The organism is Salmonella sp. SAL00670 (genome assembly GCF_046552235.1).
GTDB lineage: Bacteria > Pseudomonadota > Gammaproteobacteria > Enterobacterales > Enterobacteriaceae > Salmonella > Salmonella enterica.
In genome coordinates, this window is the sequence record NZ_JBGDUO010000004.1 from 399,960 (window position 1) to 457,630 (window position 57,671).

54 protein-coding genes and 1 other annotated feature (2 of these 55 cut by a window edge) are annotated in these 57,671 nt (G+C 51.7%); of the genes, 28 read left to right on the plus strand and 26 right to left on the minus strand.

Annotated features, from left to right (window positions below):
• Positions 1-1,321: the 5' portion of a YjjI family glycine radical enzyme gene (locus tag ACLJRS_RS15860; RefSeq protein ID WP_001111672.1), read on the minus strand. It extends 230 nt beyond the left edge of the window; the window shows 1,321 of its 1,551 coding nt (coding positions 1-1,321); its start codon is at positions 1,319-1,321; the stop codon falls past the left edge of the window.
• Positions 1,322-1,580: 259 nt separating this feature from the next.
• Here ACLJRS_RS15860 and deoC point away from each other — a divergent pair, with 259 nt between their 5' ends.
• From deoC to deoD, 4 genes are all read left to right on the plus strand, one after another.
• A complete protein-coding gene (deoC, locus tag ACLJRS_RS15865) occupies positions 1,581-2,360 on the plus strand; it encodes a deoxyribose-phosphate aldolase (RefSeq protein WP_001519713.1) in 780 nt (259 codons plus the stop codon).
• A 123-nt stretch (positions 2,361-2,483) separates the two neighbouring features.
• On the plus strand, positions 2,484-3,806 hold the full coding sequence (gene deoA / locus ACLJRS_RS15870) for a thymidine phosphorylase (RefSeq protein WP_000477838.1): 1,323 nt from the start codon (positions 2,484-2,486) through the stop codon (positions 3,804-3,806).
• A gap of 51 nt (positions 3,807-3,857) precedes the next feature.
• The gene (deoB, locus tag ACLJRS_RS15875) at positions 3,858-5,081 is read left to right on the plus strand and encodes a phosphopentomutase (RefSeq protein WP_000816454.1); all 1,224 of its coding nucleotides are present in this window, start codon (positions 3,858-3,860) and stop codon (positions 5,079-5,081) included.
• A 209-nt stretch (positions 5,082-5,290) separates the two neighbouring features.
• Positions 5,291-6,010 (plus strand): purine-nucleoside phosphorylase, encoded by a 720-nt coding sequence (gene deoD / locus ACLJRS_RS15880; RefSeq protein ID WP_000224864.1) that lies wholly within the window; start codon positions 5,291-5,293, stop codon positions 6,008-6,010.
• A gap of 37 nt (positions 6,011-6,047) precedes the next feature.
• Here the strand turns inward: deoD and ACLJRS_RS15885 are convergent, their stop codons facing one another.
• From ACLJRS_RS15885 to ACLJRS_RS15915, 7 genes are all read right to left on the minus strand, one after another.
• On the minus strand, positions 6,048-6,620 hold the full coding sequence (locus tag ACLJRS_RS15885; protein ID WP_000841604.1) for an outer membrane protein: 573 nt from the start codon (positions 6,618-6,620) through the stop codon (positions 6,048-6,050).
• Positions 6,617-9,025 carry a fimbrial biogenesis outer membrane usher protein gene (locus ACLJRS_RS15890; protein WP_000876240.1) on the minus strand — a complete coding sequence of 803 codons (2,409 nt, stop codon included), beginning with the start codon at positions 9,023-9,025 and terminating at the stop codon, positions 6,617-6,619. Before ACLJRS_RS15890 ends, ACLJRS_RS15885 begins: the two co-directional genes overlap by 4 nt.
• A 13-nt stretch (positions 9,026-9,038) precedes the next feature.
• On the minus strand, positions 9,039-9,746 hold the full coding sequence (gene stjC / locus ACLJRS_RS15895; protein WP_001112036.1) for a fimbrial biogenesis chaperone StjC: 708 nt from the start codon (positions 9,744-9,746) through the stop codon (positions 9,039-9,041).
• Between the two features lie 77 nt (positions 9,747-9,823).
• The gene (locus tag ACLJRS_RS15900) at positions 9,824-10,513 is read right to left on the minus strand and encodes a DUF1120 domain-containing protein (protein WP_000722276.1); all 690 of its coding nucleotides are present in this window, start codon (positions 10,511-10,513) and stop codon (positions 9,824-9,826) included.
• Between the two features lie 47 nt (positions 10,514-10,560).
• Positions 10,561-11,250 (minus strand): DUF1120 domain-containing protein, encoded by a 690-nt coding sequence (locus ACLJRS_RS15905; RefSeq protein ID WP_000734706.1) that lies wholly within the window; start codon positions 11,248-11,250, stop codon positions 10,561-10,563.
• A gap of 312 nt (positions 11,251-11,562) precedes the next feature.
• Positions 11,563-12,579, minus strand: coding sequence for a lipoate--protein ligase LplA (gene lplA / locus ACLJRS_RS15910; protein ID WP_000209767.1), 1,017 nt, complete (start codon positions 12,577-12,579; stop codon positions 11,563-11,565).
• Between the two features lie 33 nt (positions 12,580-12,612).
• Positions 12,613-13,257 (minus strand): YtjB family periplasmic protein, encoded by a 645-nt coding sequence (locus tag ACLJRS_RS15915; protein ID WP_000090067.1) that lies wholly within the window; start codon positions 13,255-13,257, stop codon positions 12,613-12,615.
• Between the two features lie 116 nt (positions 13,258-13,373).
• Here ACLJRS_RS15915 and serB point away from each other — a divergent pair, with 116 nt between their 5' ends.
• From serB to nadR, 3 genes are all read left to right on the plus strand, one after another.
• Positions 13,374-14,342 (plus strand): phosphoserine phosphatase, encoded by a 969-nt coding sequence (gene serB, locus ACLJRS_RS15920; RefSeq protein ID WP_001132983.1) that lies wholly within the window; start codon positions 13,374-13,376, stop codon positions 14,340-14,342.
• A gap of 83 nt (positions 14,343-14,425) precedes the next feature.
• A complete protein-coding gene (gene radA, locus ACLJRS_RS15925) occupies positions 14,426-15,808 on the plus strand; it encodes a DNA repair protein RadA (protein ID WP_001029710.1) in 1,383 nt (460 codons plus the stop codon).
• Between the two features lie 150 nt (positions 15,809-15,958).
• Positions 15,959-17,191, plus strand: a complete 1,233-nt coding sequence (gene nadR, locus ACLJRS_RS15930; protein ID WP_000093829.1) for a multifunctional transcriptional regulator/nicotinamide-nucleotide adenylyltransferase/ribosylnicotinamide kinase NadR — start codon at positions 15,959-15,961, stop codon at positions 17,189-17,191.
• Positions 17,192-17,308: 117 nt separating this feature from the next.
• Here nadR and ettA read toward each other — a convergent pair whose 3' ends face one another.
• Entirely contained in the window at positions 17,309-18,976 is a 1,668-nt protein-coding gene (gene ettA / locus ACLJRS_RS15935; RefSeq protein ID WP_000046770.1) for an energy-dependent translational throttle protein EttA, read from the minus strand.
• 175 nt (positions 18,977-19,151) lie between these two features.
• Here ettA and sltY point away from each other — a divergent pair, with 175 nt between their 5' ends.
• On the plus strand, positions 19,152-21,122 hold the full coding sequence (sltY, locus tag ACLJRS_RS15940; protein WP_371112796.1) for a murein transglycosylase: 1,971 nt from the start codon (positions 19,152-19,154) through the stop codon (positions 21,120-21,122).
• Between the two features lie 57 nt (positions 21,123-21,179).
• Positions 21,180-21,506: a trp operon repressor gene (gene trpR, locus ACLJRS_RS15945; protein WP_000192003.1), complete on the plus strand. Its 327-nt coding sequence runs from the start codon at positions 21,180-21,182 to the stop codon at positions 21,504-21,506.
• Between the two features lie 101 nt (positions 21,507-21,607).
• Here the strand turns inward: trpR and yjjX are convergent, their stop codons facing one another.
• On the minus strand, positions 21,608-22,123 hold the full coding sequence (gene yjjX / locus ACLJRS_RS15950) for an inosine/xanthosine triphosphatase (protein WP_000554314.1): 516 nt from the start codon (positions 22,121-22,123) through the stop codon (positions 21,608-21,610).
• A gap of 48 nt (positions 22,124-22,171) precedes the next feature.
• On the opposite strand from yjjX, the gene gpmB reads away from it, so the two are divergent.
• The gene (gene gpmB, locus ACLJRS_RS15955; protein WP_000942363.1) at positions 22,172-22,819 is read left to right on the plus strand and encodes a 2,3-diphosphoglycerate-dependent phosphoglycerate mutase GpmB; all 648 of its coding nucleotides are present in this window, start codon (positions 22,172-22,174) and stop codon (positions 22,817-22,819) included.
• Here the strand turns inward: gpmB and robA are convergent.
• Positions 22,816-23,685, minus strand: coding sequence for an MDR efflux pump AcrAB transcriptional activator RobA (gene robA, locus ACLJRS_RS15960; RefSeq protein WP_000371685.1), 870 nt, complete (start codon positions 23,683-23,685; stop codon positions 22,816-22,818). The genes gpmB and robA overlap by 4 nt on opposite strands.
• 211 nt (positions 23,686-23,896) lie before the next feature.
• Between robA and creA the strand changes: the two genes are divergently transcribed.
• The 4 genes from creA to creD are packed head-to-tail and all read left to right on the plus strand — an operon-like array spanning position 23,897 to position 27,903.
• The gene (creA, locus tag ACLJRS_RS15965) at positions 23,897-24,370 is read left to right on the plus strand and encodes a protein CreA (protein WP_000875811.1); all 474 of its coding nucleotides are present in this window, start codon (positions 23,897-23,899) and stop codon (positions 24,368-24,370) included.
• Between the two features lie 12 nt (positions 24,371-24,382).
• On the plus strand, positions 24,383-25,072 hold the full coding sequence (gene creB / locus ACLJRS_RS15970; RefSeq protein WP_001187047.1) for a two-component system response regulator CreB: 690 nt from the start codon (positions 24,383-24,385) through the stop codon (positions 25,070-25,072).
• The gene (creC, locus tag ACLJRS_RS15975; RefSeq protein WP_001219541.1) at positions 25,072-26,496 is read left to right on the plus strand and encodes a two-component system sensor histidine kinase CreC; all 1,425 of its coding nucleotides are present in this window, start codon (positions 25,072-25,074) and stop codon (positions 26,494-26,496) included. The genes creB and creC overlap by 1 nt, the downstream gene beginning before the upstream one ends.
• A gap of 57 nt (positions 26,497-26,553) precedes the next feature.
• Positions 26,554-27,903: a cell envelope integrity protein CreD gene (gene creD / locus ACLJRS_RS15980; RefSeq protein WP_000920383.1), complete on the plus strand. Its 1,350-nt coding sequence runs from the start codon at positions 26,554-26,556 to the stop codon at positions 27,901-27,903.
• A gap of 57 nt (positions 27,904-27,960) precedes the next feature.
• On the opposite strand, the gene sthE is transcribed toward creD, so the two are convergent.
• From sthE to arcA, 8 genes are all read right to left on the minus strand, one after another.
• A complete protein-coding gene (gene sthE, locus ACLJRS_RS15985; protein WP_001253761.1) occupies positions 27,961-29,046 on the minus strand; it encodes a fimbrial major subunit SthE in 1,086 nt (361 codons plus the stop codon).
• A 40-nt stretch (positions 29,047-29,086) separates the two neighbouring features.
• Positions 29,087-29,644 (minus strand): fimbrial protein, encoded by a 558-nt coding sequence (locus ACLJRS_RS15990; protein ID WP_001056984.1) that lies wholly within the window; start codon positions 29,642-29,644, stop codon positions 29,087-29,089.
• Between the two features lie 17 nt (positions 29,645-29,661).
• Positions 29,662-32,199: a fimbrial outer membrane usher protein gene (locus tag ACLJRS_RS15995; RefSeq protein WP_001160707.1), complete on the minus strand. Its 2,538-nt coding sequence runs from the start codon at positions 32,197-32,199 to the stop codon at positions 29,662-29,664.
• 45 nt (positions 32,200-32,244) lie between these two features.
• Positions 32,245-32,928, minus strand: coding sequence for a fimbrial biogenesis chaperone SthA (gene sthA / locus ACLJRS_RS16000; RefSeq protein WP_000680512.1), 684 nt, complete (start codon positions 32,926-32,928; stop codon positions 32,245-32,247).
• Positions 32,929-32,998: 70 nt separating this feature from the next.
• Complete coding sequence (locus tag ACLJRS_RS16005; RefSeq protein ID WP_000482239.1) at positions 32,999-33,544, minus strand: fimbrial protein; 546 nt, start codon at positions 33,542-33,544, stop codon at positions 32,999-33,001.
• Between the two features lie 338 nt (positions 33,545-33,882).
• A complete protein-coding gene (locus tag ACLJRS_RS16010) occupies positions 33,883-34,554 on the minus strand; it encodes a winged helix-turn-helix transcriptional regulator (protein WP_000811635.1) in 672 nt (223 codons plus the stop codon).
• A gap of 384 nt (positions 34,555-34,938) precedes the next feature.
• A complete protein-coding gene (locus ACLJRS_RS16015) occupies positions 34,939-35,253 on the minus strand; it encodes a hypothetical protein (protein WP_000749515.1) in 315 nt (104 codons plus the stop codon).
• Between the two features lie 266 nt (positions 35,254-35,519).
• The gene (gene arcA, locus ACLJRS_RS16020; RefSeq protein ID WP_001194359.1) at positions 35,520-36,236 is read right to left on the minus strand and encodes a two-component system response regulator ArcA; all 717 of its coding nucleotides are present in this window, start codon (positions 36,234-36,236) and stop codon (positions 35,520-35,522) included.
• A 95-nt stretch (positions 36,237-36,331) separates the two neighbouring features.
• Between arcA and yjjY the strand changes: the two genes are divergently transcribed.
• The 6 genes from yjjY (at position 36,332) to thrC (ending at position 42,602) form a co-directional block, all read left to right on the plus strand.
• Positions 36,332-36,472, plus strand: coding sequence for a protein YjjY (gene yjjY, locus ACLJRS_RS16025; RefSeq protein WP_001541509.1), 141 nt, complete (start codon positions 36,332-36,334; stop codon positions 36,470-36,472).
• Between the two features lie 399 nt (positions 36,473-36,871).
• A complete protein-coding gene (locus tag ACLJRS_RS16030) occupies positions 36,872-37,558 on the plus strand; it encodes a tRNA/rRNA methyltransferase (RefSeq protein ID WP_001266774.1) in 687 nt (228 codons plus the stop codon).
• A gap of 213 nt (positions 37,559-37,771) precedes the next feature.
• The gene (thrL, locus tag ACLJRS_RS16035) at positions 37,772-37,837 is read left to right on the plus strand and encodes a thr operon leader peptide (RefSeq protein ID WP_001575544.1); all 66 of its coding nucleotides are present in this window, start codon (positions 37,772-37,774) and stop codon (positions 37,835-37,837) included.
• Positions 37,773-37,893, plus strand: a sequence feature (Thr leader region). Its footprint overlaps the gene before it by 65 nt.
• Positions 37,894-37,918: 25 nt before the next feature.
• Positions 37,919-40,381 carry a bifunctional aspartate kinase/homoserine dehydrogenase I gene (thrA, locus tag ACLJRS_RS16040; RefSeq protein WP_001264675.1) on the plus strand — a complete coding sequence of 821 codons (2,463 nt, stop codon included), beginning with the start codon at positions 37,919-37,921 and terminating at the stop codon, positions 40,379-40,381.
• A 1-nt stretch (position 40,382) separates the two neighbouring features.
• Complete coding sequence (gene thrB, locus ACLJRS_RS16045) at positions 40,383-41,312, plus strand: homoserine kinase (RefSeq protein ID WP_000241685.1); 930 nt, start codon at positions 40,383-40,385, stop codon at positions 41,310-41,312.
• Between the two features lie 3 nt (positions 41,313-41,315).
• On the plus strand, positions 41,316-42,602 hold the full coding sequence (gene thrC / locus ACLJRS_RS16050; RefSeq protein WP_000781110.1) for a threonine synthase: 1,287 nt from the start codon (positions 41,316-41,318) through the stop codon (positions 42,600-42,602).
• A 93-nt stretch (positions 42,603-42,695) separates the two neighbouring features.
• On the opposite strand, the gene yaaA is transcribed toward thrC, so the two are convergent.
• Both yaaA and ACLJRS_RS16060 read right to left on the minus strand, forming a co-directional pair.
• Positions 42,696-43,469 (minus strand): peroxide stress protein YaaA, encoded by a 774-nt coding sequence (gene yaaA, locus ACLJRS_RS16055; protein ID WP_000906175.1) that lies wholly within the window; start codon positions 43,467-43,469, stop codon positions 42,696-42,698.
• A 78-nt stretch (positions 43,470-43,547) separates the two neighbouring features.
• The gene (locus ACLJRS_RS16060; protein ID WP_001113818.1) at positions 43,548-44,978 is read right to left on the minus strand and encodes an alanine/glycine:cation symporter family protein; all 1,431 of its coding nucleotides are present in this window, start codon (positions 44,976-44,978) and stop codon (positions 43,548-43,550) included.
• 268 nt (positions 44,979-45,246) lie between these two features.
• Between ACLJRS_RS16060 and tal the strand changes: the two genes are divergently transcribed.
• On the plus strand, positions 45,247-46,200 hold the full coding sequence (gene tal / locus ACLJRS_RS16065) for a transaldolase (RefSeq protein WP_000130175.1): 954 nt from the start codon (positions 45,247-45,249) through the stop codon (positions 46,198-46,200).
• Between the two features lie 110 nt (positions 46,201-46,310).
• Positions 46,311-46,901 (plus strand): molybdopterin adenylyltransferase, encoded by a 591-nt coding sequence (gene mog, locus ACLJRS_RS16070; protein WP_001094677.1) that lies wholly within the window; start codon positions 46,311-46,313, stop codon positions 46,899-46,901.
• A gap of 56 nt (positions 46,902-46,957) precedes the next feature.
• On the opposite strand, the gene satP is transcribed toward mog, so the two are convergent.
• The 3 genes from satP to ACLJRS_RS16085 form a co-directional block, all read right to left on the minus strand.
• Entirely contained in the window at positions 46,958-47,524 is a 567-nt protein-coding gene (gene satP / locus ACLJRS_RS16075) for an acetate uptake transporter (protein WP_000528527.1), read from the minus strand.
• 149 nt (positions 47,525-47,673) lie between these two features.
• The gene (msyB, locus tag ACLJRS_RS16080) at positions 47,674-48,387 is read right to left on the minus strand and encodes an acidic protein MsyB (protein ID WP_001103477.1); all 714 of its coding nucleotides are present in this window, start codon (positions 48,385-48,387) and stop codon (positions 47,674-47,676) included.
• 35 nt (positions 48,388-48,422) lie between these two features.
• Positions 48,423-48,827: a DUF2541 family protein gene (locus tag ACLJRS_RS16085; protein WP_001258090.1), complete on the minus strand. Its 405-nt coding sequence runs from the start codon at positions 48,825-48,827 to the stop codon at positions 48,423-48,425.
• 348 nt (positions 48,828-49,175) lie between these two features.
• On the opposite strand from ACLJRS_RS16085, the gene dnaK reads away from it, so the two are divergent.
• The 4 genes from dnaK to ACLJRS_RS16105 all read left to right on the plus strand — a co-directional run bounded on the left by dnaK (position 49,176) and on the right by ACLJRS_RS16105 (position 54,020).
• A complete protein-coding gene (gene dnaK / locus ACLJRS_RS16090; RefSeq protein WP_000516125.1) occupies positions 49,176-51,092 on the plus strand; it encodes a molecular chaperone DnaK in 1,917 nt (638 codons plus the stop codon).
• An 85-nt stretch (positions 51,093-51,177) separates the two neighbouring features.
• Entirely contained in the window at positions 51,178-52,317 is a 1,140-nt protein-coding gene (gene dnaJ, locus ACLJRS_RS16095; protein WP_001119009.1) for a molecular chaperone DnaJ, read from the plus strand.
• A 284-nt stretch (positions 52,318-52,601) separates the two neighbouring features.
• A complete protein-coding gene (locus ACLJRS_RS16100) occupies positions 52,602-53,549 on the plus strand; it encodes a LysR family transcriptional regulator (protein ID WP_000534905.1) in 948 nt (315 codons plus the stop codon).
• Positions 53,550-53,675: 126 nt separating this feature from the next.
• Positions 53,676-54,020, plus strand: a complete 345-nt coding sequence (locus ACLJRS_RS16105; protein WP_000026889.1) for a phage holin family protein — start codon at positions 53,676-53,678, stop codon at positions 54,018-54,020.
• A 60-nt stretch (positions 54,021-54,080) separates the two neighbouring features.
• Here ACLJRS_RS16105 and ACLJRS_RS16110 read toward each other — a convergent pair whose 3' ends face one another.
• Both ACLJRS_RS16110 and ACLJRS_RS16115 read right to left on the minus strand, forming a co-directional pair.
• Positions 54,081-54,614 carry a glycoside hydrolase family 108 protein gene (locus ACLJRS_RS16110; protein WP_001068132.1) on the minus strand — a complete coding sequence of 178 codons (534 nt, stop codon included), beginning with the start codon at positions 54,612-54,614 and terminating at the stop codon, positions 54,081-54,083.
• Between the two features lie 16 nt (positions 54,615-54,630).
• A complete protein-coding gene (locus tag ACLJRS_RS16115; RefSeq protein ID WP_000860682.1) occupies positions 54,631-55,074 on the minus strand; it encodes a transcriptional regulator in 444 nt (147 codons plus the stop codon).
• A 380-nt stretch (positions 55,075-55,454) separates the two neighbouring features.
• Here ACLJRS_RS16115 and ACLJRS_RS16120 point away from each other — a divergent pair, with 380 nt between their 5' ends.
• Both ACLJRS_RS16120 and ACLJRS_RS16125 read left to right on the plus strand, forming a co-directional pair.
• On the plus strand, positions 55,455-57,554 hold the full coding sequence (locus ACLJRS_RS16120; RefSeq protein ID WP_410957859.1) for a glycosyl hydrolase family 18 protein: 2,100 nt from the start codon (positions 55,455-55,457) through the stop codon (positions 57,552-57,554).
• Between the two features lie 91 nt (positions 57,555-57,645).
• Positions 57,646-57,671, plus strand: the beginning of a protein-coding gene (locus ACLJRS_RS16125; protein WP_410957860.1) for a chitinase. 2,971 nt of this gene lie beyond the right edge of the window; 26 of the gene's 2,997 nt are visible here — the first part of the coding sequence; it begins with the start codon at positions 57,646-57,648; its stop codon lies beyond the right edge, outside the window.

Consider the following 57,671-nt stretch of genomic DNA (forward strand, 5'->3'; position numbering starts at 1 on the left):
GACAAAGCTGAACCAGCGCCTGCGGATTACGCTTGATGGTTTCGTCCAGCGTCAGAATGTCGCTGATCCCGGCATGGTAAAAGGCATGGTGCGGCGCGACGGTTTGCAGATGGGTGATAGGGTCCGGTTCATCGCCATACGGCAAACGTGCGCCCGGCGTAGTGCCAATATCGGAACTGATGCCAGACTGGGCATGGAGCAGCGCCCGTTGCTTCCAGCCATACTTCACTGGCGTATTTTCGACGAAATCCGCCAGTTGGGTGCTAATACGGTAGCCCAGCTCGTTCGCCGTTTCATTTTTGCCATAACGGGCGTTCAGGCCCGCGTTTTCGCACAGCAGGTTCACGGCTTCCGCCAGCCCGTACATACCGAACATCGGCGCAAAACGTTCGGGATCGATCAAACCTTCCTGTACAAGAAAGCTATTCTCAAAGAAATGTGACTTTTCATAGAGGAATTCACATCGTGAATTAATGATGGCGATCTGCTGTCGGCAGTAGTGCGGTAGCGTGCGTGAAAAGAAGTCATCGACAGACGTACTGCGTTCTGCCACGGCTTTCAGGTTGAGACGTACCAGCGTACTGCCGCCGCCGCCAAGCGGTAGCGAGTTATAACAACTGACGATGCCATAATGACCTTTTGTGAAAATTTTATCATTTACAGGACCATTGGAAATGTGTGGCTTACTACATTCACAAATGTTTTTGGCGACCTCCAGCAGCAGATCGTCCGGCGTAATTTCCGCATCGTAGATAAACGTCAGGTTAGGCGCCACCTGCTTTAGCTCGGCATCAGCGCGCAAAATCGCTCGTGTGACAGGCGTATCGGCAGGGCCAATATTGGCATGCATAAAGGCGTCTGGCAGCGTTCTGTCGAGATAACGCCAGAAACGTTTTATTCGAATATCGATCGCATCTTGTGTTAGAATTCTAACATACGGTTGCAGCAACGCATCAAGCTGGCCGAGATAAACCGGCATGGACGTCACGGAAGGAACGTGATGATACAGAATGGTGAGTAGGGATAACGCATCATCCAGATCTTTCGCGCCTTCCAGTTCCAGCCACTGTGAACCGTTAGCCAGAAATCGGGCGTAATCGGGCAACACGTAGCGCGGTTTGAAGGGGGCGTGCCCCTCAAACATATCGCAAATGACGCCTTCATCCAGCGCCTGGCGGGCATCTTCCGGCAGGGGGGGATAAGGCAGGGCGTTTTCAGCTTCCAGCGCCAGAAAATGGCGTTTTTGTTCAGGCGTGAGCACCGGGCTGGTCACAATTTGCTGGCAACGCTGCTGGAGCGCAGTTTCGCATGAGGCAGGCATCTTCGTTTCCTCTTTATGCCGGGACGATGCGCTATTGTAGAAAATGGCGGCAAACCGACTTTGATCCTGATGCGCTTATCGCTCGAAGAACAGGCGGTGACGGCGGGATAATTTGATTCAGATCTCATTAAAGTAATGCAAATTTGTACGTAGTTTTCATTAACTGTGATGTATATCGAAGTGTAATCGCGAGTGAATGTTAGAATATTAACAGACTCGCAAGGTGAAATTTTATACGGCAATGCCGTTGGAGAATGTCATGACTGATTTAAAAGCAAGCAGCCTGCGTGCGCTCAAACTGATGGATCTGACCACTCTGAACGATGACGACACCAATGAAAAAGTGATCGCGTTGTGTCATCAGGCAAAAACCCCGGTCGGGAATACGGCGGCGATTTGTATTTACCCGCGTTTTATCCCGATTGCGCGTAAAACCCTCAAAGAACAAGGTACGCCGGACATCCGCATTGCAACGGTGACTAACTTCCCGCATGGCAATGATGACATCGATATTGCGCTGGCGGAAACCCGTGCGGCGATCGCCTACGGCGCTGACGAAGTGGACGTGGTATTCCCGTACCGCGCGTTGATCGCCGGTAACGAGCAGGTGGGTTTTGATCTGGTAAAAGCCTGTAAAGACGCTTGTGCCGCAGCGAACGTATTGCTGAAAGTGATTATCGAAACCGGCGAGCTGAAAGAAGAGGCGCTGATTCGTAAAGCCTCTGAAATCTCCATTAAAGCCGGTGCGGATTTCATCAAAACCTCTACCGGTAAAGTGCCGGTAAACGCTACGCCGGAAAGCGCGCGCATCATGATGGAAGTGATCCGCGACATGGGCGTTTCCAAAACCGTTGGCTTCAAACCGGCGGGCGGCGTACGTACGGCGGAAGACGCGCAGAAATTCCTCGCGATTGCAGACGAACTGTTTGGCGCTGACTGGGCAGATTCTCGTCACTACCGCTTTGGCGCATCCAGCCTGCTGGCAAGCCTGCTGAAAGCGCTGGGTCACGGCGACGGTAAGAGCGCCAGCAGCTACTAAGCTCTGATTTGCCGGATGGCGCTGCGCTTATCCGGCCTACAAATCCAGGCCTGTAGGCCGGATAAGGCGTTAGCCGCCATCCGGCGATGTAAGCCTTCTACTCTTTTCCCTCAGGAGGGTACCGTGTTTCTCGCACAAGAAATTATTCGTAAAAAGCGTGATGGTCATGCGTTGAGTGACGAAGAAATTCGTTTCTTTATCAATGGTATTCGTGACAATACTATCTCTGAAGGGCAGATTGCCGCCCTGGCGATGACCATCTTCTTCCACGATATGACCATGCCGGAGCGTGTTTCGCTGACCATGGCGATGCGGGATTCCGGTACTGTCCTTGACTGGAAAAGCCTGAATCTCAATGGCCCGATTGTCGATAAGCATTCGACCGGCGGCGTAGGGGACGTGACGTCTCTGATGTTGGGGCCAATGGTAGCGGCCTGCGGCGGTTATGTGCCGATGATCTCCGGTCGCGGCCTCGGACATACCGGCGGTACGCTCGACAAACTGGAAGCGATCCCGGGCTTCGATATCTTCCCGGACGACAACCGTTTCCGCGAAATTATTCAAGACGTGGGTGTGGCGATTATTGGGCAAACCAGCTCGCTTGCACCGGCGGACAAACGTTTTTACGCCACCCGCGATATTACCGCGACGGTGGACTCTATTCCGCTGATCACCGGCTCCATCCTCGCCAAGAAACTGGCCGAAGGGCTGGATGCGCTGGTAATGGACGTCAAAGTCGGCAGCGGCGCGTTTATGCCAACCTATGAACTTTCTGAAGCCCTTGCTGAAGCGATTGTCGGCGTGGCAAACGGCGCGGGAGTTCGCACTACGGCGTTGTTAACCGATATGAACCAGGTGCTGGCTTCAAGCGCCGGTAACGCGGTGGAAGTGCGTGAAGCCGTGCAGTTCCTGACCGGTGAATACCGCAATCCGCGCTTGTTTGACGTCACTATGGCGCTATGCGTGGAGATGCTGATCTCCGGCCAGCTGGCGAAAGACGACGCCGAAGCGCGTGCCAAACTGCAGGCGGTGCTGGATAACGGTAAAGCGGCAGAAGTCTTTGGTCGTATGGTGGCCGCGCAGAAAGGGCCAAGCGATTTCGTTGAGAACTACGATAAATACCTGCCGACCGCCATGTTGAGCAAAGCGGTATATGCTGATACCGAAGGGTTTATCAGCGCAATGGATACGCGTGCGCTGGGGATGGCGGTCGTCTCGATGGGCGGCGGCCGTCGTCAGGCGTCAGATACCATTGATTACAGCGTTGGCTTTACCGACATGGCCCGTCTGGGCGACAGCATCGACGGGCAGCGCCCGCTGGCGGTGATTCATGCCAAAGACGAAGCCAGTTGGCAGGAAGCGGCGAAGGCCGTCAAAGCGGCAATTATCCTTGACGATAAAGCGCCAGCAAGCACACCTTCGGTCTATCGTCGAATTACTGAATAGTTGTATACTGATCTGATCAATTATTTTTGAAGCACTAAGTACGGAGAAGATATGAAACGTGCATTTATTATGGTGCTGGACTCATTCGGCATCGGCGCTACTGAAGACGCGGATCGTTTTGGCGACGTAGGTTCCGACACTCTGGGCCACATCGCAGAAGCTTGCGCCAAAGGCGAAGCTGACAATGGCCGTAAAGGCCCGTTGAATCTGCCTAACCTGACTCGTCTGGGGCTGGTGAAAGCGCATGAAGGCTCTACCGGTAAAATTGCCGCCGGCATGGACGGCAACGCGGACGTTATTGGCGCATACGCATGGGCGCACGAACTGTCCTCCGGCAAAGATACGCCGTCCGGCCACTGGGAAATCGCCGGCGTGCCGGTGCTGTTCGACTGGGGCTATTTCAGCGATCACGAAAACAGCTTCCCGCAGGAACTGCTGGATAAGCTGGTGAAACGCGCTAACCTGCCGGGCTACCTCGGTAACTGCCACTCTTCCGGTACGGTCATTCTGGACCAGCTCGGCGAAGAGCACATGAAAACCGGCAAGCCGATTTTCTACACCTCCGCTGACTCCGTGTTCCAGATTGCCTGCCACGAAGAGACCTTTGGCCTGGATAAACTCTACGAGCTGTGCGAAATCGCCCGTGAAGAGCTGACCGAAGGCGGCTACAACATTGGCCGCGTGATCGCGCGTCCGTTTATCGGCGACAAGGCCGGTAACTTCCAGCGTACCGGCAACCGTCACGACCTGGCCGTAGAACCGCCAGCGCCGACTGTGCTGCAGAAACTGGTCGATGAAAAACAGGGCCACGTGGTGTCCGTCGGTAAGATTGCCGACATCTACGCCAACTGCGGCATCACTAAGAAAGTGAAAGCGACCGGTCTGGACGCGCTGTTCGACGCGACCCTCAAAGAGATGAAAGAAGCGGGCGATAAAACCATCGTCTTCACTAACTTCGTCGACTTCGACTCTTCCTGGGGCCACCGTCGCGACATCGCGGGCTACGCCGCAGGCCTGGAGCTGTTTGACCGCCGTCTGCCGGAGCTGATGGAGCTGGTGGGGGAAGATGACATTCTAATCCTGACCGCTGACCACGGCTGTGACCCGAGCTGGACCGGTACTGACCATACCCGTGAGCACATTCCGGTGCTGATCTACGGTCCAAAAGTCAAACCTGGCTCTTTAGGTCACCGTGAAACCTTCGCGGATATCGGCCAGACGCTGGCGACCTACTTTGGTACATCGCCGATGGACTACGGTAAAAACATGCTGTGATACCTGTTGTCTTTCGCGCTGTAGATGCGTTGACTTCATTCGCTCACCCCGGTCACATAGTTAATCTATGCTCCCGGGGATTCACGAATTCGTCGCCTTCCTACAACGCGAAATACTTAGGGTATTTCACTGTTTTGACACACGTTTTGTAGGCCTGATAAGGCGTAGCCGCCATCAGGCAATAACAACAAATTTAAAGGGAACTGAAGATGGCAACTCCACATATTAATGCAGAAATGGGTGATTTCGCTGACGTCGTATTGATGCCGGGCGACCCGCTGCGCGCGAAGCACATTGCTGAGACTTTCCTCGAAGATGTTCGCGAAGTGAACAACGTTCGCGGCATGTTAGGTTTCACCGGGACTTACAAAGGCCGTAAGATCTCCGTGATGGGCCACGGTATGGGTATCCCGTCCTGCTCCATCTACACCAAAGAGCTGATCACCGATTTCGGCGTGAAGAAAATCATTCGCGTCGGCTCCTGCGGCGCTGTGCGCATGGACGTCAAACTGCGCGACGTGGTGATCGGTATGGGTGCCTGCACCGACTCCAAAGTGAACCGTATCCGTTTTAAAGATCATGACTTCGCGGCTATCGCTGACTTCGACATGGTGCGTAACGCAGTTGATGCGGCAAAAGCGCTGGGCGTTGACGCGCGCGTAGGCAACCTGTTCTCCGCTGACCTGTTCTACTCTCCGGACGGCGAAATGTTCGACGTGATGGAAAAATACGGCGTACTGGGCGTAGAGATGGAAGCGGCGGGTATCTACGGCGTTGCGGCTGAATTTGGCGCGAAAGCGCTGACCATCTGCACCGTATCTGACCATATCCGTACCCACGAGCAGACCACTGCCGCTGAACGTCAGACGACCTTCAACGACATGATCAAAATCGCACTGGAATCCGTACTGCTGGGCGATAAAGAGTAAGATTGTGAAGGGGGCCAGAGCAGGCCCCCTTCATCGTTTATTTCGTCAGCACTTCCCACTGTAAATTGCTTTCTAGCATGACCGTATCGGTAGCATGCGTAAATTGATTATCGTTCAAGACAGGTGTTAATGTCAGCGTGACGTTCATCATTTTCCCACTGACCTGCTGGTTATTATCCATCGCGATGATACCGTTGTTATTATGTAGCAACAGACTATCCAGGGCACTGTCATTGGGAGCAAAGCTCACTCTATCAAGGGTGCTGGCAATAGGATAACTTTTACCATCTACTATCATCTGACTAACACGTACGGCGAGACCACCGTTATTTCCAAAATAAAATCGTCCCTTTTCCCCCGCTGAGGCCTGCACAAAAAGAGCAATGTTCTGGCTTTCTGGGCAACTCACACTAACGTGAACCTCCTGTGAAGACATTTGATTCCAGCCTTGCTGAGAATTGACGATATCATCTTGCTTAAGCCAGCCAAAGCTGACGTTTGGCGAAGAAAACGTTATTTGGCAGTCATCGTCGGCCCGGGCTGATGGGGGGAGTAGTGCGGTGAAGATACAACATATAGCAATCCCCAACCATTTGCTGTTGGATTTCATTGACAGACTCCCTTTGCCGTTTCATAAAATGCCTCTTTATCCTGGGTTTTCTGCAGCGTGTAGTGGATGCGACACAGACGATTCATATCATCATCAGCGGCATATAACGCAGGATTATCCCCAACATCGGTGATAAATACGCGTCCGCTGTCGACAGCGCTGACCAAATAGTTATTTTTTTCATCTACAATGCTGGTGCCTTTAGGTAGCCATGAGCCATCCGGACGCTTTACTGCCAGCATCACACGGCGTGTATTCAGCACGTTGAAATCCAGTACCCGAAAAGCGCTGTGCGCGACGGTAATATTCTTAATACCGTTTGCCAGTTCCATACTCTTTGGTAGCGTATTCGCATTAACCTCTACGCGGGATTTCCGCCATTCAGTTAGCCCCGGAATGACGGCTTGCCCCCAGTGGTCAGTCCAGATTCGCCCCTGTGGCGTGGCGATTTCAATGCCGCTTTCTGGTTCACTCAGGCGTGCGATAGCAAATGTATTTTTGATTGTGTAAGGCGAGAACGTTATGCCATGTTCGTGTGCAGCGATGCCTCCGCTGAAGGTTGCGTTATAGTTGCGGTAATTATCGCCATCAGTGCCGCCGCCCACGCTGAGTTGAGTGTAATGAAGATTGCTATTGAGATTACCGTTGAAGCTATTTTGCTGGTTTTTTGCATCACGATCCGCAGAAATATAGTAATGGGTATCTTTACTCAGCGAACCATTATTTTGTAGCCCGTAGGTTGTTTTATCACCTTGATTACGCATATAAGCGCCGACGCGCTGCTCACCGAGTGGAATGCTGATGTTGATGTAAAACATATCATCATCATTACTGTCGTTATGATTCTCATCATCCTGATTAACAGCGTGCTGCCAGTTAGCGGTAATTGAGGCATATTTAAACGTTTTGCCCCAGGAAGCCATTATGCTGCGAGAGTCGTTGTCATTATCCGTAGCCTGATAAGTGTAATAACCCAGAGAGAAGGTACCTAACAGATTATGGTTCCAGGCAATATTAGCACTGGAGCTACTTTGATATTCGTAAGCATCTTTATTGAGCGCATCCGTTAACTCACGATATCCGTCGCTGTAGCGGGCGGTACTGACGTCAAGTCTAATTTCCCCGGGCAGCGCCATGCTGGCGCGTAGTTCACTTTTCGCACCCTGCAGAGATTCGCCAAAGGACGCTTTACTGCCCAGCATTGAGCCGGAAAACGTCCATTTGTTGGTTGGAAGCCATTGCAGCATCCCTCCTGCCGCTTGATAGTCTTGTGCCAGTACGCCAGACGCCTGCGCCAGCCAGTTTTCACTCAGTTTCCAACCATCGCTGATGTTATAGATCCAGGGAAGCGAATAGTCGCTGGTGGTATCACGTATGCGCCCTATGGACATTGTTAAGCCTGCGGGCGTGAGTTCGCGTAAATTAAAGGATACTGCCGGCACCGTGAAGGTTGTCGTTGAGCCATCGGTTTCAACGACGCTGACGTTAAGGTCGGTATTGCTGCGTATGATGGGGACATTTTCAAGGGTAAATGCCCCAGCGTTCACTGGTGCGGTATAAATAATCTGTCCGGACTGACGAACTTCAACGCGAGCCTGGTGGGTTCGGGCAATACCGTTAATGGCTACGCCTTGTGTATCCTGTGCCAGCCCTTGTTCAGGGATAAGCTGTACGCCGTTGATCGGCGCGCCACTGAATAGACTGGAGTTGACGTTGATCTGCCCAACTTGCGCACGCATTTTTTGTGCCTGAAATACGTGCTCCGCATAGGTATATAGACTATCGGTACGGTATTCTCCATCATTATTCGTCAGCATGTAGCGGCTGCGCAGCGTCCATTCCGCGAAGTTTAAGCCAGCTTCAAGGTTTGCCTGGGCATAGTTTCGGCTATCGCTACCGGATGACTCGCTGCGACTGGCGTACAGGTTATAGTTAAATAACCCGGCGGTGCCGCCTTTAATCACGTTGTTTAGCGATAGTAAGTTATTATCCAGAGCCTGTGCCGGAACAAAAAGCTCCAGCGATTCACTGTTTGGCAGTGGGGTAATAATCGCTGAGGGATAATCTTCTTGTAGGCTATGGCAGGTTTCTTTGGCGCTGATATTAAGCGGTACGAGCCCGCTGGCGCTGAGGAAATCGTCATCCACGCAAAGCTGGCCTTCTGTGTCGAAACGCGCGACCAACGACCCTCTATTTACGCCATTGATCTTTACCATGACGGTGTGGCTGCCTGGTAGAAAGCGCGGCGCGCGGGAAAAATATTGTGCGACGTTGGGGCTAATGCCTCTGGAGGTGAGAATACCCATGTCAAAATTCAGCTCCTCCGCCAGAGCTGAAAACGTCGTGGTCGCCAGTGAGCAATAAAGCGCGGTTTTGATGTATAGCGGCAGTTTTAAATACTTCACGTGCTAGCTCTCATTACGGCACCAGCGGTGAGGTAAAGCTGGGGACTTCAATGCCGTAACGGCTGGCAGGATAAAAACGTACGGATGTATCAGCAGCAAAGGGCGTTTTTATACTGACGTTCAATGTTTCGCCAGGCAGAATATAGGTTTTTTTAATCGTGCCTTCACCCCCGGAAGGTAAGAAGGTAATATTTTGGGCTAAACGTACAACGTAGGGAGACGGATTTTTGACGTTGATTGTTTGTCCGTTTCTGGACCAGGTTAATAATTTCCAGGCATCAGTAACGACCGGTAGATTTTTAGGACGAATTAATACCGGCAAATCCTGGCGTAGATTAAAACCTATTTTCATTCCCTTATTGGTAGATTTCGGAGGAATACCTTCAAACGTGACGCGCTTATAGTGCTCGACGGTGAGCGGTTCCGTACTTTCCATAATAAAGCGTAGTTGCTGCTGCTGGCCTGCTTCAACGCGAACAACTGGTTGAGTGACATCCAGTTTCACTCCATTGTCGTCAGGTAAATCAACGACGGTGGTATATAACAAAGCCGGATTGCTGTCGGTGTTTTTAACATTCATTACGCCGCTGTGTGTGGATTCTTCAATCACCAGTAGCGTAGTTTCCGGTACCATGCCGGCAGCGTTAGCCTGTGAAAAGAGTGTTGAAAAAACAAAGGGGACGCTGAGTAATAATAATGGAAGTTTAGTCACTGCTGGCATCAGAATTAGTCCTTTAATTTTAATCTGTCTCCCCATAATAAGGGAGACAGATCAATAACCTTTTTACACGGTCTGGATCAGAGATATTTAAGCGTGATGGTTGCCTGACCATCCAGATCAGTATCATCAGTAATGGCCAGCGTTGCAGTATTCTGAATAGCCAGTGAGGTTTTCAGCGGGAAAATGGCGAGGGTATACGGAACCGGTTCGGTGGTGCCTTTTGTAGCAACGGTAAACATTTCCATATTGCCGTTTTTGATAATCCCGGTGGAAGACTTCTGCCAGACTGGGCTATCAACGGTTCCTGAGATAGCGTCAGATTTTACACCATCAGCGGTAACGTTCGCGGTATCGGTATAAATAGAGAACGCGCCGATTTTTACACCTTCGGTTGTTTTGCCAACGCCGTAGGACATTGTGGTATCAGATACTATACTATTAGTCATATCGCCATTGGCTATGGAGATAACGGATGCGCCTGGGTGGGTGTCCGCACGGTCATCGGTAATAGTCCATGCTGCTTTGGTTGCAGACGGACAAGAGATACTCAGAGAGACATCTTTAGTACCCAGTTGGTTTACATCGGTTGCGGAAAGTGTGGCGAGGCGGATAGTACCGTAATCAACCACGCCGCCGCCGCTGAGTTCTGGGGTACAACCACCAACAACCAGTTGACCGGTGACTTTTAATACGGCAGTGGTGTCAGCATTCACGCTGGTTGTAGCAAAGGAAGCTGCAATTGCAGTAATAAGCAAAATTTTTTTCATTATAGTTCCATTAAAGAGGTGTTGAATATTCCATGTGAATGCTGGAGTTACAGATATACGAGTGTAAAGGTCGCCTGACCATCAAGCGTGGTGTTATCGGTAATAGCCAGTGTGTCCGTTCCCTGTATAGCGGCAGCTACGCGTATAGGAAATGTTGCGGTGGTAAAAGCAACGGGGCCATTTCCATCGCCGACACTATATGTAGTGCGGGTTGGAAATGTATTTGTAAGCGCAACGTATTCGTTTGATGCTAAAGCCCAGACACCAGGATTCGAATCATTTGACGCTACCATCTTCGTCTTAACTCCATCGGCGGTCGAATTATTCGCGTCTATGGAGAGGCCGTATGCACCAATCTTGATACCATCTGCTGTTGTACCCAGACCTAGCTGATAGTTTGGTATTCTATTGTTCTGACCGCCAAATGTTGCGTTATCGATAGTCAGCGTTGTCGCCGAATCGCCATGATTGTCAGTAGCGACCCAGCCAACTTTTGCCGGTGCAAGGCACTGAATCGTGAGTGTTATATCTTTGTATCCCAGTTGATTCGTCTGAGTTGGCAGCAGATCGCTAACGGCCTTAGTACCGAAATCTACAACGCCACCATCACTTAACTCTGGTATACATGCGCCGTTGGTTAAAACGCCAGTCAGTTTTAATACAGCAGTGGATTCAACCGCTTGCGCTGAAGTTGATAATCCTATTATGACAGAGGTCGCTATTAATAATTTTTTCATCAGTAATCCCTAACGATTAAGTATATTTCCAAATGACATGTAATGCGCGGGGCGGGATTCTATGAAGATAATGATATGTTGTAAATTTAATAAAATTAAATCTTGGTTAAGAAAAACTTTAATCATCATTGGTGATGATAAATGGTTTATAATTCGCTGGGTTTATGAAGTGCGGGGAAATAATATTAATTTTAAAGAATATAGTAGTTAGTGAGTGTGTTTTAACTATTTGTGCTATTCACTCATTTTTCAGAATATGTTGTTATGTTTAAATAATATCAGAGACACATTCGTCTCTCTGATATTATTCATTTAGCGCACAGCTTCTGCAATCCACGCCGACAGTTCCCGCAGTTCTTTTTCCTGCTCCGGGAAATCAACCAGTAGCGCCTCGCACGTTTCCTGTAGTTTATCCGCGCGGTACAAACACCCTTGCAGCCGCTCGGCCAGCGCTTCCAGCGGTGCCGGGTTCAGGCTATCGGTAAACACCTGTGCGCGGGTAATCACACCTTTCTCGACGTCAAAATGCAGCTCGACGCCGCCCCAGGTGAAACGCTCGTCCAGCAGATGGCTGAACGCCGGTGCCTGGCCGAAATTCCACTCCCAACTGCTCTGGCGCGCAAAGGTTTCGGCAAAATTCGGCAGATCCGGCGTTTTATCCGGTGAAATCACTTCCGCGTCGACGCGTTCGCCGTAATGGGCGAAAAAGGCTTCCGTGACCGCCTGGCAGACCTGTTTATGGGTGATACCCGGTAATAGCTCGGTAAGATTGGCCACGCGGGAGCGAACGGAGGTGATTCCTTTCGCCGCAAGCTTCTTTTTATCGGGATTCAGATAGTTTGCCAGACGGCTGAGGTCTGCATTCAGCAGCAGCGTACCGTGATGGAAGCCGCGATCTTTGGTTTCGCGATAGGCTGAACCGGAGACTTTGCGATCGCCGTCCGGCGTTTTTACGACCAGATCGTTGCGTCCCGAAGCATCGGCCATGACCCCCAGCGAATTCAGCGCCGCGAGCACAATATGGGTGGAGATGGTTTTATCGTATTCCGGTTTACCAGCCATAAAGGTAAAGCAGGTATTACCGAGGTCATGGAATACCGCGCCGCCGCCGCTGCTACGGCGGGCCAGACGGACATTATCTTCTTCCATACGCCGCGTATTACACTCTTTCCACGGGTTTTGCGCGCGTCCAATGACCACCGTATCCGCGTTGCGCCACAGGAACAGCACGCGCTGGGTGGCGGGCATCTGGCGGAAAATGCACTCCTCGACCGCCAGGTTAAACCAGGGATCGTAAGAGTCAGAAATAAGCAGGCGTAATGTTGTCATAGTGGTTTTCCTTACCTTTATTAAGCCGTCATTTTACTCTTTTTCCTCACGCTCTTCCTCTTCCGGAACAGGCTTGCTGGCCGTTAGCAGGAAGGGCGACTGCTGCCAGCGGGTGCGTTTACCTTGTAGCAAGGTGCGCGTCAGCACCACGCCTATCGCCAGCGAGAGTAGCAGCATCAGGCGTAGAATGTTGGTGGTGTTATCGACCTGCTTTGCTTCGGTGGCCAGCGTGTGGGTATCCAGCGTTAGACGCAGGTAGCCCAATGGGCCGTTTTTCCCCTGGATAGGCTCGACAATTTGTTGGTTAAAATAGCTGCCCGCTTTTTTGCCATCCAGCGCCAGCCTGTCGCGCACATTGACGCTTTCGCCAGCGCGAGTAATAAGATCGCCCTGTTCATCATAGACGCCGGCATCCAGAATACGGCTCTCTTGCGTGAGCTGACGCAGCACGGCGTTGATGCGATTTTCATCCGGTGTTTCGCTGCGCATCAGCGGGGCGATGTTGAGCGTCACCTGGCGCGCCAGCGTGCGGGCCAGCTCTTCCAGCTGCGGGTTGCGCTGTCGCTGGTGGTTTTGACTAAACCAGGACGCGCCCTGCATAAGCGCGACGAGCAGTGTGAGACAGAACAATACAATGACTGCACGATGCAGCCGAAATTTCAGTTTTGCGCGAGCCATATTCCACCTGCTGAAAATTTGAGGCTTAATGTTGCCAGAAGCGATGGTTACAAGGTAGCCTCATGCGTTATTTTCCGCGGGGCGGTTACCGGCCTGAACGATTTACAGGAGCTTTAATGCCTAACATTACCTGGTGCGATCTGCCTGAAGATGTCTCTTTATGGCCTGGTTTGCCTCTTTCTTTAAGCGGCGACGAGGTGATGCCTCTGGATTACCATGCAGGCCGCAGCGGTTGGCTGCTGTATGGGCGCGGGCTGGATAAGCAGCGTTTAACTCAATATCAGACCAAACTGGGCGCCGCAATGGTGATTGTCGCCGCCTGGTGCGTGGAGGATTATCAGGTCATTCGTCTGGCGGGGTCGCTGACGCCGCGTGCGACGCGGCTGGCGCATGAGGCGCAGCTGGATGTTGCGCCGCTGGGTAAAATTCCGCATCTGCGCACGCCGGGGCTGCTGGTCATGGATATGGATTCCACGGCGATCCAGATTGAGTGTATCGATGAAATCGCGAAGCTGGCCGGTACCGGTGAGAAGGTGGCTGAAGTGACGGAGCGCGCGATGCGCGGCGAGCTTGATTTTACCGCCAGCCTGCGCAGCCGCGTGGCGACGCTGAAAGGCGCGGATGCCGATATTTTGCGCCAGGTGCGCGGGAATCTGCCGCTAATGCCAGGATTAACGCAGTTGGTGCTAAAACTGGAAGCGCTTGGCTGGAAAATCGCTATCGCCTCCGGCGGCTTCACTTTCTTCGCCGACTATCTGCGTGACCAGCTACGCCTGACGGCGGCGGTCGCCAATGAGCTGGAGATCATGGACGGTAAATTTACCGGTCACGTTATCGGCGATATTGTGGATGCTGAGTATAAAGCCAATACCTTGCTTCGTCTGGCGCAAGAGCATGACATCCCGCTGGCGCAGACGGTGGCGATTGGCGACGGCGCTAACGATCTGCCAATGATCAAAGCGGCAGGGTTAGGTATTGCCTTCCATGCCAAGCCAAAAGTAAACGAAAAGACGGAGATTACGATCCGCCACGCTGACCTGATGGGCGTGTTTTGCATTCTCTCCGGCAGCATGAACCAGAAATGATTAACCTGCCCAATGGCAAGGCGACCGTAGGCCGGATAAGCGCCAGCGCCATCCGGCAACAGCGTTAACGAAAGAGGTAAAACGTGGCAAAAGCTCCAAAACGCGCCTTTGTTTGTAATGAATGCGGGGCCGATTACCCGCGCTGGCAGGGGCAATGCAGCGCCTGCCATGCCTGGAACACCATTACCGAGGTGCGCCTTGCCGCGTCGCCGACGGTGGCGCGTAACGAACGTCTGAGCGGATACGCCGGCAGTGCGGGCGTATCAAAAGTGCAGAAACTGTCTGACATCAGTCTTGAGGAACTGCCGCGCTTTTCTACCGGTTTTAAAGAGTTTGACCGCGTGCTGGGCGGCGGGGTGGTACCCGGCAGCGCCATTTTGATTGGCGGTAACCCCGGCGCGGGCAAATCAACGTTGCTGCTGCAAACGCTGTGCAAACTTGCCGAGCAGATGAAAACGCTGTACGTCACCGGCGAAGAGTCGCTACAGCAGGTGGCGATGCGCGCGCACCGTCTCGGCCTGCCGACCGCCAACCTGAATATGCTCTCCGAAACCAGCATCGAGCAGATCTGCCTGATAGCGGAAGAAGAACAGCCGAAGCTAATGGTGATCGACTCTATACAGGTGATGCATATGGCGGATATCCAGTCGTCGCCAGGCAGCGTCGCCCAGGTCCGCGAAACGGCAGCCTACCTGACGCGCTTCGCCAAAACGCGCGGCGTGGCGATCGTGATGGTCGGCCACGTCACCAAAGACGGGTCGCTGGCGGGGCCGAAAGTGCTGGAACACTGTATCGATTGCTCAGTATTGCTCGACGGCGACGCTGATTCTCGTTTCCGCACGCTGCGCAGCCACAAAAACCGCTTTGGCGCAGTCAATGAGCTGGGCGTCTTCGCCATGACCGAACAGGGGTTGCGCGAAGTGAGCAATCCGTCCGCCATCTTTTTAAGCCGTGGCGATGAGGTCACTTCCGGCAGTTCAGTGATGGTCGTCTGGGAAGGCACGCGACCGTTGCTGGTGGAGATTCAGGCGCTGGTCGATCACTCGATGATGGCGAACCCCAGACGCGTGGCGGTCGGTCTGGAACAAAACCGTCTGGCAATCCTGCTGGCGGTGCTACACCGACACGGCGGTCTGCAAATGTCGGATCAGGACGTCTTCGTTAACGTGGTCGGCGGCGTGAAAGTCACCGAAACCAGCGCGGATCTGGCTTTACTGCTGGCGATGGTCTCCAGCCTGCGTGACAGGCCGTTGCCGCAGGATCTGGTGGTGTTTGGCGAAGTGGGGCTGGCAGGCGAGATTCGTCCGGTGCCGAGCGGGCAGGAGCGTATTTCCGAGGCGGCGAAACACGGTTTTCGTCGGGCGATTGTGCCTGCCGCCAACGTACCGAAAAAGCCGCCGGAAGGAATGCAGGTGTTCGGTGTTAAAAAGCTCGCAGATGCGTTAAGCGTGTTTGACGACTTATAATTCGCTGTATGTAGTGATGTTGTATAATTTGCCGGATGGCGACGCAATGCGTCTTATCCGGCCTACGGATTGATACGGATTGATGTTGTAGGCCTGATAAGCGAAGCGCCATCAGGCAGTGTTATGCGATTTTTCCAGCAGGAGGCTCTTGTGTCATCGTTCGACTATCTCAAAACCGCGATTAAGCAGCAAGGTTGCACTCTGCAACAGGTGGCTGACGCCAGCGGTATGACCAAGGGATATCTGAGTCAGTTACTTAACGCCAAAATCAAAAGCCCCAGCGCGCAAAAACTGGAGGCGCTACACCGTTTTCTCGGGCTGGAGTTTCCCCGCCGACAGAAAAACATTGGCGTGGTGTTCGGTAAATTTTATCCATTGCATACCGGACACATCTACTTGATCCAGCGCGCCTGTAGCCAGGTGGATGAGTTGCACATCATTATGGGATATGACGATACGCGCGACCGCGGGCTGTTTGAGGATAGCGCCATGTCGCAGCAGCCCACCGTGTCGGATCGCCTGCGCTGGTTATTGCAAACCTTCAAATACCAAAAAAATATTCGCATCCACGCCTTTAATGAAGAGGGGATGGAGCCTTATCCGCATGGCTGGGACGTCTGGAGCAACGGCATTAAAGCGTTTATGGCAGAGAAGGGAATACAGCCGAGCTGGATCTACACTTCCGAAGAGGCTGATGCGCCGCAGTACCTGGAGCATTTAGGGATTGAGACGGTGCTGGTCGATCCTGAACGCACGTTTATGAATATCAGCGGGGCGCAAATCCGCGAAAATCCGTTTCGTTACTGGGAATATATTCCTACCGAAGTGAAGCCGTTTTTCGTGCGTACCGTCGCGATTCTGGGCGGGGAATCAAGCGGCAAGTCTACGCTGGTCAATAAGCTCGCCAATATTTTTAATACCACCAGCGCCTGGGAATATGGCCGCGACTATGTCTTTTCGCATCTGGGCGGCGATGAGATGGCGTTACAGTATTCCGACTACGATAAAATTGCGCTGGGCCATGCGCAATATATTGATTTCGCAGTGAAATATGCGAATAAAGTGGCGTTTATCGATACCGATTTCGTCACCACCCAGGCATTTTGCAAAAAATACGAAGGGCGCGAGCATCCGTTTGTCCAGGCGCTGATCGACGAGTATCGCTTCGACCTGGTGATTTTGCTGGAGAATAATACGCCGTGGGTAGCTGACGGACTGCGAAGCCTGGGCAGTTCAGTGGATCGCAAAGCGTTCCAGAACCTGCTGGTCGAGATGCTGAAAGAAAACAACATTGAGTTCGTTCACGTTAAAGAGGCTGATTACGATGGCCGCTTTTTGCGCTGTGTGGAACTGGTGAAAGAGATGATGGGCGAGCAGGGATAAGAACCAATGCCTGATGCGACGCTTACCGCGTCTTATCAGGCCTACAGTTTCACAACGTACTGGAATCGCTGGGTTTGTAGGCCGGGTAAGCGCAAGCGCCACCCGGCATTCAGACATTTATTTGGCAATACGCTTGTACTTGATACGCTTCGGCTCCAGCGCCTCGGCGCCCAGCGTGCGTTTCTTGTACTCTTCGTATTCGGTAAAGTTGCCTTCGAAGAATTCCACCTTACCTTCATCCTGATAATCCAGGATGTGGGTGGCGATACGGTCAAGGAACCAACGGTCGTGCGAGATAACCATCGCGCAGCCAGGGAACTCCAGCAGGGCGTTTTCCAGCGCGCGCAGGGTTTCGATATCCAGGTCGTTCGTCGGTTCGTCGAGCAGCAGGACGTTGCCGCCCACCTGCAGCAGTTTCGCCAGGTGCAAACGACCGCGCTCACCGCCGGACAGTTCGCCAACGCGTTTGCCCTGATCGACGCCTTTGAAGTTGAAGCGGCCTACATAGGCGCGGCTTGGCATTTCAGTGTTGCCGATCTTCATGATATCCAGCCCGCCGGACACTTCTTCCCAGACGGTTTTGCTGTTGTCCATCGCGTCGCGGAACTGATCGACCGAGGCCAGCTTGACGGTTTCACCCAGCGTAATGGTGCCGCTATCGGGCTGCTCCTGACCGGACATCATGCGGAACAGGGTCGATTTACCCGCGCCGTTTGGCCCGATGATCCCGACGATAGCGCCTTTCGGTACCGAGAAGCTCAGGTCGTCGATCAGTACGCGATCGCCGTAGGATTTACGCAGGTTGCTGACTTCAATGACTTTGTCGCCCAGGCGCGGTCCTGGTGGAATAAATAGTTCGTTGGTTTCGTTACGTTTCTGATACTCAACGCTGTTCAGTTCTTCAAAGCGAGCCAGACGCGCCTTACCTTTCGACTGACGGCCTTTCGCGCCCTGACGCACCCACTCCAGCTCTTTCTCAATGGATTTACGGCGCGCCGCTTCGGCAGACGCTTCCTGCGCCAGACGCTGATCTTTCTGCTCCAGCCAGGAGGAGTAGTTGCCTTCCCACGGAATACCTTCGCCGCGGTCAAGTTCCAGAATCCAGCCGGCGACGTTATCGAGGAAGTAACGGTCGTGGGTAATCGCCACGACGGTGCCTTCGAAGTCGTGCAGGAAACGTTCCAGCCACGCAACAGATTCGGCATCCAGGTGGTTGGTGGGTTCGTCGAGCAGCAGCATGTCCGGCTTTTCCAGCAACAGACGGCACAGCGCCACGCGGCGGCGCTCGCCGCCGGACAGTTTTTCGACTTTGGCATCCCAGTCCGGCAGACGCAGAGCGTCAGCAGCGCGCTCAAGCTGCACGTTCAGGTTATGACCGTCGTGCGCCTGGATAATCTCTTCAAGTCGGCCCTGCTCTGCGGCCAGCTTGTCGAAGTCGGCATCCGGATCGGCATACAGCGCGTACACTTCATCCAGACGTTTGAGGGCGTTAACCACTTCCGAAACGGCCTCTTCAATCGACTCGCGTACCGTGTGTTCCGGGTTTAGCTGAGGTTCCTGCGGCAGGTAGCCAATCTTAATGCCGGGCTGCGGGCGCGCTTCGCCCTCGATATCTTTATCGAGCCCCGCCATGATGCGCAGCAGGGTAGACTTACCGGCGCCGTTAAGGCCCAGCACGCCGATTTTGGCGCCAGGGAAGAAGCTCAGCGAGATGTTTTTCAGAATATGACGTTTCGGCGGAACCACTTTGCCGACACGATGCATGGTATAAACGAATTGAGCCACGTTGGACTTCGCCTCTATGTTTATCGTGATGGTGAATAGATTTCAAAGGCGAAGTGTAGCCTTTTTCCCTGCCTAAGCCCAGCCAGCAGATCGCACTCGCAATAAAAGTAAAAAAGTGTCCGTAACGTGGCGCAAATGGCTATGACTGGTTAGCATAAATTCATTACGCGGCATGATGCTGCATTGGATAACAATTGAGGAAGTGCTTGTGGATAGAGCCAAACCATTTGTCTGGCGTCTCGTCGCCGCCAGCGTATGCCTGCTGACCTTTTGTCACCTCGCGCGGGCCGACTCACTGGAAGAGCAGCGTAACCGCTATGCGCAGATTAAGCAGGCCTGGGACAACCGCCAGATGGATGTGGTAGAGCAGATGATGCCGGGTCTGAAAGATTATCCGCTCTACCCGTATCTGGAATACCGTAAGATCACCGACGATTTGATGAACCAACCGGCGATTGCCGTCACGCAGTTTGTGCGCGCCAATCCTACGCTTCCGCCTGCGCGTACGCTGCAATCACGCTTCGTCAATGAGCTGGCGCGTCGTGAAGACTGGCGCGGCTTGCTGGCGTTTAGCCCGGAGAAACCCGGCACCACGGAAGCGCAATGTAACTATTACTACGCGAAATGGAGTACCGGGCAAACGGAAGCGGCCTGGCAGGGCGCGAAAGACCTTTGGCTGACCGGCAAAAGTCAGCCGAATGCCTGCGATAAACTGTTCAGCGTCTGGCGGGCCTCCGGCAAGCAAGACCCGCTGGCGTATCTGGAACGTATTCGGCTGGCGATGAAAGCCGGAAATACGGGGCTGGTTACGGTGCTGGCCGGACAGATGCCGGCGGAATATCAAACGATCGCCTCAGCGATCATTACCCTGGCTAATGACCCTAATAACGTGTTGACCTTCGCACGCACCACCGGCGCCACCGATTTTACCCGCCAGATGGCGGAAGTCGCGTTTGCCAGCGTCGCCCGCCAGGACGCGGAAAATGCACGTCTGATGATCCCCTCGCTGGTACAGGCGCAGAAACTTAATGAGGAACAAACGCAGGCGCTGCGCGATATCGTTGCCTGGCGACTGATGGGCAACGATGTGACCGATGCGCAGGCGAAATGGCGCGATGACGCGATTATGCGCTCGCAATCGACGTCGCTTATCGAACGGCGCGTGCGCATGGCGCTGGGGATGGGCGATCGTCGCGGTCTCAATACCTGGCTTGCCCGACTGCCAATGGAGGCGAAAGAGAAAGACGAGTGGCGTTACTGGCAGGCGGATTTATTGCTGGAACGCGGTCGTGACGCCGAAGCGAAAGAGATCCTTCATGCTTTAATGCAGAAGCGCGGTTTTTATCCGATGGTCGCGGCGCAGCGTTTAGGCGAAGAGTACACGCTTAAAATTGATAAAGCGCCCGCCAACGTAAACAGCGCGTTGACGCAGGGGCCGGAGATGGCACGTGTACGGGAGCTGATGTACTGGAACCTGGATAACACGGCGCGCAGCGAATGGGCGAATCTGGTAAAAAGCCGTAGTAAATCTGAACAGGCGCAGCTGGCGCGCTATGCGTTTAACCAGCACTGGTGGGATCTGAGCGTACAGGCGACGATCGCCGGAAAACTGTGGGATCATCTGGAGGAGCGTTTCCCGCTGGCGTATAACGATCTTTTTACCCGCTATACCCGCGGAAAAGATATCTCACAAAGCTATGCCATGGCGATTGCCCGCCAGGAGAGCGCCTGGAACCCGAAAGTAAAATCGCCGGTAGGGGCCAGCGGCTTAATGCAGATTATGCCGGGAACGGCCACCCATACGGTGAAAATGTTTTCGATTCCGGACTACCGCGGCCCCGGCCAACTGCTGGAGCCGGAGACCAACATCAACATTGGCACCAGCTATTTGCAGTATGTCTATCAGCAGTTTGGTAATAACCGTATTTTCGCCTCGGCGGCGTATAACGCCGGGCCGGGGCGCGTGCGCACCTGGCTTGGCAATAGCGCCGGGCGTATCGATGCCGTAGCGTTTGTCGAAAGCATTCCCTTTTCGGAAACGCGCGGCTACGTGAAAAACGTTCTGGCCTATGACGCTTACTATCGCCACTTTATGGGGCAGAAAGAGGCCTTAATGAGCGACTCTGAGTGGCAGCAACGGTATTAATGCAGACGGGTTATGTTATCATTTGTACTCGTGTAACAGTACAAACGGCGGTATAACATGACCCAGCATTCCCCTTATTCATCGGCTATCGCCGAACAACGTAATCAGGAGTGGCTTCGTTTTGTGGAGTTACTCCGTCAGGCATATGCAGAGGATCTGCATCTGCCTTTATTACAACTGATGCTTACGCCGGACGAGCGTGAAGCGCTGGGAACGCGCGTGCGCATTATTGAGGAGTTGTTGCGTGGCGAAATGAGCCAGCGCGAGTTGAAAACCGAGCTGGGGGCGGGCATCGCCACCATCACGCGCGGGTCAAACAGCCTGAAATCCGCGCCGGTTGAACTGCGTCATTGGCTTGAGAACGTACTGCTGAAAAACGCCTGATTTGCTCGTAGGCCGGATAAGGCGAAGCGGCCATCCGGCAACATCGCCGCGAAATGCCTGATGGCGCTGTGCTTATCAGGCCTACAACATAGCGCAAATAATTATCGATACACCGCGTTATGAAACGGGCTTAACGCCAGAATCACCGCCTGGTAGTAAACGCTGGAGCGCGTTAATTTTCCGGCGGTAAATACGCCAATGGCGCCCTCTTTGCGACCAATCTCGTCAATACCGGTATAGTGGGACATCACCGGGCCAAGCGCTTCTCCCTGGCGGACTCTGTCGAGAATGACGGCGGGCAGCGGCAGCGTGGCCGATCGCGCTTCACCGCGCTGAACGCCGTTATCAATCACCACCCAACTGAAGGTGGCGTCATCGTCAATTCCGGCTTCAATGGCTACCCAGAAATCAGCTTGTGGATGCAGGCGTCGCGCATTACCCACGCGATTTCGTGCGCCAGCACGCGTTTCCTCGCTTCCGAAGGGCTGCTCCGGTACGCCGCTCTCGACGGCGACGGGCGTAATATGGCACGATCCTTCGCCGAAAATCTCTTCAAATGCCTGTAGAATTGCCTGAATTTTGGCAGGATTGGTGGTCGCAGAGATAACCTGGTGCATAATTAAGCTCAGTTTTAAAAATTTATCGCAGTATAACGGAAAAAAAACATGTTACAGGTATACCTTGTTCGCCACGGTGAAACGCAGTGGAACGCCGAGCGACGTATTCAGGGCCAATCGGACAGTCCCCTGACAGCAAAAGGCGAGCAGCAGGCCATGCAGGTAGGAGAACGCGCCCGCAGCCTCGGCATCACCCATATCATCAGCAGCGATTTAGGCCGCACAAAACGCACGGCGGAGATTATCGCCCAGGCGTGCGGGTGTGATATCACCTTTGACTCCCGCCTGCGCGAGCTGGATATGGGCGTGCTGGAAAAGCGCCAGATCGATTCGCTGACGGAAGAAGAAGAGGGCTGGCGTCGTCAGCTGGTCAACGGCACGCAGGATGGCCGCATTCCTGGTGGGGAATCGATGCAGGAGTTGAGCGATCGCGTTCATGCCGCGCTGGCGTCCTGTCTGGAGCTACCGCAGGGCAGCCGACCTTTATTGGTCAGTCACGGTATCGCGTTGGGCTGTCTGGTCAGTACTATCCTGGGACTACCCGCCTGGGCGGAACGCCGGTTACGTTTGCGCAACTGCTCTATTTCCCGCATCGATTACCAGGAAAGTCAGTGGCTGGCGTCTGGGTGGGTGGTAGAAACCGCAGGGGACGTTTCGCATCTGGACGCCCCTGCATTGGATGAGCTACAGCGTTAACGACGAATCGGGATCAGAAATTCGCAGCGCAGGTTGATAGGGCGATCGCCGGTTTTGGTATCTTCTGACGGGTAGTATCGCTCTATATCCTGCCCTTTACGACGGGTCAGATTCAGCATTGGCATACAGGTGCCGTAAACGGTCAGGATAAAATCCTGCACGCCGGTTCCTAACCCTTCATAGGTGAACATGACGTATTCACCGCCCTGCAACAGCACGGGATGCGCCGACTGAACATAGCCATCGGCCTGCTCTTGCGGCAGTGCGGTGGTATAGAATACTTCCTGCTCATCGTCTTTCTCCATGCTGGGGCGCGTTTCATTAAGCCCATAAAGCACTGGCGGAATAGTTGGCGAATGACCGAGGAAATCATGCCAGAATTGCACGCGCATTTCGTGGCGGAAGTCGGAAATCTGTTCCAGCGAGCAGGAATAACTCTGCGTGACGCCAAGGAGCGGCGTATCTTCCAGCGTAACGAACTGATGTTCCGGCACGGTAAACTCGCCCAGCCGTAATGGCGGGCGAATGCCAAAGGCGCTCCATTCCGAGGAGCGACGATACAGCGCTGGCGTCTGGGAAAACTGTTTCTTAAAGGCGCGCGTAAAGGTTTGCTGAGAATCGAAGCGGTACTGAAGAGCAATATCCAGAATTGGACGCGCGGTCAAACGCAGCGCCACTGCTGATTTCGATAAACGACGGGCGCGGATGTAAGCGCCAATGGCGTGGCCCGTCACGTCCTTAAACATTCTCTGCAGGTGCCACTTGGAATAGCCTGCTTTTGCCGCCACATTGTCAAGTGACAGCGGCTGATCCAGATGACCTTCCAGCCAGATTAACAGGTCGCGAATTATGCCAGCCTGATCCATAAAATATCCCCATCCTTTCAACAACGAGCACCCGATATCAGGTAAGAGGATAATAGCATTTTTTGTTCTTTTAGCATTCAGTGTTTTTTTTGAGCTTAAATGCTTTTTTTAGGCAACGTGACAGGTAATTATTCTAATCCTGTGATCTATAACCATTTTATTTTAGAATGTCTAATAATTACGCAACGTAACTTTTATGAATGGTAACAATATGAAATACAAGAGCTTAGTACTTTTCTCAATTTTGTTGCTGCTGGGGCAGAGCGCCCGTGCGGAACAAATTGGTTCAGTCGATACGGTATTTAAAATGTTCGGTCCTGACCATAAAATCGTGGTGGAAGCTTTTGACGATCCTGATGTCAAAAACGTGACGTGCTATGTTAGCCGGGCGAAAACGGGCGGCATAAAAGGCGGATTAGGGCTGGCGGAAGATACGTCTGACGCCGCCATCTCTTGCCAGCAGGTCGGGCCTATTGAACTGAGCGACAAAATTAAGAACGGCAAGGCGCAGGGAGAGGTGGTGTTCAAAAAACGCACCTCATTGATATTTAAGTCATTGCAGGTCGTGCGTTTCTATGATGAGAAACGCAACACGCTGGCGTATCTGGCCTACTCCGACAAAGTAGTCGACGGGTCGCCGAAGAACGCCATCAGCGCGGTGCCGGTCATGCCGTGGCGACAATAACAGGGAAAGAGTATGCAGCAACCGCAGGTCTGGTTAGTCGAGGATGAACAGGGAATCGCCGATACGCTCATCTACACCCTGCAACTGGAAGGGTTTACCGTTGAGCTATTCGCTCGCGGGCTGCCCGCGCTGGAAAAAGCGCGTCAGCAACGGCCGGATGCGGTGATTCTCGATGTGGGACTACCGGATATCAGCGGCTTTGAGCTGTGTCGGCAGTTGCTGGAACGCCATCCTGCGCTGCCGATTCTTTTCCTGACTGCCCGTAGCGATGAAGTGGATCGATTGCTTGGTCTGGAGATCGGCGCAGATGATTATGTCGCCAAGCCGTTCTCGCCGCGCGAAGTGAGCGCCCGCGTGCGCACGCTGCTGCGCCGGGTGAAAAAGTTTGCTGCGCCGTCGCCGGTGGTGCGTACCGGACATTTTGAACTCAATGAACCGGCGGCGCAGATCGCCTGGTTTGGTACGCCGCTCTCGCTGACGCGTTATGAGTTTCTGCTCCTTAAAACCCTGCTGCTGTCGCCGGAACGCGTGTACTCGCGTCAGCAATTGATGGATATTGTCTGGTCTGATGCCCAGGAGACCTTCGATCGGACGGTCGATACACACATCAAAACCCTGCGCGCTAAACTACGCGCGATCAATCCGGAGCTCTCGCCAATTAACACGCATCGTGGAATGGGATACAGCCTGAGGAGCGTCTGATGCGCATCGGAATGCGTTTGCTGCTGGGCTACTTTCTTATTGTCGCCGTCGCCGCCGTGTTTGTGCTGTCTATCTTCGTTCAGGAGATAAAGCCGGGCGTCCGCCGCGCGACGGAAGGGACGCTGATTGACACCGCAACGCTGCTGGCGGCGCTGGCCCGCGACGATCTCCTTTCCGGCAACCCGACTGGCGGCCAGTTGGCGAAGGCATTCGCCCAGCTGCAACATCGCCCGTTTCGCGCCAATATCAGCGGGATCGTCAAAGTGCGCAATGAATACCATGTCTACATGACGGATGCGCAGGGGAAGGTGTTGTTTGATTCGGAAAACAAAGCGGTGGGGCAGGATTATTCTCGCTGGAATGACGTCTGGCTTACGCTGCGCGGACAGTATGGCGCCCGCAGCACGGCAAAAGATGCTGCCGATCCCAATAGCACCGTGATGTACGTAGCCGCGCCGATAATCAGAGATGGACGGATTATCGGTGTCCTGTCTGTCGGTAAACCGAATGCGGCAATGGCGCCGGTGATTAAGCGCAGCGAACGGCGCATTCTGTGGGCCAGCGCCGTTTTACTGGGAATTGCGCTGGCGATTGGCGCGGGGATGGTCTGGTGGATTAACCGCTCCATCGCCCGGTTGACGCGCTATGCGGATTCCGTCACCGAAAACCGCCCGCTTGCGTTACCTGCATTAGGCAGCAGCGAGCTGCGTAAACTGGCGCAGGCGCTGGAGAGTATGCGCATTAAGCTGGAAGGCAAGAATGAGATTGAGCAGTACGTGTATGCGTTGACTCATGAGCTGAAAAGTCCACTGGCGGCGATACGCGGCGCGGCGGAGATTCTGCGTGAAGGACCGCCCGCGGATGTGGTTACCCGCTTTACAGAGAATATACTGGCGCAAAATACGCGAATGCAGGCGCTGGTAGAGACCCTGCTGCGCCAGGCGCGGCTGGAAAACCGGCAGGATATCCCTCTCGCGCCGGTTGCTGTTGATGAACTATTTACGCAGCTTAGCGAGGCACGCAGTATTCAGTTGGCGGCAAAAAAGATCACCCTTACTTTACGGCCTTCCTCGCTGGTTGTCGTCGCCGACGCGGAGCTTCTGGCGCAGGCGCTGGGCAATGTGTTGGACAATGCCATCGACTTTACGCCTGAAAATGGCGTTATCACATTAAGCGCTCAGCCGATGGGAGAGAAAGCGATCCTGCAGGTGACGGATTCCGGCTGTGGTATTCCTGATTTTGCGCTGCCGCGCATTTTCGACCGATTCTATTCGTTGCCCCGTGAAAACGGACGTAAAAGCAGCGGGCTTGGGCTGGCGTTTGTCAGCGAGGCGGCGCGACTCCTCAACGGTGAGGTGACGTTGTGCAACCGTCCCGAAGGCGGCGTGCTGGCCTCGTTGACACTTCACCGTCACTTCACATAACTTCAAATTCTCCCCACATCGCGTTCTTACACTGCTGGCATTGCAAAGGAGAACGCTATGTTGAAATCCCCCCTGTTGTGGAAAATGATTACGTTAGGCGGCGCCATGATCCTGCTGTTAATTCCCCTGATGATGGTACGGCACACCATCGTGGAACGTGCTGATTATCGAAGCCATGTAGAAGCCGCTATTCGTCAGAGTACCAGCGGCCCACAAAAGGTTGTCGGCCCGCTGGTGGCGGTTCCGGTGACAGAGCTCTATACCGTGCTGGAAGAGGAGAAAGAGGTCCAGTATAAGCGCAGCTATCTCTATTTTTGGCTGCCGGAGTCGCTATTGGTCGAAGGCAATCAAAACGTTGAAGCGCGAAAAATAGGTATTTATCAGGGGCAGGTGTGGCATACCGATATGGCGATAAAGGCGGAGTTTGATGTGGCCCGTCTGCATGAGCTGAACAGACCGAACATTACCCTTGGAAAGCCCTTTATCGTCGTGGGCGTCGGCGATGCGCGCGGTATCAGCGCAGTAAAAGCGCCGCAGGTGAATGGTGAAACGCTCACTGTAGAACCGGGGACCGGCTTACCGGAAAGTAGAGAGGGCATTCATATCCCGCTGCCGGACAGTCAGTGGGCGACGCGCAACCTGACGTTGGCGATGTCGTTAAATTTAAGCGGAACCGGCAGCTTTTCACTGGTTCCCGTCGGGCGTAGCAGTGAAATGACCCTGACCAGTAACTGGCCGCACCCAAATTTTGTGGGGGATTTTCTTCCCGGTAAACGCGAAATCAGCGGTTCAGGATTTCAGGCCCAGTGGCAAACCAGCCGGTTTGCCACGAATCTCGGCGAACAGTTTGCTGATGCGCAAAAGGTGGATTGGGACAACTTACCGGCGTTTAGCGTCGCTGTATCGACGCCAGCCGACCAGTATCAACTGACGGACAGAGCGACGAAATATGCCATTTTGTTGATTACGCTAACGTTTATGGCTTTCTTTGTCTTCGAAACCCTGACGGGGCAGCGGTTACACCCGATGCAGTATCTGCTGGTGGGGTTATCGCTGGTGATGTTCTACCTGCTATTGCTGGCACTGTCGGAACATATCGGTTTCACGCCAGCCTGGATCGCCGCCAGCCTGGTGGGCGCGTTGATGAATAGCGTTTATTTGCAGGCGGTGCTGAAAGGATGGCGCAATAGCGTACTGTTTACGTTAGCGTTATTGGCGCTGGATGGCGTGATGTGGGGATTGCTGCGTTCGGAAGATAGCTCGTTGCTTCTGGGTACCGGCGTTCTGCTACTGGCGCTTGGCGGCGTGATGTTCCTGACGCGCCATCTGGACTGGTATTCGCTCTCTTGTCAGCAACGTAAGTCATTACCGCCAGTAAAAGATGACGAATTACGTTTGTGGAAATAAATCTAACGGGCGCGCGCGTTAACCTTTTCCCGCGCAGCGCCAGAAACTGTGATGCCGTTAGTTATAGGTCAGGTTTAATGTTGCCGTGGCATTCGCTTGCCCGGCCGTTACCGTGGCGGCGGTTTTATAGTAGCGCGCGCTAATTTTCAGGGTGGTCGACATATTCATGGTTCCGCCGTTAACCGTCTGGCTGCCATCGGCATTGGTGGTAATCGTGTGAGTAAAGAGATCAATTTTTTGATTAATTGGCAAACTGTCGGTAAAGAAACCGGCGTCCGGCGCCTGAATACCCAACTGTACGCCAACGCCGGTTGCGCTGGTTGGCGCGCTTGCATTGCTCAACTGGATGACTGAATTATCAGGGTTATTTCCGCTGGCCGGTTGGGCGCTTAACGATGCGGAGATAGCGGTGCCTTGTTCGCAGGTCAATAAGATATCCTGCTCGCCTGTGCCCGCAGTTTGACTGTTAGCGAAACTGCCTAAATTGACGCTGCCTAAATCCACGGTGATGGCAGGTGTTTCTACCCGACATCCCATCGCTTTCATAATCAATTGCGTATTCCCCAAATACAGATGGGTCAGGATATCGCCGCCGGAGTCTTCCGTTGCGCTATCGCGAAAGGATACGCGCGCCAGTGGGCTTTGGAATGTCGCGGTACCGGAGGTGATCGGACCGCCTAAGGCGACCAGTTCAACATTGTAGGCGGGAGCCATCGCATGGTGTGTTTTATTGCCATCGCCATTATGGTAGGTATTATCGATTGGCATGACATTATCGTAAGGGCCAGCATTCGTTTGGGTTTTAATCGCAATGCCCACGCCGGAAATCCCGGTGCTAAATACCGGTGTGTTGTTCCCGTCATTCGCATTGATTGTCGCTGATGTATTTGACTGCGCGCTACCGGGTTCATATAAAAAACCGACCTTATAATCGCGACTACAGCCATCCATTGTGACTTCGGAGGTGGAAACCCAGCCCGATTGCCACAACACTTCGCCTGCGGTATAGGCGTGGCTATCCACCACAAGCTGCGACGGCGGGGTGATAGTGATCGCGCCTTCATTTCCGGAACGTTTACAGGAGGCGTAACCATGACCGGAATACGCGAACAGCAGAATAAGCGCCAGATATAACCTTCTCATGAAAAATTCCTGCTTTTATACCAGGTGAAATAGAAAGATGTTATTGCCATGCGATAGTGATCGTCACAACGGACGTGAAATCCCCTGCCGTGACTTTTCCATACGGGGTATACATCCTTGCGGCGACAGGCAAATTGGCTTCATGGGTATTACTGTTGATATCCACCGTGTAAGTGACGTTGTTGGCCAGATTGACCAGACTTTTACCGTCCAGGTTAAAAAGCTGTAATCCTAAATCCTGCGCCGGATTGGCCGCGCTGTTTGCATAAATCGCAGAAGCATAATTTGGATCGGGATAAGGTACGCCGTTAAATGAAATCGCGGCTTTTGTGGTCGTTGCCGGGCAATTCGTCATTTTTATGGTGAAAGGAATGGTGGCGGTATTGCCGCCGGCCACGGCGATATCCGCCCGGGCATATTGTCCAAGAGAGAGCGTGTCGGGGACCGTCACGGTACACGGATCGGCATAAATTAATCCCGTAACGTTAATGTCTACGGCATCTGCGGTATTGTATGCCGCGCTGATCGATGGCGACCATAATGCCAGACCCGTGAACGTTAACAGGGCGGCTAATGCAGCAAATCTGTTCATATTCATCTTTTATCCCACCAGAATCACTGGCATTGCTCGTGTAAGATTTCTACGCCAGAAGCGGAGGGGGAGCTCGGTATACGATAAGAGACCTGACACCGGTCTGCTGCTGTTGGTCCCCACTTCACTAATAACCGCCCTTGTTTTTCCAGTCCGGTTAACCAGGCTTGCCCCGCATCACCAACAAAACTGCTGTGATTGTCTGGTTTTGTTAAAGACGAGACGGTCGCGCCAAAAGGAACAGGAAGATTGTTTATGCGGGTTAATACCATCAATGCCTTGTAACCAATATTGGTTTTATATTCAGCCCTGACCACCGCGCCACGGGTAGGCACCAGCGTTTTACTGGTATCAATGAGCTCAATATTTTTTCTAATGCCCGTCGTATCTAAAGAGACTTCATTACGATGGTAAGGCGAAGCATAAGGTACGACGGCATAACCCCGAAAATCGGTGTCCACGCCCGTTTCGTTATTCACGGGGACACCCGCTGCGCCAGGGGCTTTAACCAATATGATGGTGTCGTCCATTGGCTGGGATAGTGTCAGGCCATTTCGATGTAACAGTACGCCGCCCTGAACGCCATAATTCAGGCGACGCATATGATTATCGTAGCTATATCCGCCGTTAATATCCGCATACGTCCCGTTATAGGTTGCGCTCACATTACCGCTGGTGGCTTTCTCTTGAGAGGAATAACCTTCCTGAACGCTCCATGAGAGATTTTTCTGTGCCAGCGCTGTTCCGTTTAAACCGACAGTATGCGTGGTATCGCCGTCTTTCGCGGAGTTCATATTGTAGGTGGCATACGTTGACGGCATAAAGGCATCTAACGGAATGCTAATATTGATTGAAATTTGCTGGTCATTACTGTCTTCCGTATCGTCGTCTTCATCCTGAGAATTATCGGCGTTCAGCGTATAAGAATAGTTAATGCCATAGCTTACGTTATGCCATGTGTTGTTATAGCCAATACCTAATGATGTGGTATGAGTGTCATTCCAGTAATCTTCATTATATAAAGTGAGTGAAATGGAACCGTAGATAATGTCTTGCGATAACGACAGGTCGGTGCGATTACGTACATGATCATAGTGACTATTATCGCTATAGGTATCCAGCACATCCTCAAGAGCGTAGTAATCTTTGGTCGAATAACGGTAGCCGGCGACAGTGAAATTGGTACCTGTTGACTGAATATCTTTGCTGTAACGAATACGCCAGGATTGTCCGGTAAGCGTATCGCTAACCACATCGCCTGCTTTAATTTTTGACCATGAGTTGGTGACGTCTAAAGACAATGCGCCCAGATCGCCAAGGTTTAAGCCTGTCCCGATGAGCGCCGCATGATAAACATCATTGCTCAGCGTACTCTCTATTCCGCCATAGGCGGTTATGCCGCCTGCTAATCCGTATAAGGCCGTCAGTTCAGCGAAGTTCTGTTGCGCGGAATGCGTATCTGATGAACGCGTGCGGCCTACCGTCAGGTCGTATTTCAGGTGGCCTTCACGCTGTAATACCGGAACGCTGGCGTAGGGCACAATGAAATGCTGTTCAGAACCATCGGATTCTTTGATGGTGACGTACAGGTCGCCCGAACCGCCGGTTGGATAAAGATCGTTGATGGCGAATGGACCCGCCGGAACGTTAGTTTTGTAGATGGTATAACCGTTTTGTTCAACGGTTACCTGCGCGCTGCTTTTGGCCACCCCGCGAATGACCGGGGCGAACCCTTTCATACTGTCCGGCAACATATCGTCATCAGAAGAGATCTGTACGCCCTTAAATGAAATACTGTCAAAGACGTCTGCGGGCGTGTTATTTTCCCCGGCGATCAGCTGTCCTTTTAAAAATTCGATATCGCGAGAAACATAGGTGTAGGCAGAATCCCAGCTATTTTGCCCATCGCTATCATGATTCCAGGTTGAGTAGTTACGAAAACGCCATGCGCCAATGTTAATACCAGGGCGCAGGTTAGCGTATTCGCTATTTTCCGTCCGGTTTTCATCAATATCGTGATCCTGCGATCCGGTAAAACTGTAGTTCAGCAAAAAAGCATTAATGCCTTCATCCCATTCGCTGGTAGGGACGAATTCTCGCGGGTCGGCGATCAACGCGATTTGAGGGATCGCTAAATCCAGCCGGTTACCGATGACATTAAACTTTGCTACAGCGCCAGCCAGCAGACTAAGATCGGTACACCCGTTTGGGTCATTTTTAAGCTCGGGGAAGTTTTCTGTTTTTACGCCCCACTGCTTGAGTTGTTCAACGCTAAGACATGGCTGTAGGGAGAGCTTATTATCTGCTGATTTTTTATTTTTAAAGGCAATATTTTTTGTTTCAACACTGGTGTTATTAATATAAATATCAACATTATAGGTGCCTTCTGCCTGCCCCCCCTTTTCGAAAACCGATAGATCGACATTCTCCACGCCCGGTTCATCATTTTCCAACGATAATGGATTAAAATGATCATGCGCTAACGCTGGTTTTATGGAACAGCATATAAAGAGAAACGATAACGCTAATTGAGAACGGGGCTCTACTCTGGAGAATTGCACAGTAAAAGTCCTGAAAGGGTAAAAGTAAAATGAAGTCGTTAATGGCTAGAATGAACCGGAATGCGGCTCTAAACTCATCCCATAATCGCTGATTAATCGCCACGTTACCGTGCCATGAGGGGCGGCAGTAGAACCCAATTTAAATGACGCTGATGATTTTGGCGGAACGAAAGTCGCTGATTTCACTTCATGGCTGTTAAGCGTCACACTGGCAAAGTTCATATAATAGGGAGTGGGGTTATTTACGGTAATAACATCACCTGCCGTCTGCCATTTTAATTGTTGGCTCTGGCTATCAGGCGTTGATTTTGTTAATGCTGGCGGTCGATATATAAGCTTTATTTGGGTATTAATGGAGATTTCCACGCGGTTCGCGGAGGCATTATCATCAATAGAAGGAATACCCTTAATATTGAGCCAGTACATAGACTCCCGATCTGCAGGTAGGGGGGCGCCAGAGCGAATAACCCGAATACTGTTCTTTTGCCCGGCATCAAGGCGAAAAAGAGGCGGGGTGATAATAAACGCCTGCTTATTTGTGACCTGGGGATCGGCAACCGATAACCATGACTGAACAAGATTCGCTTTGCTGTCTTTATTCTCTACATTGATTGACGACTCATCATTATTGCCGTCGAAAACCAGTCGGGTTCCGCCAACAACAATGCTGGCATGGGCAACATGGCTTGTCAGTAATACGGCCAACACGGATTTCTTTATGTGTTTCATTTTTTACTCTGTAAAGATGTTTTACGCTATGGACTGGCATCCTGCCTGTCCACATCAGGATGAGAATGCCTTACTGATACGAAACGGTATACGTAACCTGAGTGCTAACATCTCCACCGGTTACGGTTGCGGAACCATCGTTTGCCATGGCGGCGTAATAGGTAAAGTCTGCTGTCGAGCCGTCGGTTGGCAGGTTTACTGCGGCATCATCCGTGTTATCTGTCACATCGCTATGTGAAGCGTTCTGAATAGAAATACCGACACCCGCGGCGCCCGTTTCCGATCCTTCGTCCGCGTTTTTGAAGTACGTTGGGTTAGAATCATCTGTTGCGCCGTGGAAGCGGAACATGGCTTGGGTTGGTACGCCAGTCCCTGCTTCCGGGCAGCTAACCAGGCTTACGGTAAACGGCACGTAATCGGTTGTGGCGCCTTTTTCCGCGATGCGTTCTTTGCTGTAATTACCCAAATCAATGGTGGTATCCGTGGAGCCATTCACCTGAACCGTACACGCCTGATCGTAAATTTTGCCATTGAACGTAATCGTGTTCTGGGCAAATACCGGTGTGGATGCTACGGCAGTTAACATTGCCAGGATGATAATTTTCTTATTAAACATATTAATTGTTGCCTGATTCTATTCGCTGAAAAATAAAGATAGCCATATAAAATAAAATATTATATTTTACTCTGTATGCGCTTCTTTCTGTTCTGTAGATAAGCAGGCGGCTATTCTACGTATATCAACTATGAACTCAATAAAAATTCTGATGCAATATTGAACGGCAGTCCAGTTTCGGACCCGGTAACAAAGTTTAATAAAATACCACTAAAGAAGTATGGTTGATGACTGGATTTATAGAGCAAGATCTCTTTTTTGATAATAGTTATTATTTCCTGGAGGATTTATTTAACTCTATATTGCTTTATTTTTAAGAGTATACGACGCTTGTCCGTTTAAAATGAAACCGGCAGGTTTCGAAGCTCTAACAGTCTTCCATGCAGTATTTTTATATAGTCCCCCGCTTTTAGTTCTGAAAGTACCTGCATGATACGGCTGCGTGAAAGCCCGGTTCTCTGCTGTATGAAGTTCTGTGCGTTGATCTCAAATCGTGAGCTTTCAGGATACGACCACAGTTCAAGTAACAGCGCTTTTATCTGGCTATAGGCGTCCTGCCCGATAAGGTTTCTGTCACGGTTAGTCATGAAAGCAATGCGGTACATCAGGATGTTCGAAATGTCACGCCAGAGATGCTTTTCATCGGCTATTTCCACAAAATCTTTTACTGGGACAGGATAATATTCACAGGTGGTTTCGGCGATAAAAAAGACGTCTGAATTCTCTTCTAACTGGTATAAGTCAGCATAGGCATCTACAAGGCCTAAAATCATTGGTGAGACACCGCAGCCCATTACAATGCTGTCGATACGCCGACATACTTTAATAGCGCCTTTAGTGATTAACAGGATGTGGGATTGATTATCAATCTTGATATCCAGTGTTTTACCGGCCGTAATAGTGACAGGGGAGATGTTTTGAATAACGTGCCGATGAATATTTAAAATGGCTTGCAGGTTTTTTTCTTTCCCTGTGGGACGATACACATTCCCGCCGTTTAACTGCTTCATATCTTCCCCATTATTATGGCTGATAAAGTGGTTGACTATTAAAAGGTAAAGATAAATTTAATATTCACTTAAAATTATAATTAAGTAAATTAAAATAGCCAACAAGAATATTTAAGTCAATGTATTCACCTTATCAATGCATGAGCGACAACGCTGTTTGTAAGGTTAACCATAGTAAATGTGATGATTTTATTTGCAATCATTTTATGACAGCTATCATAGGTACCGTGCTTAACGAGCGCGTAGAGCGTACAGGATAGCGAAGCGATGAACATCGCTGTTGTAGGATACGAATGAGAGAAAAGTACAAAATGCAGGCGGGCGGCGTTTTACTGAGCGAAATCGCCGCCTGCCGGAACTCCTCCCGGCGGGAGTCATAAGCGGTTAGCGGTACTGGACGATCAGGCTTTGAATCTCCGGATGATCTTTTAACGACACGTGCCGTACCGTGGCGATTCCATTCATCAACGAAATAGCGTTTCCAGACGGTGTGGCGACTGTCTGTAAATGGGGGATATTATTCCGCAAACATGATACCTCGATATTGCGATCGTGAGGCGCAAGATTACAACCATATTCGACAATCTGGCCTTTGAAATGAATAACGCCTGCGGAGACCGGCGCGGTAGCAGCCAGCGCGGCTGATGAAGCTGACATCGCTGCACAAAACAGGTAGCAGCATAATGGTGATTTTTTCATCCTTTGAAACCTCACGTCCTGTGAGCATCCCCTTATTTTTTGGGGACTAACAAATCCCGTGTATTACTCTTTAATGTAAATACACAAACTACCTTAACTTTCGCAAGCTGAGATAAACAGCGCTATACGACAATTTTTATGTAAAAGAGTACGTCATAACGGCAGGTCAGGAGGGAAAGCGAGGCCGCTTAGCGGAAGGGGGACATAAGAAACAGCCAGTAAGAATAACTTACCGGCTGTTTTTACGGTTTGGCGCCTGGGCCGAATTAATCCTGCAGGTCGCCGCAGAAGCGATAACCTTCGCCGTGAATGGTGGCGATGATTTCCGGCGTATCCGGCGTGGATTCGAAATGCTTACGAATACGACGAATGGTAACGTCAACAGTACGGTCATGCGGCTTCAGCTCGCGGCCGGTCATTTTCTTCAACAGCTCTGCGCGCGACTGAATTTTGCCAGGGTTTTCGCAGAAGTGAAGCATCGCGCGGAACTCGCTGCGCGGTAGTTTATACTGCTCGCCGTCCGGGCCGATCAGTGAACGACTGTTGATATCCAGTTCCCAACCGTTGAACTTGTAGCTTTCAACGCTACGACGCTCTTCGCTGACGGTACCCAGGTTCATGGTACGGGACAGCAGGTTGCGGGCACGGATGGTCAATTCGCGTGGGTTAAACGGTTTGGTGATGTAATCATCCGCGCCGATTTCGAGGCCGAGAATTTTGTCGACTTCGTTATCGCGGCCCGTCAGGAACATCAGCGCAACGTTAGCCTGTTCACGCAGTTCACGCGCTAACAGGAGACCGTTTTTCCCTGGCAGATTGATATCCATGATCACCAGGTTGATGTCATATTCAGAGAGGATCTGATGCATTTCCGCGCCATCTGTCGCTTCGAATACATCATAGCCTTCCGCTTCGAAAATACTTTTCAACGTGTTGCGTGTTACCAACTCGTCTTCAACGATAAGAATGTGCGGGGTCTGCATGTTTGCTACCTAAATTGCCAACTAAATCGAAACAGGAAGTACAAAAGTCCCTGACCTGCCTGATGCATGTCGCAAATTAACATGATCGGCGTAACATGACTAAAGTACGTAATTGCGTTCTTGATGCACTTTCCATCAACGTCAACAACATCATTAGCTTGGTCGTGGGTACTTTCCCTCTGGACCCGACAGTGTCAAAAACGGCTGTCATCCTAACCATTTTAACAGCAACATAACAGGCTAAGACGTACCGGACACCTAATAAAACTACGCTTCGTTGACATATATCAAGTTCAATTGTAGCACGTTAACAGTTTGATGAAATCATCGTAGCTAAATGCTAGCTTTCATCACAAATTTGCAATATTCCAACTAGTTACGTAAGCCAACTAATAAATGTGATGAATCCAAAGAACAGGATCTATTTTAAATTAAATTATCCTAAATAAACAGCAGGATAACGATGTTCTGTTAACATAAACAGCAATAGTACAGATACGCAATAGTGTAGCGTCTTTTACGAAATCAAAAATGCTTTTTCAGTGATATCCGTTAAAATTTTGTAAATTTGCGAAGCGTAATATGCTTACAAACGCCAGCTAATTTCCTGTAAATTAGTCAAAAAGAGTAATGAAATGCGTGTAACAATCGTTCTTGTCGCTCCCGCCAGAGCGGAAAATATCGGCGCAGCCGCCCGGGCTATGAAGACCATGGGATTTACTGACCTGCGTATTGTCGACAGCCAGGCGCACCTGGAGCCCGCCACCCGTTGGGTCGCACATGGATCTGGAGATATTATTGATAATATTGAGGTTTTCCACACCCTTGCTGACGTGCTCCACGATGTGGATTTTACCGTCGCGACGACAGCCCGCAGCCGGGCAAAATTTCATTACTACGCTTCGCCCGCTGAACTGGTTCCCTTATTACAGGAAAAATCACGCTGGATGCGTCATGCCGCGCTGGTTTTTGGCCGTGAGGATTCCGGTTTGACCAATGACGAGCTGGCGCTGGCGGATGTATTGACCGGCGTGCCGATGGCGGCGGATTACCCTTCGCTCAATCTGGGTCAGGCGGTCATGGTGTATTGCTATCAATTAGCAGGTTTAATGCAACAGACCACTGAATCCGTTGATATTGCTGATGAATCGCAGTTACAGGCGTTACGCGCGCGCCTTTTACGTCTGTTAACGACTCTGGAGGCGGCCGATGACCACAAATTAACCGACTGGCTACAACAGCGAATCGGCCTGCTGGGACAGCGAGATACGGTAATGTTGCACCGTTTGGTTCATGATATTGAAAAAAAACTAACAAAATAACGTGCTGTAATTTTTAAAATAATAAGAGATTACGTCTGGTTTCAAGAGATCATAACAGGGGGAATTGGTTGAAAATAAATATATCGCCAGCAGCACATGAACAAATTTCGGAATGTGATCAATTTAAAAATTTATTGACTTAGGCGGGCAGATACTTTAACCAATATAGGAATACAAGACAGACAAATAAAAATGACAGAGTACACAACATCCATGAACCGCATCAGCACCACCACCATTACCACCATCACCATTACCACAGGTAACGGTGCGGGCTGACGCGTACAGGAAACACAGAAAAAAGCCCGCACCTGAACAGTGCGGGCTTTTTTTTCGACCAGAGATCACGAGGTAACAACCATGCGAGTGTTGAAGTTCGGCGGTACATCAGTGGCAAATGCAGAACGTTTTCTGCGTGTTGCCGATATTCTGGAAAGCAATGCCAGGCAAGGGCAGGTAGCGACCGTACTTTCCGCCCCCGCGAAAATTACCAACCATCTGGTGGCGATGATTGAAAAAACTATCGGCGGTCAGGATGCTTTGCCGAATATCAGCGATGCCGAACGTATTTTTTCTGACCTGCTCGCAGGACTTGCCAGCGCGCAGCCGGGATTCCCGCTTGCACGGTTGAAAATGGTTGTCGAACAAGAATTCGCTCAGATCAAACATGTTTTGCATGGTATCAGCCTGCTGGGTCAGTGCCCGGACAGCATCAACGCCGCGCTGATTTGCCGTGGCGAAAAAATGTCGATCGCGATTATGGCGGGACTTCTGGAGGCGCGTGGGCATCGCGTCACGGTGATCGATCCGGTAGAAAAATTGCTGGCGGTGGGCCATTACCTTGAATCTACCGTCGATATCGCGGAATCGACTCGCCGTATCGCCGCCAGCCAGATCCCGGCCGATCACATGATCCTGATGGCGGGCTTTACCGCCGGTAATGAAAAGGGTGAACTGGTGGTGCTGGGGCGTAATGGCTCTGACTACTCTGCCGCCGTGCTGGCCGCCTGTTTACGCGCTGACTGCTGTGAAATCTGGACTGACGTCGATGGCGTGTATACCTGTGACCCGCGCCAGGTGCCGGACGCCAGACTGCTGAAATCGATGTCCTACCAGGAAGCGATGGAACTCTCTTACTTCGGCGCCAAAGTCCTTCACCCTCGCACCATAACGCCTATCGCCCAGTTCCAGATCCCCTGTCTGATTAAAAATACCGGTAATCCGCAGGCGCCAGGAACGCTGATCGGCGCGTCCAGCGACGATGATAATCTGCCGGTGAAAGGGATCTCTAACCTTAACAACATGGCGATGTTTAGCGTCTCCGGCCCGGGAATGAAAGGGATGATTGGGATGGCGGCGCGTGTTTTCGCCGCCATGTCTCGTGCCGGGATCTCGGTGGTGCTCATTACCCAGTCCTCCTCTGAGTACAGCATCAGCTTCTGTGTGCCGCAGAGTGACTGCGCGCGTGCCCGCCGTGCGATGCAGGATGAGTTCTATCTGGAGCTGAAAGAGGGGCTGCTGGAGCCGCTGGCGGTTACTGAGCGGTTGGCGATTATCTCTGTTGTCGGCGACGGTATGCGCACGCTACGCGGCATTTCAGCGAAATTCTTCGCCGCGCTGGCGCGGGCCAATATCAATATCGTGGCGATCGCTCAGGGATCTTCTGAGCGTTCCATTTCTGTGGTGGTGAATAACGACGATGCCACCACCGGCGTGCGGGTAACGCACCAGATGCTGTTCAATACCGATCAGGTGATTGAAGTGTTTGTCATTGGCGTCGGCGGCGTCGGCGGCGCGCTACTGGAACAGCTTAAACGTCAGCAAACCTGGCTGAAGAACAAGCACATCGATCTACGCGTGTGCGGCGTGGCGAACTCAAAGGCGTTGCTAACCAATGTGCATGGCCTGAATCTGGACAACTGGCAGGCGGAACTGGCGCAAGCGAACGCGCCGTTCAATCTGGGACGCTTAATTCGCCTGGTGAAAGAATATCATCTACTCAATCCGGTGATTGTTGATTGTACCTCCAGTCAGGCGGTGGCCGACCAATATGCCGACTTCCTGCGTGAAGGGTTCCATGTGGTGACGCCAAACAAGAAAGCGAACACCTCGTCGATGGACTACTACCATCAGCTACGTTTCGCCGCCGCGCAATCACGGCGCAAATTCTTGTATGACACCAACGTCGGCGCCGGTTTGCCGGTAATCGAAAACCTGCAAAACCTGCTGAATGCCGGTGATGAACTGCAAAAATTTTCCGGCATTCTTTCCGGGTCGCTCTCTTTTATTTTCGGTAAACTGGAAGAGGGGATGAGTCTCTCACAGGCGACCGCCCTGGCGCGCGAGATGGGCTATACCGAACCCGATCCGCGCGACGATCTTTCCGGTATGGATGTGGCGCGGAAACTGTTGATCCTCGCCCGCGAGACGGGCCGCGAGCTGGAGCTTTCCGATATTGTGATTGAACCGGTGTTGCCGGACGAGTTTGACGCCTCCGGCGATGTGACCGCCTTTATGGCGCATCTGCCGCAGCTTGACGACGCGTTTGCCGCCCGTGTGGCGAAAGCTCGTGATGAAGGTAAGGTATTGCGCTATGTGGGCAATATCGAAGAGGATGGCATGTGCCGCGTGAAGATTGCCGAAGTTGATGGTAACGATCCGCTCTTCAAAGTGAAAAACGGTGAAAACGCGCTGGCGTTCTACAGCCACTATTATCAGCCCTTGCCGTTGGTGCTGCGCGGCTACGGCGCAGGCAATGATGTGACGGCGGCGGGCGTGTTTGCCGATCTGTTACGGACCCTCTCATGGAAGTTAGGAGTTTAACATGGTGAAAGTGTATGCCCCGGCTTCCAGCGCGAACATGAGCGTCGGTTTCGACGTGTTGGGCGCAGCCGTCACACCCGTTGACGGCACGTTGCTGGGCGATGTGGTATCCGTTGAAGCAGCGGACCATTTCCGTCTGCATAACCTGGGGCGATTTGCCGATAAACTGCCGCCGGAGCCGCGTGAAAATATTGTTTATCAGTGCTGGGAACGTTTTTGCCAGGCATTGGGGAAAACCATCCCGGTGGCGATGACGCTGGAAAAAAATATGCCGATTGGTTCCGGGTTAGGGTCCAGCGCCTGTTCCGTCGTCGCCGCGCTGGTCGCGATGAATGAGCACTGCGGCAAACCGTTAAACGACACGCGTCTGTTGGCGCTGATGGGCGAGCTGGAAGGCCGTATCTCCGGCAGCATCCATTACGATAACGTCGCGCCGTGCTTTCTTGGCGGTATGCAGTTGATGATTGAAGAAAACGGCATTATTAGTCAGCAGGTGCCGGGCTTTGATGAGTGGCTATGGGTACTGGCTTATCCGGGCATTAAAGTTTCTACCGCAGAAGCACGGGCCATTTTGCCTGCGCAGTATCGCCGTCAGGATTGCATTGCGCATGGACGGCATCTGGCCGGTTTTATTCACGCCTGTTACTCGCGGCAGCCGCAGCTTGCCGCCGCGCTGATGAAAGATGTTATTGCCGAACCATACCGCGCGCGTTTACTGCCGGGCTTTAGCCAGGCGCGGCAGGCGGTGTCGGAGATCGGCGCGCTGGCGAGCGGGATTTCAGGATCGGGGCCGACGCTGTTTGCGCTATGCGATAAACCGGAGACGGCGCAGCGCGTCGCGGACTGGCTGAGCAAACATTATCTGCAAAATCAGGAAGGCTTCGTTCATATTTGCCGGCTGGATACGGCGGGCGCACGAGTAGTGGGATAATCAATGAAACTCTATAATCTGAAAGACCATAATGAGCAGGTCAGCTTTGCGCAGGCCGTCACGCAAGGACTGGGCAAACAGCAGGGACTTTTTTTTCCGCACGAACTGCCGGAGTTTAGCCTGACGGAAATTGATGAGATGCTCAACCAGGACTTTGTCAGCCGTAGCGCAAAGATCCTCTCGGCATTTATTGGCGATGAAATACCGCAGCAAATTCTGGAAGAGCGCGTCCGCGCGGCGTTTGCGTTCCCGGCGCCGGTAGCGCAGGTAGAAAGCGATGTCGGCTGCCTGGAGCTGTTCCATGGTCCGACGCTGGCCTTTAAAGACTTCGGCGGGCGTTTTATGGCGCAAATGCTGACGCATATCAGCGGCGACAAACCGGTGACGATTCTGACCGCAACGTCAGGCGATACCGGCGCGGCGGTGGCTCACGCGTTCTATGGCCTGGAAAATGTGCGGGTCGTCATTCTCTACCCGCGCGGTAAAATCAGTCCGTTGCAGGAAAAACTGTTCTGTACGCTGGGCGGCAACATTGAAACCGTGGCGATCGACGGCGATTTCGACGCTTGCCAGGCGCTGGTGAAACAGGCATTTGATGACGAAGAACTGAAAACGGCGCTGGGGCTGAATTCAGCTAATTCGATTAATATCAGCCGCCTGTTGGCGCAAATTTGCTACTACTTTGAAGCCGTGGCGCAATTGCCGCAGGGGGCGCGTAACCAACTGGTGATCTCTGTACCCAGCGGCAACTTTGGTGATTTGACGGCAGGACTGCTGGCGAAGTCGTTAGGCCTACCGGTGAAACGTTTTATCGCCGCCACCAACGTCAACGACACGGTGCCGCGTTTCCTGCATGACGGGAAGTGGGCGCCGAAAGCGACGCAGGCGACCCTGTCGAATGCGATGGATGTCAGCCAGCCGAATAACTGGCCGCGCGTGGAGGAGCTATTCCGCCGTAAAATCTGGCGTCTGACTGAGCTGGGCTATGCGGCGGTGGATGACACTACGACACAACAGACGATGCGCGAGCTGAAAGCGAAAGGTTATATCTCGGAACCTCATGCAGCGGTAGCGTATCGGGCATTACGCGACCAGTTAAACCCTGGCGAGTATGGCTTGTTTCTCGGAACGGCGCATCCGGCGAAGTTTAAAGAAAGCGTGGAGTCCATTCTGGGAGAAACGCTGGCCTTGCCTGAAGCGCTCGCCGAACGCGCCGACCTGCCGCTGCTTTCACATCATCTGCCTGCGGATTTTGCCGCCCTGCGTAAGCTGATGATGACCCGCCAGTAACCATTGTGCCCGGTGGCGCTGTCGCTTACCGGGCCTATGGGGTGGCGCCGATTTGTAGGCCGGATAAGGCGTAACCGCCATCCGGCGATGTCGTTACTGCTCGTAGCGTTTAAAGACCAGCTCGTCTTGTGTGGAGGTTTCTTCATCAAAGAAATACCCTTCACGGTCAAACGCGGTAAGCTGTTCCGGCTTCGTTAAGCGGTTTTCAATAATAAAACGGCTCATCAGTCCGCGCGCTTTTTTGGCGTAGAAGCTTACCACCTTAAACTTGCCGTTTTTCTCATCAAGGAACACGGGCTTAATCAGTTCGGCATTCAGTTTCTTCGGCTTCACCGATTTAAAATATTCCTCAGAGGCCAGATTCACCACCACCCGATCGCCCTGCGCCTCAAGCGCTTCGTTGAGCTTATCGGTAATGATATCGCCCCAGAATTGATAAAGATCTTTGCCGCGCGGATTCTCCAGGCGAATCCCCATCTCCAGACGATAAGGCTGCATTAAATCCAGCGGGCGCAATACGCCATACAAGCCAGAGAGCATACGCAGATGTTGTTGAGCAAAATCAAAATCCGCGTCGTTGAACGTTTCCGCCTGTAGGCCGGTATAAACATCGCCTTTGAACGCCAGAATCGCCTGGCGTGCATTATCCGGCGTAAAATGAGGCTGCCAGTCATGAAAACGCGTGGCGTTGAGATCCGCCAGTTTGTCGCTAATTCCCATCAGCCTGGAAATTTGCGGCGCCGAAAGCTGGCGGGCCTGTTGAATAAGCTGCTGGCTGTGATCCAACAGCTCCGGCTGGGTATAGCGGGTCGTGGCCAGCGGGCTTTGATAATCAAGCGTTTTTGCAGGTGAAATCAGAATCAGCATATTCAGTCCTTGCAGGGAATTTTCTGCGACTTTAGCAAAAAAACGCCGCAGAGTTGACCGATGGTTGCGATTGTCGGCTTAATCGCGCGATGCCGCCTCCCAGGTATCTGGCGCCAGTTGTGGTTCGATATCCGGGAAGCGCCGCGGATCAAACTGCGGTCTTACGCCCAGTTTCCGTTGTCGCAGATAATCGCCGGCGAGGGTATACACCACCGGTGAGAGCAACAAAATCGCTGTCAGATTGGTAATGGCCATACAGGCCATGATCATGTCAGCGAGCTGCCATATCAGCGGAAAACTGATAAGCGTACCGGCGATAACCATGCCAAGCGTCGCAAGGCGTAATAGCCAGATGGCCTTTGCGTTATGTAACCGCAGAAAAAACAGATTGTTTTCGGCGTAAATATAGTTGGCGACGATAGAACTGAACGCGAACAGAATGACGATAAGCGCGACAAAACTGGCGCCCCATTCACCGGTCAACGAAACCATTGCATGTTGGAGAAGCTGAATGCCTTCTGTTGACGAGTGGGACGCGTGATTCCCCGCCAGCAGGATAATCATCGCGCTGGCGGTACAGATGATAATGGTGTCGCTGAATACGCCAATCATTTGCACAATCCCCTGCGCGACAGGGTGAGGGGGATACGACGTTGCCGCTGCGGCCGCATTAGGCGTTGACCCCATTCCCGCTTCATTAGAGAACATCCCACGCTGAAAACCGCTGGTAATAGCCTGAGTGAGCGTATATCCGGCTGCGCCTGCCGCGGCTTCCTGCCAGCCAAATGCGCTTTTGACTATCGAGGCGATAACGCCAGGCATTTGCTCAATATGCCAGAGGCAAATGAACACGCTGCCGGCGACCCACAATAACGCGATGAGGGGAATCAGCCATTGCATCAGGCGGGCGACGCCTTTTATGCCGCGAATGATAATTAACAGGGCACAGAACGCCAGAGCAATGCCGGAGATAAGCGGCGGAATGTTGAAGGCGAAATGGAGCGCGCGTGAGACGGCATTCGCCTGCACGCTATTAAAAATCAACCCGTAGGCGACGAGCAGAAAGAGGGCGAAAACCACGCCCATCCAGCGCATTCCCAGCCCACGCGCCATATACCACGCCGGGCCGCCGCGGAACTGGCCTGTCGGGTCACGTTCTTTATAAAGCTGGGCAAGCGAACACTCGGCGAAGGAGGTCGCCATGCCAATGATGGCCGAGACCCACATCCAGAATACCGCGCCGGGACCGCCTGCGGCGATAGCCAGCGCCACGCCGGCCAGATTACCGCTGCCAATCCGCGCCGCGAGGCTGGTACACAGCGCCTGAAATGACGTCAGGCCGCCTGGCTGCGGGCTAAGGCTGCCTTTCAGACTGCGGCTAAATTGGCGAATATAACGAAATTGAATGAATCCGGTACGCCAGGTAAACCAACATCCTGCGCCGAGCAGCAGGTAAATCATTACCGAGCCCCAGAGTATTTCGTTAATAAAACTGAAAAACTCAGGCATTAACGTCCCTCTTGTTGATGCCGTCACGCTTTGATGATCCTGTATAAGCGTGACCCATGATGTAGATGACCTTGTCAGACTAATATTAACGGCAGTTTACCATAAATACGGCGGTATCCTTTAATTGCGCATCAACCGTCGGCAGATACGCAAACAGTGCACAAGGGCAGCCAGGTGCATGTAGGCGGTTGCGCTGTGAGTGCGTCGTGTTATCATCAGGGTAGACCGGTTACATCCCCTAACAAGCTGTTTAAAGAGAAACTCTATCATGACGGACAAATTGACCTCCCTTCGTCAGTTCACCACCGTAGTGGCTGATACCGGAGATATCGCGGCAATGAAGCTGTACCAGCCGCAGGATGCTACAACTAACCCTTCTCTCATTCTTAACGCAGCGCAAATCCCGGAATATCGTAAGCTGATTGACGATGCTGTCGCCTGGGCGAAACAGCAGAGCAGCGACCGCGCGCAGCAGGTTGTTGACGCGACCGATAAGCTGGCGGTGAATATTGGCCTGGAAATCCTGAAGCTGGTGCCGGGGCGTATTTCTACCGAAGTTGACGCGCGTCTGTCTTATGACACTGAAGCGTCTATCGCCAAAGCAAAACGTATCATTAAACTCTACAATGATGCGGGTATCAGCAACGATCGTATCCTGATCAAGCTGGCGTCCACCTGGCAGGGCATTCGCGCAGCCGAACAGCTGGAAAAAGAAGGCATCAACTGTAACCTGACGCTGCTGTTCTCCTTCGCGCAGGCGCGTGCGTGCGCCGAAGCGGGCGTCTACCTGATCTCGCCGTTCGTAGGTCGTATTCTTGACTGGTATAAAGCCAATACCGACAAGAAAGACTATGCGCCAGCTGAAGATCCGGGCGTGGTTTCCGTAACGGAAATCTACGAGTACTACAAACAGCATGGTTACGAAACCGTCGTTATGGGCGCAAGCTTCCGTAACGTAGGCGAAATTCTGGAGCTGGCGGGCTGCGACCGTCTGACTATCGCACCGGCATTGCTGAAAGAACTGGCGGAAAGCGAAGGGGCGATTGAGCGTAAGCTCTCTTTCTCCGGCGAAGTCAAAGCGCGCCCGGAACGCATTACCGAAGCCGAGTTCCTCTGGCAGCATCACCAGGACCCCATGGCGGTTGACAAACTGGCGGATGGTATCCGTAAGTTTGCGGTAGACCAGGAAAAACTGGAAAAAATGATCGGCGATCTGCTGTAATCATTAACGCGTGGCCCTGATATGGGTCACGCTACCTCTTCTGAAACCTGTCTGTCCTTCCTTTCGCAGTGTATCATTCTGTTTAACGAGACTGTTTAAACGGAATAATCATGAATACTTTACGCATTGGCCTGGTTTCCATTTCTGACCGTGCTTCCAGCGGCGTTTACCAGGATAAAGGTATCCCGGCCCTTGAAGAGTGGCTGGCATCTGCCCTTACCACCCCTTTTGAGCTGCAAACGCGACTGATCCCGGATGAACAGGCGATCATCGAACAGACCTTATGTGAACTGGTTGATGAGATGAGCTGTCATCTGGTGCTGACCACTGGCGGTACCGGTCCGGCACGTCGCGACGTCACGCCGGACGCGACCCTTGCCATCGCCGACCGTGAAATGCCTGGTTTTGGCGAACAGATGCGCCAGATCAGCCTGCGCTTTGTGCCGACCGCCATTCTTTCCCGCCAGGTGGGCGTTATCCGTAAACAGGCGTTAATTCTTAATCTGCCTGGACAGCCAAAATCGATCAAAGAAACGCTGGAAGGCGTAAAAGCGGACGATGGCAGCGTTAGCGTGCCGGGCATTTTTGCGAGCGTGCCGTATTGCATACAGCTGCTTGACGGGCCGTATGTCGAAACCGCGCCGGAAGTGGTTGCCGCTTTCCGTCCAAAGAGCGCCAGACGTGAGAATATGTCGTCCTGACCGGGAGATACTGATAGTAGGGTTATTCCTCCCGGTGCGGGAGGAATAAAAGAGATTTAGTGCGCCTCGCCGATTGGCAGAATAGTGCGGCCAAATTGCTCGTTTAGCACTTCACCCATCGCCAGATAAATAGCGCTGGCGCCGCAAACCAGACCAACCCAGCCTGCGATATGGATAGTTGCTTCGTTACCGGTGATATTGCCGACCGCCAGCAGAGCGAACAGTACGGTCAGGCTCAGGAAAACAAATTGCAGCGCGCGGGCGGCTTTCAGCGTACCGAAGAACATAAACAGCGTGAACACGCCCCACAGACCTAAATAAGCGCCGAGTAGCTGAGCGTCAGGCGCATCCGTCAGGCCCATTTTCGGCATCAGCAGGATAGCGACCAGCGTCAGCCAGAACGAACCGTAAGAGGTAAAGGCCGTTAAACCAAAGGTATTGCCTTTTTTGTACTCCAGCAGACCGGCAAAAATTTGCGCGATACCGCCGTAGAAAATCCCCATCGCCAGAATAATACCGTCCAGGGCGAAAAAACCGGCATTGTGCAGGTTAAGCAGAATGGTGGTCATGCCGAAGCCCATCAGGCCCAGCGGTGCCGGATTAGCCAACTTAGTGTTGCCCATAATTCCTCAAAATCATCATAATTGAATGGTGAAATAGTTTCCCAGAATAACGAGTTCCGTATTCGGGGCGCGGCATAATAATCAGGGGGAAGAGGACTGTCTATGATCTAATAAGGGGGAAAAGAAAATATTTCCCCCAGTGAGGGCATTCACGCCTGAACGGCTGCCATCATTCGTCGCAGGCAGGCTATTTGCAACACCGCCGGAATAGTCACGCGATACGCGCTGCCGCTCATCGCTTTGACGCCGTTTAACGCCGCGCCGACCGGGCCGCCAAGACCTGCGCCGCGCAGCAATCCGTGGCCCAGGATGCTCATTGCGGCATGGGTACGCAAAATGCGGGTAAGCTGGGTGGAAAGCAGGTGGGAGACCCCTTTTGCCAGACTGCGATCTTTCATGAGCAGCGGCAGCAGTTCTTCCAGTTCAGAAACTTTGGCGTCTACGGCTTGCAGAAATTCCTGCTTATGCGCTGCGTCCATCTTCTGCCAGGTATGACGTAAAAAATGCTCCAGCAGTTGCTGTTCTATTTCAAACGTCGACATGCTTTTATCTGCTTTGAGTTTTAGCCGTTTTGCGACATCCAGCAGAATCGCGCGGTACTGTTTTCCGTGCCCGCGCAATTTGTTGGCGATACTGTCGCCGCCGTAATGCTGAAACTCGCCGGCAATGAGCTGCCAGTTACGGCGGTGTTGCTCCGGGTGACCTTCCATCGCTTTGAACAGCTCGTTATGACTAAGGACGCTTGACAAGCGAGCCTTGCCCTTTTCGTTATGCGTCAGCAAACGGGCGAAATCGGCGAGTTGTTCTTCGCTACAATGCTGAAGAAAGTCTAAATCCTCGTCGTGTAAATAGGTGACGTTCATTTTCAGTCTGGCTTTTGGAATAGAAATAACAGCGATTAATCGTCGCCAATGACTTTAAGTCTCGCCATATCGGAAGAATTTACCGTATGGCCTGAGAAGGTAATCTTTGATACGCAGCGTTTGTTGTCGTTATCGCTATTAATATTGATCCAGCCTGTTGTCTGGCCCTCTTTGATTGAGGAAGGGACGTTCAGGCTTTGGCTGGCGCTACGCGCAGTTTTAAAATAGACGGATGCGCCGCTAAGTTCGATGTCGCCGTGATCCGCCGTGAGTTGAATGCGCTTCACGATGCGGCAGACGGGAATTTTCAGCGTGAGATCGTTCGTTTCATTTCTGGGCATGGCAATAACACCCAGTATTTTATGGTCGTTCGCGTGCGCGACGCTACTTAACGCCAGGCCGAAAAGCAGGCTGGCGGAAATCGTTAACACAGATCGCATGAAATTTCTCTTTGACGGGTTCAATAAGCAATTACCGTCTATCATACTCTGCTCATGGCAACGATTCAGTTTTGTAATCTTTTCTTTTTATTACAATTTTTCTGTGAATGGTATTCGTTTTTTAATTTATTTCATGAATATTTATCTGTCTGGTTTTCCATCGCGCCCTCTCGTCACTAAAAAATTTTTTCATCTCCCCCTTGATGACGTGGGTTACGACCCCATCTTGTAGTCAACCGCAGTGGTGAGTCTGAAAAAAAACGATTCAGGGTAGTTGAAACCGCACGTTTCGCCCTTATTACAGATTCACAACCACATGATGACCGAATTTTTAGTGGAGACGTTTAGATGGGTAAAATTATTGGTATCGACCTGGGTACTACCAACTCTTGTGTAGCGATTATGGATGGAACGCAGGCACGCGTGCTGGAGAACGCCGAGGGCGATCGCACTACGCCTTCTATCATTGCTTATACCCAGGATGGTGAAACTCTGGTTGGTCAGCCGGCTAAACGTCAGGCAGTGACAAACCCGCAAAACACCCTGTTTGCGATTAAACGCCTGATTGGCCGCCGCTTCCAGGACGAAGAAGTTCAACGTGACGTTTCTATCATGCCGTACAAAATCATCGGCGCCGACAACGGCGACGCATGGCTTGATGTGAAAGGTCAGAAAATGGCGCCGCCGCAGATTTCTGCCGAAGTGCTGAAGAAAATGAAGAAAACGGCTGAAGATTATCTGGGCGAACCGGTAACTGAAGCGGTTATCACCGTACCGGCTTACTTTAACGATGCGCAGCGTCAGGCAACCAAAGATGCTGGTCGTATCGCGGGGCTGGAAGTTAAACGTATCATCAACGAACCGACTGCCGCAGCGCTGGCTTACGGTCTGGATAAAGAAGTCGGCAACCGTACTATCGCGGTTTACGACCTCGGTGGTGGTACTTTCGATATCTCTATTATCGAAATCGACGAAGTTGATGGCGAAAAAACCTTTGAAGTTCTGGCAACCAACGGTGATACCCACCTGGGTGGTGAAGACTTCGATACCCGCCTGATCAACTACCTCGTTGACGAGTTTAAGAAAGATCAGGGCATTGACCTGCGTAACGATCCGCTGGCCATGCAGCGCCTGAAAGAAGCCGCAGAAAAAGCCAAAATCGAGCTGTCTTCTGCGCAGCAGACCGACGTGAACCTGCCGTACATTACCGCAGATGCCACCGGTCCGAAACACATGAACATCAAAGTGACTCGTGCGAAACTGGAAAGCCTGGTTGAAGATCTGGTGAACCGTTCTATCGAGCCGCTGAAAGTCGCACTGCAGGACGCTGGCCTGTCCGTGTCTGATATCAACGACGTGATCCTCGTCGGCGGTCAGACCCGTATGCCAATGGTGCAGAAAAAAGTGGCTGAATTCTTTGGTAAAGAGCCGCGTAAAGACGTTAACCCGGACGAAGCTGTGGCTATCGGCGCAGCGGTACAGGGCGGCGTGTTGACCGGTGATGTGAAAGACGTACTGCTGCTGGACGTTACCCCGCTGTCTCTGGGTATCGAAACGATGGGTGGCGTGATGACTCCGCTTATCACCAAAAACACCACCATCCCGACCAAGCACAGCCAGGTGTTCTCTACTGCGGAAGACAACCAGTCTGCGGTAACCATCCATGTGCTGCAGGGTGAGCGTAAACGTGCGTCTGATAACAAATCTCTGGGTCAGTTCAACCTGGATGGCATCAACCCGGCGCCGCGCGGTATGCCGCAGATCGAAGTCACCTTCGATATCGATGCTGACGGTATCCTGCACGTCTCCGCGAAAGATAAAAATAGCGGTAAAGAGCAGAAGATCACTATCAAGGCGTCTTCTGGTCTGAACGAGGAAGAAATTCAGAAAATGGTTCGCGATGCAGAAGCGAACGCTGAATCCGACCGTAAGTTCGAAGAGCTGGTTCAGACCCGTAACCAGGGCGACCATCTGCTGCACAGCACCCGTAAGCAGGTTGAAGAAGCAGGCGATAAACTGCCGGCTGATGACAAAACCGCTATCGAGTCTGCCCTGAACGCGCTGGAAACTGCCCTGAAAGGCGAAGATAAAGCCGCTATCGAAGCGAAAATGCAGGAACTGGCGCAGGTTTCCCAGAAACTGATGGAAATCGCTCAGCAGCAACATGCGCAGCAGCAGGCTGGCTCCGCTGACGCTTCTGCAAACAACGCGAAAGATGACGACGTTGTCGACGCTGAGTTTGAAGAAGTAAAAGATAAAAAATAATCGCCCTTTGAACGGGTAATTACTGGCACGGGCGAAGAGGTTTCCTCTCCGCCCGTGTATGCATGTTAAGGGCAGATAAAAAGAGATGGCGAAAAGAGATTACTACGAGATTTTAGGCGTTTCCAAAACAGCGGAAGAGCGTGAAATCAAAAAGGCGTATAAGCGCCTGGCCATGAAATATCATCCGGACCGCAATCAGGGTGATAAAGAGGCCGAAGCTAAGTTTAAAGAGATTAAAGAAGCCTACGAAGTGCTGACCGATGCGCAAAAACGCGCAGCCTACGATCAGTATGGTCACGCCGCGTTTGAACAAGGCGGGATGGGCGGCGGATTTGGCGGCGGCTTTAATGGCGGCGCTGATTTCAGTGATATCTTTGGTGACGTTTTTGGCGATATCTTTGGCGGCGGGCGTGGTCGCCAACGTGCGGCGCGTGGGGCTGATTTGCGTTATAACATGGATCTCACCCTGGAAGAAGCGGTGCGTGGCGTGACCAAAGAGATCCGTATTCCGACGCTGGAGGAGTGCGACGTTTGCCACGGCAGCGGCGCGAAAGCTGGTACACAACCGCAAACCTGTCCGACCTGTCATGGTTCTGGTCAGGTACAGATGCGCCAGGGATTCTTTGCTGTACAGCAGACCTGCCCACACTGTCAGGGACGCGGTACGCTGATCAAAGATCCGTGCCATAAATGTCACGGTCATGGGCGTGTTGAAAAGAGTAAAACTCTGTCCGTTAAAATCCCGGCGGGCGTGGATACCGGCGATCGTATTCGTCTGGCAGGCGAGGGCGAAGCGGGCGAGCATGGCGCACCGGCAGGCGACTTGTACGTTCAGGTCCAGGTGAAACAACACCCTATTTTCGAGCGTGAAGGCAATAATCTTTATTGCGAAGTGCCGATCAACTTTGCGATGGCGGCGCTCGGCGGTGAAATTGAAGTGCCGACGTTAGATGGTCGCGTGATGCTGAAAGTACCGAGCGAAACACAAACGGGCAAGCTGTTCCGTATGCGCGGCAAAGGCGTGAAGTCCGTACGGGGTGGCGCGCAGGGTGATTTGCTGTGCCGTGTGGTGGTTGAAACGCCGGTCGGTCTGAGCGAAAAACAGAAGCAATTGCTAAAAGATCTTCAGGAAAGTTTTGGCGGCCCGACGGGAGAGAAAAACAGCCCGCGTTCAAAAAGCTTCTTTGACGGCGTGAAAAAATTCTTTGACGATTTGACTCGCTAACCTTTTTCCCGTTGTATTTTTCTTCAGCCCGGGTGTATGTATATCCGGGCTTTTTTCTGCCTGTACGCGCCCAGGCTTCTGCTAAACGCATCGTATCCTCTCATTTGTTGATATTTTGTTTTTACTGATAAACAAATTGATGTTAATCAGCAGTTTTGTATACGCTTATTCTTTAAAAAAACGTGATGCGATGACATTAACGATTGCTTTTTTAGATGCTGTGAATTGATTTATCTTGAGTATTATCTATATTGCTTTTTTTAGTTTCCGGAGGCAGACAGCGAATGGGATCGAAAGGTGCCAACAAGAGCTTTGATTATAATTTAATCAAAATTCTTGACGCTGTTATTTTGTCAGGAAATGCGGCTATGGCGGCAAAAAAGTTAGGCATTACACCGGCTGCCGTTTCTCTGGCGTTAAAGCGCCTGCAGAGTTATTACCCGGAGGAACTGTTTAGCAGAGGGAAAGGCGGGCTCATCCCCACAGCTAAGGCTGTCGACATTCACCAAAATTTCAGTCAGGTGATGAAACTGGTGGATGATACATTTCTCTGTAATAGCAAAAAAGACGAAGCGTTCCAGATAACGTTATTAGGCAGTGATATTGTTGAAAGCTATTATCTTTCTCAGCTCTATAACAGCGATATATTTGACCGTATTTTGATAAATCATTTCTCCGTCAGAAATATGAGTCGGGAGCATATCAGCGAACTTCTGTTTACTGCGCAAGGCGATCTGTTGATTAGTGCCGAACCTTTGCTGGAGTCCGGCATAGAGAATCAAATCATTGATAGTTTTAAATCATTTGTTTGTATCTGCAGCAGTAAACACATGCTGAGTACCCTCTCACAACTGTCGCTACATCATTTTTATTCTTCGCGTCATGCGTTATATCAGCCGGGGATGGGGGCTTCAGTGATATATCATGATAGCGAGTTATTTAAGGATGAGCTTTACTATACTGGCAGGCGTATTGTCGGCTATCGCAGTGATTCGCTTAACGGTTTGATGAGCATGATCGAACGAACCTCATTGATTGCATTGATGCCTTTGAAATTAGCGCTTTTTTATAAAAATCATCGTAAATATGACATTAAGTTTATTCAGCCTCCGCCCGAACTGGCTTTGAAGTCAGTTCAGGTCTATGCATCCTGGAATAAAAATAGTAGAAATATATCGACGATTAATGAGATGGTAAGTATGTTACAAACACTTTCCTCCTTCCGTCGCTAATACACCTCATTTTTACGCTTTGATTTAATATGGTTTTAAATGATGTGCTTTGATTTTTACCCTTCTGACAGGGCGCTTACACTCCTTGTGTTAATTATTCATTTATAATGATTTCGGAGTGTTAAAATGTCTATTCCCAACCATGTGTCGACAACGGAAGTTGTGCTATTGGAGCTAGAGATCTTACTCACTATTATTTCGATTGGCGCGTGGGGAGGCTTTGTCAGCTATCTTTTACGCAAAGATAAGACAGAATATAATAGTTCTCATGAAAGTATTAAATATTGCTTAACGCAGATCGTGATTTCCTGCTTCACCAGTTTCTTGTTAAGCGCGATTGCAATCGAAAAAGAGTGCAGTTTCAACATTGTTCTGTTGGCGGCAGGCTTAGGCGGTGTTTTCGCGAGTCCGATCTTAAAGATTCTTGGGCGGCGGATTAAAAAAATTATCGAAGGTAATAATTCAGATTAATTATCATTTGCAGTATCAGGCTCATCCGTGAGCCTTTTACGCGTCTTTTTTCAGCCTGGTCTAGGTCACTCTATTCTTGATCCAGCCATAAATAAATTGTTCGTTATTGTGGTTTTTCTCAGCAACGTTTAAGTAGTACGTGCCCTGACTGCAATTGAGGGCTTTCACCAAAACGGCTTCCCCTTCCTGGCCTCGCCAGGCCAAATAATGTTCGAGAGCGGCAAGCGTCCGCGGGCCAATATTGCCATCCACATGAATATCCGGGTAGCGTTTACCTTCGTGATTAAAGACGTTCAACCAGCGTTGCAGCCACGCGCTGGGGTGGTAAGCGCCTATGTTGACTGCCGCATCGCACAGCTCGAAGGAGACTGGCCACGATAGCGTCGAGATGACGTCAAAACCTGGTTTTATCCAGTAATCCTCTTCGAGAATCGCGTAGGCTTCAGCGTGGGTCAGATCCCGCATATCGCCAGCATAGCCATGCGCTCGCGCCGTGGCTTCGGTAATGCCCCAATGGGTGGCGCCGCCTTTATCTTTAGGGTTAAATACGTAACCGCCTTCAAGCGCAATAATTCCATCTATAATTGGATTCATCTTCCCTTTCCTTCGCTTAGTGAATATGCAGATACATGAGAGAACCTAACGTTACTGAAAATACGGTCGTCAGGGCGGCGATGGTTTGCCGTACAATCTGTTTTTTTCTTCCCTTTGTTTCGCTATCCGTCGCGATAATGGTGATATCACTATTCACTTTGAGACCTTGTCTTGGAATGGTAATAAAAAGATCGTTAATACCCAGCGCTTTAAGGTCACGTCTGATTAAATAGAGAATCTGCGTTAGATTTGCATCATTAACATAATGGCTTCGACTTCCCCATAACGCAGTGGTTATTTTTTGTCGCTCGATAATCTCCAGATGAGCATTCTCGATGATGAAACTGAGACATTTGGCTCTCATCGCAGTCATTTTAATAACCTGTGAATTTGAGACCGTCCTCAGTTCATATTTACCTTCATTGTAAATGCAATTGCTATTAATGATATAAGTTTTCATAACGTCTTCCTTTAGAAATGTACATCCTGGTTGTCTGTGGTGACTATATTGTATGAGAAATGTCTTAATCCAATAAATGTCACTGGTTTTATTGTATTGTCATTGTCTATAGCGAGTGTAATCACATTATTTCATTGTAATTAAATGATATTTAATTACATGATAAATGATATTTACTATGTTCTCACCAGAACGGAGTAAGCGGGCGCTGAGAGGTGTTGTTTTCTCTTCGTTAGACGGTGTTGTTAACCTCATTTTTATGATTTTTATATCATCTAAAAAGATGATGTTTTGTGATTAGCTATTTTTTATGCCTGTAACGATTATGGACCCCGCAGAACGAGCTGCGACAATTTTGAAACGTAAAAGGAAATTTGAAAATGGCTACAAGCAAACTGATTCAAGGCGATACAATTACTGAAACTACTCATGCAGCGAATGGTTTTGACCCTGCAACAAGCGATGATAAAATAAGCTATACTTCCGCTCGTGTTGCGAAACCGGTATACAATAAATATAAAAATTCCACGACTAAACCGAAGGTATTCGGTTATTACACCGACTGGTCACAGTATGACAGCCGTCTGCAAGGCAATATGTCCCAACCGGGCCGTGGTTATGATTTAACCAACGTTTCACCGACGGCTTATGACAAACTGATTTTTGGCTTTGTTGGCATCACCGGTTTCAGAAAAATTGATACAGAAGACCGCGATGTCGTAGCAGAAGCGGCAGCGCTGTGCGGCAAAGTGAAATATGAGCCGACCTTCCTCGACCCATGGGGCGACTTCCAGTCTTATATCAACCTCGGCTTTGATGTCAGCGGCTGGGATGTGGATCCGAAGACTGTAACTCAGTCTAACGCCAAGGGTCTGCTGGGCGCGCTGCGTGATATGCAGGCAAAAGCGAAAGCCGCAGGTCACACGCTGGCGCTCTCCATGAGTATCGGCGGCTGGAGCATGAGTAACGGGTTCCACGAAACCGCCGCTTCTGACTCTTCTCGTAAAATCTTCGCCAAAGGCGTGGTGAAACTGTTCAAACAGTTCCCGATGTTCAGCGAAGTGGATATTGACTGGGAATACCCGAACAATGAAGGGGCGGGCAACCCGTTTGGTCCGGAAGATGGCGCTAACTACGCGCTGCTGATTGCCGAACTGCGTAAACAGCTGGATTCCGCGGGTCTGAGCAATGTGAAGATCTCTATTGCCGCTTCTGCTGTCACTACTATTTTTGACTATGCGAAAGTAAAAGATCTGATGGCTGCTGGCCTGTATGGCATCAACCTGATGACCTATGACTTCTTCGGTACGCCGTGGGCGGAAACGCTGGGCCACCACACCAACCGCAAAGCGCTGGAAGAGGGCGGCTGGGCTGTCGAAACTATCGTTGATCACCTGCTGGCGGAAGGTTTCTCCGCTGACCGTATCAACATCGGTTATGCCGGCTATACCCGTAACGCTCGTCAGGTAGAAATTGAATCCCTGTCGCCGCTGAAAGGTTCTTACAACCCAGGTTCAGGCCCTACTACCGGTTCCTTCGAATCCGGCACCAGCGAATGGTATGACGTCATTTATAGCTACCTGGATCTGGAAAACCAGAAAGGCCGTAACGGTTTCAACGTTTACACCGACCAGGTCGCTGATGCTGACTACCTGTATAGCCCGGAATCCAAACTGTTTTTATCCCTGGATACGCCGCGTACTGTCAAAGCAAAAGGCGAATATGCAGCGAAACTGGGCCTGGGCGGCGTGTTTACCTGGACTATCGATCAGGACAACGGCGTGCTGGTTAACGCCGTGCGTGAAGGTCTGGGTTATGAAATCGAATCTGAAGTTATCGATATGGAACCGTTCTACTTTGAAGGTATCAATGTAGAAAAAGATGAAGAGCAGAGCGACAGCGACGACGCGCAGAAGGTCAACCACGCGCCGAAAGCGGCGATTGAACTGATGGTTGTAGGCGGATCTACGGTACAGCTGTCTGGCGCAGGTTCTTCTGATGAAGATAACGATGAGTTGTCCTTTAGCTGGGGCGTGCCTTCTCAAATCGATGTGGCAGACAAAACGGCAGAAATCATTGAGGTTGTGGTACCGGAAGTTAGCGAAAAAACAGCCTTTCAGTTCACCCTGTTTGTACGCGACTGCTACAACGAACCGTCCTCTCAACAGCGCTTTGTTCTGACGGCTGTGCCTGCGCTATCTCAGGTTCAACCGGAACCGGAAGAGGAAGAAGAGATTATCGTTCCTGTACCGGACGAGGAAGAAGATACCACGCCGGCTGAGGATGATACGCCAGCAGATGACAAAACGTCACCTTACGCGCAGTGGGATGCTTCTACCGTTTATGGCGCAAACTGGGGTTCTTTCGAAATCGTTAGCTGGAAAGGCCATAACTATCAGGTGAAATGGTGGTCTATGGGCAACCAGCCTGATCTGAACTGCGGTGTCGGCGGTGCATGGACCGATCTTGGCGCTTGCTAATACACGGTATTAAGCCGATGTATTGGGCTTCATGATTCAAGCCCCGGTTTACCGGGGCTTTTCTCCACCAGGGACAGAGGAAGAGTAGACCATGACCATTTCCATTTACGCCAGCGC

What these genes read in the sequence shown, in the direction of transcription:
- satP (WP_000528527.1), bottom strand. Translation starts at nt 47,524, where the DNA reads ATGGGCAACACTAAGTTGGCTAATCCGGCACCGCTGGGCCTGATGGGC.
- ACLJRS_RS16120 (WP_410957859.1), top strand. Translation starts at nt 55,455, where the DNA reads ATGGCTACAAGCAAACTGATTCAAGGCGATACAATTACTGAAACTACT.
- mog (WP_001094677.1), top strand. Translation starts at nt 46,311, where the DNA reads ATGAATACTTTACGCATTGGCCTGGTTTCCATTTCTGACCGTGCTTCC.
- ACLJRS_RS16100 (WP_000534905.1), top strand. Translation starts at nt 52,602, where the DNA reads ATGGGATCGAAAGGTGCCAACAAGAGCTTTGATTATAATTTAATCAAA.
- deoC (WP_001519713.1), top strand. Translation starts at nt 1,581, where the DNA reads ATGACTGATTTAAAAGCAAGCAGCCTGCGTGCGCTCAAACTGATGGAT.
- msyB (WP_001103477.1), bottom strand. Translation starts at nt 48,387, where the DNA reads ATGAACGTCACCTATTTACACGACGAGGATTTAGACTTTCTTCAGCAT.
- creC (WP_001219541.1), top strand. Translation starts at nt 25,072, where the DNA reads ATGCGCATCGGAATGCGTTTGCTGCTGGGCTACTTTCTTATTGTCGCC.
- robA (WP_000371685.1), bottom strand. Translation starts at nt 23,685, where the DNA reads ATGGATCAGGCTGGCATAATTCGCGACCTGTTAATCTGGCTGGAAGGT.
- ACLJRS_RS16010 (WP_000811635.1), bottom strand. Translation starts at nt 34,554, where the DNA reads ATGAAGCAGTTAAACGGCGGGAATGTGTATCGTCCCACAGGGAAAGAA.
- serB (WP_001132983.1), top strand. Translation starts at nt 13,374, where the DNA reads ATGCCTAACATTACCTGGTGCGATCTGCCTGAAGATGTCTCTTTATGG.
- yjjX (WP_000554314.1), bottom strand. Translation starts at nt 22,123, where the DNA reads ATGCACCAGGTTATCTCTGCGACCACCAATCCTGCCAAAATTCAGGCA.
- ACLJRS_RS16005 (WP_000482239.1), bottom strand. Translation starts at nt 33,544, where the DNA reads ATGTTTAATAAGAAAATTATCATCCTGGCAATGTTAACTGCCGTAGCA.
- arcA (WP_001194359.1), bottom strand. Translation starts at nt 36,236, where the DNA reads ATGCAGACCCCGCACATTCTTATCGTTGAAGACGAGTTGGTAACACGC.
- ACLJRS_RS15900 (WP_000722276.1), bottom strand. Translation starts at nt 10,513, where the DNA reads ATGAAAAAAATTTTGCTTATTACTGCAATTGCAGCTTCCTTTGCTACA.
- thrA (WP_001264675.1), top strand. Translation starts at nt 37,919, where the DNA reads ATGCGAGTGTTGAAGTTCGGCGGTACATCAGTGGCAAATGCAGAACGT.
- creA (WP_000875811.1), top strand. Translation starts at nt 23,897, where the DNA reads ATGAAATACAAGAGCTTAGTACTTTTCTCAATTTTGTTGCTGCTGGGG.
- dnaJ (WP_001119009.1), top strand. Translation starts at nt 51,178, where the DNA reads ATGGCGAAAAGAGATTACTACGAGATTTTAGGCGTTTCCAAAACAGCG.
- ACLJRS_RS16085 (WP_001258090.1), bottom strand. Translation starts at nt 48,827, where the DNA reads ATGCGATCTGTGTTAACGATTTCCGCCAGCCTGCTTTTCGGCCTGGCG.
- ACLJRS_RS16105 (WP_000026889.1), top strand. Translation starts at nt 53,676, where the DNA reads ATGTCTATTCCCAACCATGTGTCGACAACGGAAGTTGTGCTATTGGAG.
- creD (WP_000920383.1), top strand. Translation starts at nt 26,554, where the DNA reads ATGTTGAAATCCCCCCTGTTGTGGAAAATGATTACGTTAGGCGGCGCC.
- thrC (WP_000781110.1), top strand. Translation starts at nt 41,316, where the DNA reads ATGAAACTCTATAATCTGAAAGACCATAATGAGCAGGTCAGCTTTGCG.
- stjC (WP_001112036.1), bottom strand. Translation starts at nt 9,746, where the DNA reads ATGCCAGCAGTGACTAAACTTCCATTATTATTACTCAGCGTCCCCTTT.
- trpR (WP_000192003.1), top strand. Translation starts at nt 21,180, where the DNA reads ATGACCCAGCATTCCCCTTATTCATCGGCTATCGCCGAACAACGTAAT.
- creB (WP_001187047.1), top strand. Translation starts at nt 24,383, where the DNA reads ATGCAGCAACCGCAGGTCTGGTTAGTCGAGGATGAACAGGGAATCGCC.
- ACLJRS_RS16030 (WP_001266774.1), top strand. Translation starts at nt 36,872, where the DNA reads ATGCGTGTAACAATCGTTCTTGTCGCTCCCGCCAGAGCGGAAAATATC.
- tal (WP_000130175.1), top strand. Translation starts at nt 45,247, where the DNA reads ATGACGGACAAATTGACCTCCCTTCGTCAGTTCACCACCGTAGTGGCT.
- ACLJRS_RS16060 (WP_001113818.1), bottom strand. Translation starts at nt 44,978, where the DNA reads ATGCCTGAGTTTTTCAGTTTTATTAACGAAATACTCTGGGGCTCGGTA.
- ACLJRS_RS16115 (WP_000860682.1), bottom strand. Translation starts at nt 55,074, where the DNA reads ATGAAAACTTATATCATTAATAGCAATTGCATTTACAATGAAGGTAAA.
- yaaA (WP_000906175.1), bottom strand. Translation starts at nt 43,469, where the DNA reads ATGCTGATTCTGATTTCACCTGCAAAAACGCTTGATTATCAAAGCCCG.
- ACLJRS_RS16015 (WP_000749515.1), bottom strand. Translation starts at nt 35,253, where the DNA reads ATGAAAAAATCACCATTATGCTGCTACCTGTTTTGTGCAGCGATGTCA.
- ACLJRS_RS16110 (WP_001068132.1), bottom strand. Translation starts at nt 54,614, where the DNA reads ATGAATCCAATTATAGATGGAATTATTGCGCTTGAAGGCGGTTACGTA.
- ACLJRS_RS15990 (WP_001056984.1), bottom strand. Translation starts at nt 29,644, where the DNA reads ATGAATATGAACAGATTTGCTGCATTAGCCGCCCTGTTAACGTTCACG.
- sthA (WP_000680512.1), bottom strand. Translation starts at nt 32,928, where the DNA reads ATGAAACACATAAAGAAATCCGTGTTGGCCGTATTACTGACAAGCCAT.
- sltY (WP_371112796.1), top strand. Translation starts at nt 19,152, where the DNA reads ATGCTGCATTGGATAACAATTGAGGAAGTGCTTGTGGATAGAGCCAAA.
- sthE (WP_001253761.1), bottom strand. Translation starts at nt 29,046, where the DNA reads ATGAGAAGGTTATATCTGGCGCTTATTCTGCTGTTCGCGTATTCCGGT.
- lplA (WP_000209767.1), bottom strand. Translation starts at nt 12,579, where the DNA reads ATGACAACATTACGCCTGCTTATTTCTGACTCTTACGATCCCTGGTTT.
- dnaK (WP_000516125.1), top strand. Translation starts at nt 49,176, where the DNA reads ATGGGTAAAATTATTGGTATCGACCTGGGTACTACCAACTCTTGTGTA.
- ACLJRS_RS15885 (WP_000841604.1), bottom strand. Translation starts at nt 6,620, where the DNA reads ATGAAATCCAACAGCAAATGGTTGGGGATTGCTATATGTTGTATCTTC.
- gpmB (WP_000942363.1), top strand. Translation starts at nt 22,172, where the DNA reads ATGTTACAGGTATACCTTGTTCGCCACGGTGAAACGCAGTGGAACGCC.
- deoB (WP_000816454.1), top strand. Translation starts at nt 3,858, where the DNA reads ATGAAACGTGCATTTATTATGGTGCTGGACTCATTCGGCATCGGCGCT.
- thrB (WP_000241685.1), top strand. Translation starts at nt 40,383, where the DNA reads ATGGTGAAAGTGTATGCCCCGGCTTCCAGCGCGAACATGAGCGTCGGT.
- deoD (WP_000224864.1), top strand. Translation starts at nt 5,291, where the DNA reads ATGGCAACTCCACATATTAATGCAGAAATGGGTGATTTCGCTGACGTC.
- ACLJRS_RS15905 (WP_000734706.1), bottom strand. Translation starts at nt 11,250, where the DNA reads ATGAAAAAATTATTAATAGCGACCTCTGTCATAATAGGATTATCAACT.
- yjjY (WP_001541509.1), top strand. Translation starts at nt 36,332, where the DNA reads ATGACTAAAGTACGTAATTGCGTTCTTGATGCACTTTCCATCAACGTC.
- ACLJRS_RS15915 (WP_000090067.1), bottom strand. Translation starts at nt 13,257, where the DNA reads ATGGCTCGCGCAAAACTGAAATTTCGGCTGCATCGTGCAGTCATTGTA.